Origin of the sequence: Flavobacterium sp. RHBU_3, assembly GCF_046613565.1 — a bacterium.
Lineage (GTDB): Bacteria > Bacteroidota > Bacteroidia > Flavobacteriales > Flavobacteriaceae > Flavobacterium.
The window spans coordinates 342,814-400,484 of record NZ_JBKJHC010000004.1 but is presented as its reverse complement, the minus strand read 5'-3'; the positions used below and the strand labels follow the sequence as shown (position 1 = coordinate 400,484).

Sequence of the window (57,671 nt, the reverse complement as noted above, 5' to 3'; positions counted from 1 at the left end):
TACTGATTAAGGCCGGGGAAAACATACGCATCATTATAACTAATAATTCTATGATGCGCCACCCCATGCACCTGCACGGGCATTTCTTTAGGGTAATAAACCAGCATGGGGAATATTCTCCACTTAAGAATGTTTTGGATATTATGCCTATGGAAACCGATACCATTGAGTTTAATGCATCCGAAGAATACGGCGACTGGTTTTTCCATTGCCATATATTATACCATATGATGAGCGGCATGGGCAGGATATTTACCTATGAAAATTCACCGCCCAACCCGCAATTACCTGATGCCAAGTCAGCGCTTAAAATGGTGTATGCCGATGATAAAAGATATTATTTCTCGGCAGATGTAGGGCTTGAGAGTAACGGTAGTGATGGAGAGTTACGATTAGAGAACACCCGCAACTTTTTAGATGCCGAGTGGAGGTTGGGCTACAATGACGATTCAGGTTACGAAACCGAAGCGCACATAGGCCGTTACCTTGATAACAAGCAGTTTCTGGCTGTATATACCGGCTGGGATTTTAGGTACCATAATACATTAGACAGAGACCGCAACCTGTTTGGCCAGCAAAGTACGCAGGCACAAAGGGCTGTGGCGTGCTTAGGCGTGATTTATGTACTGCCGTGGTTTGTAGAGAGTGATTTGAGGGTTGACCATAAAGGCAATGTCCGGCTGCAATTTACACGGCAGGATATTCCGGTAACCTCACGCCTGCGGTTATGGGGCAGCTGGAATACCGATTACGAATATAGCGTAGGAAGCCGTTACATACTCACAAGATATTGGTCGCTATCTGCCCACTATGACAGCGATATGGGATTAGGCGGGGGACTCGCATTTACCTACTAATTGAAGGCTGTTATTTACTATAAAAGGCAAGAGAAGCGGGTTCAATTCTCTTGCCTTTTAATTTTAATTATTCCAAATATGAATTAAGGCCAATATGCCCGTTTGCCGTTATTAAATTTTATTTTTGGTTTATATAGTAAAAATATGATTCAATTTAAAGACAAAAGGCTTGTCAGGTTTGGAGAGCGGGTACGCGAAGTCCGTGAAAAAAAAGGCTTTAGCATTAATGATGTGATCGCCCGAGGACAACTAAGCCGTAGTGATTTGAACGCAATAGAGTCTGGCAGCAAAAACTTTGGTTTTACAACATTACTTGAGTTATGCAAGTCATTGGAAGTACCGGCTTCTGAGTTGTTAAATACTGATTTGGGATAATCTAATGCAAATCAGTCTTTGCTATTAAAGATTTATAATTTTATAAAATTTGTTTTTACTCTGGATATCCCGATATTTTATTCCTGGATTATTTTTATCAGCCGGGAAATAACTTCTTAAAGTCTGCACGCTTATTTCGTCTTCCCCGTGTTGAAAATATTTACATATCAACTTCACCCATACCATTTCGGTAGAAGGCCGTAACAGGCGCACACCATCTTTATCAGGAAGCCTGAGTTCACCAAGTTGCTGTATAATATCAACAAGTGTGTAGAGATAACCCTTTGTAATGCGGATTTTTTGGTCGGTTTCAAATACCTTTATGTCTTTGAGAAGCTGTTCCTTTTGAGCAAGTTGTGTTTTGAGTTCGTTAATTTCTGTATTGTATCGAGTTATGGTAATGTCTACCGGGTCAAGATATCCATAGGTATTTATGGTTATGAGATAATCACGGAATATACGCAACATTTTAAGGTTAGCCCGGTTACGCCCGTGATTTCGTGAAAACGGCGATTCTTTCCGTAATGCTTCAATATGGTCAGCCACGATTTCACGTACATGGGCGTAAAACTCTGCTTCGGTACATTTACCGCTACTTACTGCGTATTGTAAATGATAGCTATAAAACGCTTCCTGTTCTTCATTGCCTATTTGATACAACCTTGCTAAAAAATGGTTGTCATCATATAAGGTCCAAAAGCCTACAGGACTGCCAATATCGTATCGGTGTTGCCTTATTGAAAATGGACGGCGTATTTTGAAATAGGTATCTTTCATAGCAGAATTTTTAGAAATTTACACTAATGCAAAGAGGCAGCCATAAAAGACTGCCTCTAACAAAGATACGAAATTATTTTCCTGTGAATTGGGCAGACGGTGTCTGACCTTTTGAAAAGCGCAGACACTGTCTGCGCTTTTCAATTATGTGGTTTCTTATCCCAAAGCGACATTCAGCCGCTCCTGTAGCCTTCCCATATCTTCGCTCAATTTACTTTCAACTACCTTGGCATAAATTTGGGTAGTCCTGATACTGGTATGCCCAAGCATCTTGGATACACTTTCAATCGGTACACCATTACTAAGCGTAACAGTGGTAGCAAATGTGTGGCGGGCAATATGAAATGTCAGCGTTTTGGTTATGCCACATACATCTGCAATCTCTTTCAGATAACCATTCATGCGTTGGTTAGAGATAACAGGGAATAAAGTGCTGCTGTATTGTGCCCGTGGGTCATCTTTGTATTTATCGACTAATACTTTCGCCTGTGGTAACAGCGGTACACGCACACTCGTGTCCGTTTTAACCCTGCTCGTTGACAACCAAAGCCCACCATCAATACCCTTGATGATATTTTCTTTGGTGAGTTGTGTCATGTCGATGTAGGCAAGGCCAGTGTAGCAGCTAAACAAAAACATATCCCTAACGTGTTCCAAACGGTCAATTTTAAATTCCTTGTTAGCAAGGCTTGTAAGTTCTTCTGCATTCAGGCATTGGCGTTCCACTTTATCAAAGTGCTTTTTAAAACTTGCAAAAGGGTCTTTCGGTAGCCAGTCTAATGTTATGGCGAGGTTTACCATCTTGCGCAGCCTTTCAATATGCTTCATAATACCATTGTTGTTAAGGGGCTTTTGGTGGTCTTGGGGTATGTAGGTAGCAAGATAGCTCTCAAAGTCCATTACAAAGCGGTAATTTAGTTCTGCAAGGACAATATCATTCCGCTTGTACTTATCCTTCAGGAACTTTTCAATATACCTTTGTGTAGTATGGTAATTCTTCATTGTGCCGGGCGCAAGTTTATGAGCTGCCTCCTGGTTATGGTATGCTATGAGTTTACAAAGTGTCATCGTTTCTTCGTCACCGCCAACAAACAAAGACTTTACCGCATCTACTGTTACGGTCTTGCGTTGTTGCACCAAATCGTTATAGCCATCGGCTATGATGGTGCGCACACGCTCAATATGGCTATTAAGTTTTATAATCTCTTCACGCTTGCCTTTTGCACGCCCCTTTACATCATCCCAGTCTTTAGGCTGTACTTTTTGTTTAAGGGAGATTTCAGACCTTCTTCCATTTACCGTTATGCGGGCATATACGGTCGCTTTTTCATTCTTTTGCTGTTTAGGCATCCTGATAACAAACTGGATACCAAATGTGTTTTTGCTTTTCATACCAAATACATTTTGGGTTAAACTGATACATTTTGCCCGAACCTGCTCAAAAGTGCTCACAGAAAGCGGATAAAAAGGGTATCAAACCGTAACAAAAAGCATTAAAATAATCGATTTAACACATTGTATTACAATTATTTACCTGCTAATAGGTGAGTAAATTTAAAACTTCAAATTCGCTCACGCAATTGCTCACATTCAGATTGATATTCTTTGGTATTTACTGGTATGGAATAAAAACAAAAAACCCGCAAATACTGATGATTTGCGGGTTTTTGACTGCCGTTGAAGGCTTTTTAGTCGGGGTGGCAGGATTCGAACCTGCGACCTCCTGGTCCCAAACCAGGCGCGATGACCGGGCTACGCTACACCCCGAAGAAGCGGAGAGACAGGGATTCGAACCCTGGCAACGCTTGCGCGTTGACAGATTAGCAATCTGCTCCGTTACCACTCCGGCACCTCTCCTCTTTATTTAGCAATCACTGGTGTTGTACCGTTTTTGCGAGTGCAAATGTAGGTTATTTTTCTAATCATTTGCAAGTATTTTTAAAGGTTTTTTTACTTTTTTTTCATTTAAATCAGAAACTATTTAACAATCAACATTATGCGTACAGATTTTTTTTTACTCCTCTATGCACTTCAGGTTGTCTATAAAGTAAGTTTCGGGCTTATATGTTTTTTTCATGGTTTCGCTTACCAGCTCTCGTTTCATAGGGTAATCTACCGTTTCGCCCACATATTTTACCCTAATGAATGATATAGGCGATTCCTTAAGATCTTCAAGCGACCCTTTTGTGAACAAAAATGTACCATTTAAGGTGCGAATGTTATTCTTCTCTATTTCATCGTAGATAAGAGTGCTACATTGTTCCTGCGCAGCATTAATAAGCGTTACTATTTTATTATTTGCCAGTTGCAGGTAAATGCGCGAAGCTCCATCAAGACAGTACGACTTAGGAAAATCCTTTGACTTGGCTAATAGCTGGAAGTTTACCAGTGGCACTCCCTGGCTGTTACTCAGTGAAAAGAAAACAAACTGAGATGAACCCCCAAACACCTTTTCGTACATAAGGTGATCCATTGTTGTTTTCAACTCCTGGTCTTTAGTGGTATCGTTTATAGAATAAACACAGTCTTTCTGCGCAAAAAGGCTGCCCGAAACAACCAAAAGGGCTATAATAAATGTCTTTTTCAATGTGATAAAGGTTATTAAAGGTTAATTAGCGGTGCCAAATATATAAATTACGCCAAAGAAAAGATAAAATTGATACTGTGTTATTTCCTTTATGCTAAAAATTAATAGATTTGATACAGGACACAATCACATAACTTTTATGAAACCTCACCTACTCCTACTTCCTGCCGCCGCCGCGGTTTTTATTGCTCTCGGTTTTTCCTCAGGGTCAAAAGAAACCGTTAGCACTTATAAAAACACACTGAAAACTCCGGAAGAAAACTACGCTAATTACTGCAGTGGCTGTCATGGTGAAAAAATGGATGCGTTTACAGACAGGCAATGGAAACACGGAAGCGAAGTAAAAGACCTGATGGTAAGTATAAAAAGGGGATGGAAAGACGAAGGGATGCCCGCTTTTAATAAAACTTTTACCGATAAGGAGATAGAAGAACTGGCAAAATATATTAAGAAAGGCATACAGAATGTAGCAACATTCAACTTTGACAGTGAACCTGTTACCGGGATATTTAAAAGTGAAAGCATAACTGTAAAGCTTGACACTATAGCAACAGGAATAGACGTAGCTTGGGGAATGGCATTTTTGCCCGATGGCAGCCTGCTGGCTACCGAACGCGGCGGAAAAATGTACAAAATACTAAACAAAAAGAAACAGGAAATTACCGGTGTACCCGAAGTACTGGCTGAAGGACAGGGCGGGCTTTTTGACATTGTATTAAGTCCCGATTTTAAAACCGATAATCTTATATACTTTTCCTATTCCAAACCGAAAAAAGAGAACGGCAAAACACTGGCTACCACAGCTGTAATGTGCGCTAAACTGGATGGCAATAAACTTATCGACCAAAAAATAATATTCGAGGCGCTGCCCTATGCCCCTACCCGCCACCACTATGGGAGCCGCCTGGTTTTTGACGACAAAGGCTACCTGTTTATAAGCGTAGGCGAGCGCGGCAACGAGCAACAAAACCCGCAGTCACTGGACAATAATCAACTCGGAAAGATACATCGTATACATGCTGACGGAACCATACCTGCCGATAACCCGTTTAAGGATAAGGAGGGAAAACCTACCAGCATCTACTGCTATGGTAACCGAAACCCGCAAAGCCTTGCCATAAACCCATGGAGCAATGTGCTTTGGGAAACCGAGCACGGGCCACGCGGTGGCGATGAAATTAACATCATTCAGCCCGGCAACAACTACGGTTGGCCCGTTACCAGCTATGGCATTAACTACAACGGCACCACAATAACCGACAAGGCTGCTGCTCCGGGTATAACCGACCCTATCTTATATTGGATTCCCAGCATAGCACCAAGCGGTATGGCTTTTATAACAGGCGATGTATACAAACCATGGAAAGGTGCCCTAGTAGTAGGCTCACTACGTTTTAAATACCTTAATTTATGTTATTTAAACGGTGATAAAATAGTAAAAGAAGAAAAGCTACTGAAGAACATTGGCCGTCTACGCGATGTGCGCCAGGGACCGGATGGCTTTATTTATGTAGCCGTAGAAAAACCTGCTTCGGCAATTTACAGACTGATTCCAATGTAACAATTTTCTAATGTAACGATTTACTAATGTAGCAATTAACCGATTGTTTAATATATCAATTGCTACATTGCTACATTGCTACATTGCTACATTGCTACATTGCTACATTGCTACATTGCTACATTGCTACATTGCTACATTGCTACATTGCTACATTTTTAAAAAATATTCTTGTTTTTGCATTGCCATACAAAAATTATTATTTTACTTTGCAATTCAAAGTACTTTAAAAATGGAAAATTATTTAAAGGATATACAGGACATAAAAAAGATGATGGACCGTTCTACGCAGTTCATCTCCCTGAGTGGTCTTTCGGGTATTATGGCGGGTGTATATGCACTTGTGGGCGCTTATGCCGCCAAAAGGATTGTGGGCAACAACTACCGCTACATAACCCTTGAAAGCTATGAATTTAAGCTATGCCTGGCCATTATGGCTGCTGTTCTGCTGCTGTCGGTAGGTACAGCCCTCATCATGTCGGCATCTAAGGCTAAAAAACAGGGCACCACCCTTTTTAACAGCACAGCAATACGCCTTTTAGTAAATTTTGCAATACCACTTGGAACAGGCGGCGTATTTGCCTTACTTTTGGTACAGTCGCACCATTATGGGCTTATAGCTCCGGTAACGTTGATTTTCTACGGGTTAGCCTGTGTAAACGCCAGCAAGTACACCCTGCGCGACGTACGCTACCTGGGCATTACCGTAATAATCATTGGCCTTATAGCCACCTATGCCATAGGCTACGGGCTTGAATTTTGGGCGCTGGGCTTTGGCGTATGCCACATACTGTACGGCAGCATCATGTATTTTAAATACGACCGTAAACAATAGTTTTGAAGAACATTTTACAGCATATAAATAAAGCGTTTGACCATCGCATACGGCTGGGTATTATGAGTATACTCATGGTAAACGAGTATGCCGATTTTAATACCCTGAAGGAACTGCTGGGCGTAACAGACGGTAACTTGGCCAGCCATGCCAAGGCACTGGAAACCGAAAATTACATTACCATAGAAAAGCAGTTTATAGGGAAAAAGCCAAACACGCGCTATGTAGCTACCAATGAAGGCCGTAAAGCCTTTCGGGATCATATAGACGCGCTTGAAAAACTGATACAAAAGAGCTGATATTTTTTTACTTATTTACTTTGAAAAACAAAGTACTTTAAAAATTAAATTATGAACGATACGCTTAAATTCCATGTACTGCGAAACTGCAGGCGCTACATCCCCATCATCCTGCTATCGGCGTTTAGTATAGCGCTGCTGCTCATCAGGGTAAAAATGACCCAGTCAGTATTCTATATGTTCCTCATCTGGAACCTGTTCCTTGCCGGATTACCTTTGGTAATGAGTATTATAGCAACAAACTTTAAGAGCATACGGAACAACCGCTACCTGCTCTACCCTACCCTATTGGCATGGCTAATGTTACTGCCCAATGCCCCCTACCTCATTACCGATTTCCTGCATTTTAAGCGTGAAACCACCGTGCCGTTCTGGTTAGATATACTGTTGTTGGGGTCGTTCTCTATAAGCGGGTTTCTGTTAGGCCTGGCTTCAATGAAAAATATCTACACACTGCTTACGCAAATTTGGGGTAAAACCTCTGCTGTTCTATCCATGGGCTGCGTGTGCCTGCTTAGTGGGCTGGGCATCTATATAGGCCGCGTGTTGCGTTATAACAGTTGGGACATACTCCGCCACCCTCTTAACCTTGTACAGGAAATAACGGGCAGCATTACAAATGTTGAAACCTGCTATACCGCATGGGGCATCACACTCGGGTTCGGGTTCCTGCAATTTTTACTGTTCGACCTCTACACTACTTCTAAAAACTAAAAAATTTTATATCTCCACTTTGAAATTCAAAGTAAAATACTGTCAATGAAATGGAAACAATGAAAGAAAAAATCGAAGCCGTACGCCGCGAATTCGACCGGAAAACCGGAAAAATAACCGCCTTTAACCTGATGAAATACCCCGAAGAAAGCTTTGGGCACCAACTGGGCAAATTCCTGCTCGGCAGCAATTACGGACAAAATGTATATGCATTTCCCGAAGATGCGTTGCAAATGCTGGTAACCGGGAAAAGCACCCTTACTGACGAAATAGCCCTGCAATACTACCTGTTTGGCAACGGTAGCCTTAGCCTGCAGGTAATGGCTACCATGTGCGCCGGGCTGGCAATAATGCCCTGGAAGCTGCCCCATTTTTACCGCATGTACCGCAGGGGCAAATCGGCTTTACGGGTATACGACATAGACCACCTGGGGCTGCTGCACCTGCCGGTAAGCCGCATAAAAGAAACCTTCATGATACAGTAACCATGAAGCGCCTTAGCAAACCAACCATCCTTTTGTGGCTGCCCGTAGTGGTATGGGCAGCTACTTTTACCTACGGCAACTGCCTGCTGTTTTACATGCTGAATGCAGCATGGGACTATTACAACCGTGACTATGTGGTGGGCAGTGCGGCTGTGGTTATTTTCATCAATATCACAGCTGTGGTCTTTACACTGATAATGTCGTCTACAGAACGTCCTTACAGGAAAGAACTAAACTACAGGCTGTTATTGCTTTTAACCAATATTCCGGTTGCCTGTTTATACATACAACTGGTACGGGCATACGCATCTTTCTTAAATTGATACTATTATGAAAACGGTATTGAACTTTTTTAGCCCGAATCATTATGGAAAAACTTTAGCAGAAAATATCCCGGATAACATTAAAGATGTAATCTCGCAGCCTTACCAGCTTTTTAAGGCTACTTTTTCAATCATTACTACAGTATTCCTTCTTATCCTGATATTGCCTCAACGGTTTGTGTTAGTATTCTTGTTCATTTTAGCCATAGCTGGTACGCCGATTGTGTTAGCAATGGCCATTTTTTACATTCTATTCTTGGCAACACTTTTTACAGTTGCAATTACTAACCGCCCCTACGCACTACTCATCCTACAAAAATCTTCAATCCTATTATTAAACATCCCAATATCTTTCATATACATCAACATTATAAAAACCTTTAACTAACATGGAAACAATAAACACACCACAACAGGAACAGCCCCGTGGCTTTATGCAAAGCACCACTGCAAGGGTAATAATGACAGGATTTCTTACCTTGGCGCTCTTAATTCCGCTACAATATGTAAAAAGCCTTATTTGGGAACGACAAAGCCTGGAGCAAAATGTAAAACAGGAAATTGCCGATCAATGGGGCGGCAGCGTATACTTTTACGGCCCTGTGCTTAAAGTGCCTTATACATCGTACACTGACACACAGGTTATAGACCAGGTAACCAAAAAAGTAGTGGTAAACCGTACTGCCACAACACAATACGCATATTTTTTTCCGGAAACCTTAAATGCCGATACACAGGTAAAGACCGAGGAAAAGCATCGAAACAACTACAAGACTACGGTGTTTAGCAGCACTATGAATTTCAGTGGGTATTACAATACACCGGATTTTGCTAAAGGTGATATAAAGCCTGAAAATGTACAATGGCAAAAGGCTACCATACTGATTAATACCGATAACCTGAAGAGCATAAAAGATGCCCTGAACATAACGCTTAATGGTAAAACATACGCTTTTGAACCGGTAGTACAATCTGATAAAAGTAAAACTGAAGCACTGGAAACACCGGCACTGGCACTGGATTTAAACACAGGACGCATAAAATTTAACCTGAGGATTGGTTATAACGGCACCGAGAGCATCAGTATGGTACCTATAGGTAAAATTACATCTGTAAAAATGCAAAGCAACTGGCCCGATCCGAAATTCAACGGTAATTTTCTGCCGGCCGATAAGCATATTGATGAAGCAAAAGGCTTTACAGCCACCTGGAAAGTGTCGCACCTAAACCGTCCTTTTGTACAACAGTATTTTGGGTCATTGCCCAACTTAAACGCATACAATCTGGGTACCGAATTCCTGATAAAAAATAATGAATACCAGCAAAACGAGCGTGCCGCAAAATACGGTTTCCTTGTAATAGGGCTTACGTTCCTGATATTTTTCCTGATACAAACCATAAGCAAAATATACATTCATATTTTTCAATACTGTATGATAGGGCTTGCGCTGATCATGTTTTATACCCTGCTAATATCCATTACCGAACACAGCAGTTTTAACTTTGCCTACCTCATTTCGGGTACCGCTGTGGTAAGCATGATAACACTCTACACCCGAACCGTATTAAAACAACAAAAACTTACATTGCTAATAGGCGCATCACTAAGTGTGTTGTATACGTTTATCTATGTAATCATTCAGCTGGAAGACTATGCCCTCCTTGCAGGCAGCATAGGCCTCTTTGCCATACTGGGCGCAGTAATGTACTTCTCCCGAAAAATAGACTGGAACCCAACCCACTAATTATACAACCACCATGCAAAAGGGGCTGTCTCAAAGCTTCCATTTCGACCGTAGCGCAGCGGAGTGGAGAAATCTCAAAATATTGATTTTAAAGAGATTTCTCCTATCGTCGAAATGGAACACCCAGTAGTAATTACTACTTTTGAGGCAGTCCTTTTTCTATTTATATCGTCATCAGGAAACCGGTAAGGTTCTCTTTGCGGGGCAAATCCATCTTTTTACGCAGTCGATAACGGGCCAGTTCCACTCCCCCATCGCTTATGTTCATTATCTCGGCTATTTCCTTAGTACTCATATTCATAAGCAGGTAGGTAGCCAGGTCCATTTCACGTGGGGTAACCGTTGGGTACTTTTCCTTAAGGCGCTTCAGGAAATCAAAATGCACGTTGCGAATGTGTTTTTCAAGATTGTTCCAACTTTTATCTGTATTCAGTTCTTTGTTAATGGTTTTGTTCAGGCGGTTAAACTGGTTACGGGTAGCCTCATCCATAACCTCCGGGTTAATATCCTTCAGCTTATTGATGATACCATTCAGCATCTTATTTTTCTTAACTACCTGTAACGAATTGTTAACCAACTCCTTATCCTTAGTAAGTATCTTCACCTTAAGCTGTTCATTCTTAAGGCGCTCAATTTCCTTTTCAAGCTCAAACTGCTCCTGGCGTATCTTAGTTTCACGTTCCAGGTACAGACGGCGCTGCTCCAATGTTTCGTAATAACGGTTTTGGCGGATTTTGGTTTTCACCCTTCGGCGAACAACATATACTCCGGCAGCTACAAGTAATATATACCCTACAAACGCGAGCGGATGCCTATAAAACGGAGGGTTTACAGTAAACGAAACTTTAGCAGGATCTGACTGCTCGCCCGAGCTGTTTCGTACTTTAACAAGCATACGGTAATTACCCTCATGCAGGTTAGTGTATTCCTTAACCGAAACATTGGTCCAGTTGCTCCACTTATCATCAAAACCATCCAGCTTATAAGAGAACTTAATGTTTTCTGGGTTATCATACGTAGGTGAAGAAAAGTTGAACTTCACACTATTGTACTTAAACGGAATACTTATATCCTTAATTAACGGACGGTTTCCGGTATAAAGCGTATCAACGCCAAACGAGAAACTTTTTATAAAAGACTTTGGCTTGGCAGTAGTACCGTAATACAGTTTCGGGTTGTAATGTGCAAGCCCCTCGGTAAGGCCTATAAATACATTTTTATCGTCTATGGCATTAACTGATTCAAAGAAATATACAAGGTTACCCGTTATGGCCGAAAAAGGCGATTTTACATCCTTGTAGGTGCCGTTTGGCTGCTTCATAAGCATACCCATTGATGAATCGCCATAAAAGTAGCTTATGTTACCTTTATTGTCTTCAAGGCAATAACGTATGGTGGGTAATTTGCTGAATAACTCAGTCATTACTTTATCTTCGGTAAAATGATCAGTGGCAGCATTGTAGGTAAAAAACCTGTTTTTACCCTGCAGGTAAATCTTGCCCTGTATCATTTGCACACTTGTTATGGATTTTACTTCCTTAGATAAGGATGAGTAGGTAGCCGTAACCACAAAACGCTTCAGGTCGTTACTAAGTTTAAGTTTGTACAGCACATAGTTTTTTAGCAGCCACACATTGCCACCATCGGTTACAAAACGGCTGTCGCTAATATCAAACCCTTCCACCTGGTTACGAAACTGCCATCCGGAAGGTGTATGCTCCAGCACCGCAAAACCATGATAATTACTTGCCATAAGGTAACCCGGCCTGCCCGGTATGGGTTTTACGCCAAGATAACCCCGTTTATCATCTAAACACCTCACTGCATTACCTGCTGATATAGCAAAAAGACCGCGGTTGTGCATACACAGCATTTCGCCGTCGTGCACTTCAAGCGACCAGGCCTGCCCGGTAGTACCCGGAATAAACATAAAACTTTCCTCCTTAAACGGTTGTCTCCATACATGGCTATATACGCCCTGGTTTGTAGCTACATAAAGATTTCCCTGATAAATAGCCGATGAATATACAGAACTTAGATCGAAGCTGGTACCCAGATAGGTAAATGGCGAGTTTATATTAATATAAGCAATACCATTATCAAGCCCCAGCCATAAATTCTCCATAGAATCGGTATACGAGCTAAGTGCGGTATTATTAAACAGCCCCTTTTTATTATTAACGTGCTGCACAATAGTACCATCGGTATTGCAAATAATAACTCCATTAAGCACCGAATTCAGTACTATAAACCGGCCATTAAGCATGCGCCCTCCTAATGAGTTGTTTTTCAAGATAAAATCATTAGCATCACATTTCCAGGGTTCTACTTTTTTAAAGTCATATAAATACAGTCCCCTATCCATGGTAATAACCAGGAGACGGCTATTTGTAAACGGCAAAATTCCCCAAACTTCGGTACCGTTAAACATCTCGGTTCCCGGCAGCGCGCTAAGCATACCGTTTTTGTATTCTAAAAGTCCGGCACCAATATCCTGAAAATATAAGGTTCCGTTTACCATAAATGAAAACTGGAAACGGTTAGGCGGTTCAAGGATGCTCAATTTACCTTTACTATATATATAGGTACGGAAAAAAGTGTGGAAGAAAACCTCGTCGCCCACAATATGCACTTTCCATACAAAGTCGATGATTTTCTTAGAATTAGCCGAAGCAAGCTTAGAAACCGAATGATAAACCAGTTTACCTTTTTTATTGGCTTCAAAATAGCCAAACTCGTTATAACCACCTACATAAATTCTTCCGTTATCGGCAACCTTAAGCGAACGAACAGTAACATTAGGAATAACAAACTTACTCCATGAAGTACCGTTAAACTGCAATAAGCCGGCAGTATTGGCAAAATAAAGGTTCCCGTTTTTATCCTGCCCTATATCCCAGTTTTGTGCACCACCTAAGTAATCAGACTTTTTATAGTTGATAATCTTGGGCAATCCTATACTCTTTACCTGCGCAAAAAGGCATGTGGGTATAATAAGCGATAGAATTATTATAAAAATATGTCTTGTAAAATGCATTATTAATGTTTTTGGATGCACTAAAATATTAAATATCCTTCTCTTTTAATAAAACGATGTAGTTAGCATGCCTGTAAACCGGGCAAAAACCATCAAAATAACCTGTTTTAAGCCCCTCTTTCTATTGCAAAATTTATAATAAAAATGTTGTTTTTTAAACTTTGCTTCAAAAGTTAACAAATTGAGATATAAATAACTACAACGTTATAATTACAAATATCTGTTTTGTAAGGGTATTTTGTACAAAATTAACAATTTAACTAAGTGTAAAAAATATTTTTTAAAATTGATTTTCAATAACTTATAAATATTTTGATGTGTTTTTATATAGTACAAAATTTCATTTTGATGTGTTTTTGTAATGAAAACTGATTGATAAAACCTAAAAAATAGGCGTATAATTGCTCATTATTAATAAATAATCAACCCAAATTTTAACGAGTATGAAATTTTTAAAATTACGTATTTTCCATGTAATTTGTCTGCTCTTCGCGCTTACCTCATGGGCGCAGGAATCTGTCATTTCAGGACAGATAACAGATGAAACCGGTATGCCGGTTCCGGGTGCTTCCATTACTGTAAAAGGAACCCCTAACACAGTATCGTCAGATATTGACGGTAATTATCAGGTAAAGGCAAGCCCAAATGCCACCCTGGTAATAAGTTTTGTAGGTTACACTACAATAGAAGAAGCGGTAAATGGCCGCACAACCATTAATGCCTCCCTTGCCCCTTCTACTAAAACGCTGGAAGAAGTAGTAGTGGTAGGTTATGGTACACAAAAGAAAAGCGTGGTAACCGGCGCCATTTCCAGCGTTAAGGCAAAAGACCTGGAAAACATGCCACTAACTACCGTAGGCCAGTCCATTCAAGGACGTGCATCGGGTGTATATGTGGCACAAAACGCAGGTCAGCCGGGCTCGAGTGCTACCATACGTGTAAGGGGTATTACCTCTTTTAACAACAACGACCCGCTTTGGGTAGTAGATGGCGTTATTGTAGATAATGGTGGTATCAACTTTCTAAACCAAAGCGACATAGAGTCGGTAGAGGTTCTTAAAGATGCTGCCTCTCAGGCCATTTACGGAGCACGTGCTGCCACAGGTGTTATCCTTATTACCACAAAAAAAGGTAAAGCAGGCAAGCTTAGTGTTAACTACAACGGATTTGCAGGTGTATCTACAGCAGCCAGGAAACTAGACCTGCTAAATGCATCGCAATATGCATCGCTTAGAAATGAGCAATATGCTAACGGTTATACCGATGGTACATTCCAGCTGCCTTTCCAAAATACCGACCTTGGAACAGGTACAGACTGGCAGGATGTAATTTTCCACAAAGCACAAAGATCTCAGCACGAACTTAGTGTAAGCGGCGGTACAGACAAGTCTACTTTCTACATGTCTGTAGGCCTTACTGACCAGGAAGGTATTGTTATGCCAAGCATATCAAATTATGTACGCAGAAACATCAGGTTAAACTCAACACATAAAATTGGGAAATATGTAACTGTTGGGCAAACACTGGGTTATTCAAATGAAAAAACTGTAGGTATAGGTAATACCAATAACGAATTTGGAGGTCCGTTGGCTTCAGCCATCAACCTGGACCCTACTACCCCGGTAGTTATTACAGATCCTTCTATAATTTCTTCACTGCCAAATCCGGGCGACTATGCCCAGGAGTATGCAGTAAGGGATGATAACGGTAATCTTTACGGTATCTCTAAAGACGTGGCAAACGAAATGAGCAACCCGCTTGCTTATGCCAAAGTACGTGAAGGCAACTACAGCTGGGCAGATAACTTTGTAGGTAATGCCTTCCTGGAAATAGCTCCTATTGAAGGGCTTAAAATAAAGTCGACCGTAGGTGGAAAACTATCGTACTGGGGTGGCGAAAGCTTCTCTCCTAAATCGTACCTAAACACCAACCAAAACAACCAAACACAAAACAGCCTGTACCGTGAAACACACCGTGGTTTTGGCTGGAATATAGAAAACACAGCTTCTTACACTAAATCATTTAGCGGACATAATGTAAATGTGCTAATTGGTCAGGGAGCTTATGTAGACAACAAAACGTACGGCCAGGGTACCAGCTACCTTAACCAGCCGGTAAACACTCATGCTGAGGCTTCTTTTAACTGGCCTACATCGTCAGATAACATCATTGGATGGTCTAACACCGGTAACGAACACATTGTTACTTCATTATTTGCAAAGCTTAACTACGACTATAAAGAAAAATACCTTGTAACCGGTATTATACGCCGCGACGGTTCGTCTCGTTTCGGGCCTAACTACAAGTACGGTACTTTCCCTTCGTTTTCATTAGGATGGGTACCTTCAAAAGAAGATTTCTGGAAAGAAAACAAGGTAGTTACTAACCTTAAAATTCGTGGTGGTTACGGAGTAGTAGGTAGCGATGCTATTGGCGATTTCAGTTACCTTTCTCTTGTAGGCGGTAACCGTAACTATACCATTGGCCAGGGCGATTACAATGTTACTGTAGGTTACAGCCCTGATGCTCCTAAAAACCCAGACCTTAAATGGGAAGAAACAACCCAGGCAAACATCGGTTTTGAAACATCGCTATACCACGACCTGTCTATAGAATTTGACTGGTATAAGAAAAAAACAAGCGGTATACTTCAAAACGTACAACTACCGGGTTATGTAGGTGCTACAGGACAACCAAGGGGTAACGTAGCCGATATGCAAAACACAGGTTTAGACATTTCTGCTACATACCGTAAACAAATAGGCGGCCTGCATTTAACGGTATCAGGAAATGCTTCTACGCTTAAAAACAAAGTTACTTCAGTAGGTGAAGACCGCAAGTATAATACAGGCCCGGGCTTCCAGTCTATGGGTGCTATTACCCGATATGAAGTAGGTTCTTCTTACAACGAATTCTATGGTTATGTTACCGATGGAATTTTCCAGAATCAGGCCGAAATAGATGCTGCTGCAGTACCTGAAAGTGTTACAGTGCGTCCTGGTGATTTTAGGTTTAAAGACCTTAACGGCGACGGAAAAATTACTGAAGACGACCGCACCTACCTGGGTTCTCCCCTACCAAAAGTTACTTATGGTTTAACCATTAACCTTGAATATGCCAACTTCGACCTTACATTATTCGGTCAGGGCGCAAGTGGAAACAAAGTATTCCAGGGCTTAAGGAGGATAGACCTTACCTATGCTAACTGGCAAACTGCGGCGCTAAACCGCTGGACAGGCGAAGGCACATCTAACAGCTACCCAAGGCTTTCTACATCTGACGACAACGGTAACTTTAAAAGGATGTCTAACTTCTACCTACAAAACGGAGATTATTTCAGGATAAAAATTGTACAACTTGGTTACTCACTGCCTACAAATATTATCTCTAAGGCAGGACTGGCTAAAGCAAGGATATATGTAACCGGCGAAAACCTGTTCACATTTACAAAATACACAGGTTACGATCCGGAAATCGGTGGAGACGTATCGGGTATAGACCGTGGTTACTATCCGCAAGCCAAGTCGTTTATGATGGGGGTTAACTTATCGTTGTAATTAAAAAAAATTGAAAAATGAAAACAAGGATTTTAAAACGTAACTTAATTATACTTACTGCTGCTGTGGCGCTGTACAGCTGCTCAGACGACTTTTTGGTGGTAGACCCGGCAGGTACATACCTGGAAGATAACTACTATAAAAATGAAGAACAAGCCTATACAGGTGTTGTAGCTGCTTATGATGTAGTAAGGAAACAATCGGGCGGTTTTGAGAACATGATCTCTATACTAAATGCCGGTTCAGATGACTTTTATGCCGGTGGTGGTAACTCTGGCGACGGTGCCGGTATACAAAGCTGGTCTAACTATACCATAAACCCTTCGCTAATACCGCAAAGCTACTGGAGCGATTTTTACCAGGGAGTATTCCGTGCAAACGTACTTTTGGCAAAACTGCCGGGTGTACCTATGGATGATACTGTTAAGGCACGTTTTGCTGCTGAGGCAAAAGCACTTAGGGCATACTACTACTTTCAGCTGGTAACCATGTTTGGTGATATACCTTTTTATACCACTAACCTTACCCCAGACCAGTTTTATACCATACAAAAAAGCCCTGCGGCAGATGTGTATGCACAAATAGAAACAGACCTGCTTGAGGCAATACCAGACCTTCCGGCCACACTAAACCTGGCTACAGAAGCAGGAAGGCTAAACCGTGGTGCTGCACAGGCTATACTGGGTAAAGTATATCTTTTTGAGCATAAAAATGCCGAAGCGGCTGCACAGTTTGCCGAAGTAAACGGCACACCGGGCGGTACTAACCAGTACGGTAACCACCTGCTGGCTAACTATGCCGACCTGTGGGTAATAGACAACAAATACAACGCAGAGTCTATCTTTGAGTGTGCACATACTAACAAAAGTAATGCAGACTGGAGCTGGTGGGGTTCAGGATATGATGAGGGTAACTCACTTAACGTAATGGTAGGCCCACGTGGTTACAGTGCTACAACAAGTAATGCACCTAACTACAGGACCGGATGGAGCTTTAACCCTGCTACCCTTGATCTTGTAGCTGCGCTTAACGGCGACCCGCGGATGGATGCCACACTGGCTAACATAGGAGGTCTTGCAGCAGCAGGAGATGCAGCTTATTCACCGGGTTATAAGGATACAGGCTATTTCCTTAAGAAGTTTATGCCTCGTACTACCGATGTAACCGATGGCGGAGGTTCGCCAGACCTTAACTTCAGGCAAAACACCTACATTATCCGTCTTGCAGACACGTACCTTATGGAAGCTGAAGCACTTAACGGACAAGGTGCAAGGGCACAGGCGTTACTAGATGCTGTACGCGCAAGGGTGGGCCTTGCCTCTATTCCTGTTTCACTTGATGCTATTTACCTGGAGCGTCGTAAGGAGCTGGCTGGTGAAGGTCACCGTTGGCACGATCTTGTTCGTTCGGGCAAAGCTGCTACAGTGCTTGCACCACGCGGATTTGTAGCCGGTAAGCACGAACACTGGCCTATACCGCTAAACGAAACCCTGAACACCAGTATTACCCAAAACCCAGCTTACAACTAATTATATACGTTATGAACAAACAGTTTTTAAATATAAATAAGGCGATTTTAGCCGGCTGTATGGCTTCGGTTATTATGCTTGCTGCTTGTAGCCCAGACACGGTTACAGGAGGTAACCCGCTTACCCAGGCCGATGTAGATGCCAGCTTTACAGCAACCACTACAGATGGTAACCACTATACTGCCACAGCAGTTACAGACAGTGATATACAATACCACACCTGGTTAGTGCATACACCAAACCCTACTGATACCGAAACAGAGGTTAAAGGAGATGCAATAAAAGACTTTACCTTCCCTACCCCGGGTACGTATACACTTGTACACAGGGCGGTAGGCTTTGCCGGAGGTACAAATTCTGTATCACAGCAAACTTTTGAAATTACCACTTCGGTAATCGGACCAAACATTATAGACAGCCCGAATTTTGAAACCTCATCAGACTGGAGCGTGTTTAATACTTCGGGTACCGAAACCGTAACCTGGACGTTTAACAGCGGCAGTGCCACTGCTAACGGCGGTGTTGCAAACGCGTGGTCGGGTCAGGGTATTTATCAGGCTGTTCAGGTAGAAGCAGGAACTTACATCATTGATATGCATGTAGAAAGCCCGGGAGCCTCAGACCAAATGTGGTTCCAGGTATTTGCAGGAACAACACAACCTGTAAATGGCAGCGATTACGGTAGCGACCCTACAGTAGTACTGGGCCTTAACACATGGGCAGGCTGTGCTACCTCATCATTCAGTGGTATGCTTACCGCCGTTGGTTGTGTAGGCACCGGAAGCCAGGTAACCTTTACTACTGCAGGTACTATTTATTTTGTGATAAAAACCGGTACAGGATCTACAAATGGTGTTAACCATATTACTGTTTCCGATGTTAGTATGCGCAAATTAGGATAAAGAACATTTGGGTTAGTTTGCAATAGCCTGTAACCAGATTTATTTGAGTACAGGCTATTTTCTTAAATAAAAAACTCGTGCAGCACTTTGCACACAAAAATTTTCTAATGAAGAAGAACAGTATCATGGCTTTTGTGCTTTTAGCAACTGCAATGGCTAGCGCACAGCAACCAAAAGCCAAAAAGAAAGAGCACTACAATGCAGCAGGAAAAAATATAACCGTATACACCACAGCCGAAAATACCCAACACAAACTAAGCAATACAGCTTCTGGCACATTTTCATCAGCTAAGCAACCCCTGGAAACAGATATTTCGGTATTTGTAACACCCGATAAAGCATTTCAGTCCATAATGGGTGTAGGCGGTGCCATAACCGATGCAAGCGCAGAAGTATTTGCAAAGCTTCCCGTAGAAAAACAACAGGAGTTCCTTACCGCATACTATGATGCCAATAAAGGAATTGGATACTCTATCATCCGCACAAACATTCACAGTTGCGATTTTAGCAGTGGCAGTTATACTTATATTACTGAGGGCGACAAAGAACTAAAATCATTCAGCGTAGAGCACGACAAAAAATACCGTATTCCACTTATAAAGCAGGCAATGAAAACCGCAACTAACAAGGTTACATTGTTTGCAAGCCCATGGAGCCCCCCCGCTTTCATGAAAGACAATAAAACTATGCTGAAAGGTGGTAAACTACTGCCCGAATATTACCAGGCATGGGCAAACTATTATGTAAAGTTTATAAACGCCTACGAAAAAGAAGGTATTCCGGTATGGGGTGTAAGCCTGCAAAATGAACCCATGGCTACGCAAACCTGGGAATCGTGCATATACACCGCCGAAGACGAGCGTGATTTCCTGAAAAATTACCTTGGCCCTACCATAAATAAGGCATTTAAAGACAAAAAAATCATTGTGTGGGACCACAACCGCGACCTTATGACCCAGCGTGCCGATGTTATCTTCTCAGACCCTGAAGCAGCTAAATACGCCTGGGGTATGGGTTTCCACTGGTATGAAACCTGGACTAAGGCCGAACCGCTATTTAACAACGTAGCGCGTGTGCATGAAGCGTACCCGGATAAGAACCTTATGTTTACCGAAGGGTGTACCGAAGTGTTTAATCCTGCAAAATATCAGTCATGGCCAAATGCTGAGCGTTATGGCGAACAGATGATTAACGACTTTAACAACGGTACTACCGGATGGACCGACTGGAACATACTTCTTGATGAACAGGGCGGCCCTAACCATGTGGGTAACTTCTGTTTTGCCCCGGTACACTATGATACTAAAAAAGACGACCTGATTTTTACCCCTGCATATTACTATATAGGGCATTTTTCAAAATTTGTGCAGCCGGGCGCTAAGCGTATCAGCGCTGCTACAAGCAGGAGCGTGTTACAAAGTACGTCGTTTAAAAACCCTAACGGTTCTATAGCAACCGTAGTCCTTAACAAAACCGATAAACCGATAGATTACAACCTTATCATCGGTAGCCAGCGTGCGGTTTTCACCATCCCTGCGCACGGTATACAAACTCTGGTGTATTAGGAAAACCTTTCAACACACAATTATGAAGAAAATACTTTTACTAATAACCTTGTTGGCAGGTACAGCCGGCTTTAGCCAGGGGTACCTCCACCAACAGGGACAAAACATTGTGGATGGAGACGGAAACAATGTGGTGCTGCGTGGCCTGGGCCTTGGCGGCTGGATGATACAGGAAGGCTATATGCTGCAAACATCTAATTTTGCCGGAACCCAGCACGAAATTCGCCAAAAAATTACTGATGTAGTTGGTGAAGCCAATGCCGAGACTTTTTACCAAAAATACCGAGACAACGGCATTACCAAACGCGACATAGACTCACTAAAAGCATGGGGCTTCAACTCAGTAAGGCTACCCATGCATTACAACCTGTATACGCTGCCTATAGAGCAGGAACCCGTTTCAGGGCAGCAAACCTGGCTGGATGAGGGCTTTGAGCGTACCGATCAGCTATTGCAATGGTGTGCCGATAACCAAATGTACCTGATACTGGACATGCACGCGGCACCCGGCGGACAGGGTAAGGACGCGAACATTAGCGATTACGACCCGTCTAAACCATCGCTTTGGGAGAGCGAAGCTAACAAACAGAAAATGATAGCGCTGTGGCACAAACTGGCCGACCGCTATAAAGACAGCCCCTGGATAGGCGCTTACGACCTGATAAACGAACCAAACTGGAACTTTACGGGCACCAACCAAAACGGATGCGACGAAGGCAATAACGGCCCGCTACGCAGCCTTATGATGGATATAACCACAAGTATACGCCAGGTAGACACCAACCACATGATTATTATAGAAGGTAACTGCTGGGGTAACAACTACAACGGCATTTTCCCGCTGTGGGACACTAACATGGCACTAAGCTTCCATAAGTACTGGAACAACAATTCAACCGGCTCTATACAGGGAATGCTGAACCTGCGTAACCAGTACAACGTGCCGTTATGGCTGGGTGAAAGTGGTGAGAATGGCAACGTATGGTTTACCGATGCTATAAAACTGGCCGAAACAAACAACATAGGCTGGTCGTGGTGGCCCATGAAAAAAATAGAAAGTATTTCGGGCATGACCAGCGTTAGTAAACCGGCAGGCTATCAGCAACTACTGGACTACTGGAACGGTAACGGCAGTGCACCGGCAGCCGATGTGGCTTTTGCTTCATTAATGCAATTAGCCGACAATTACAAAATAGAAAACGTTACCATAAACTATAGTGTTATGGACGCTATGTTCCGCCAGGTACAGACCACAGATACCAAAAAATATAAGAACCATCCCCTGCCGGGCAAAGTGTATGTTACAGAGTATGACTTTGGTACTAATGGCTATGCGTACAAAGATAATGACGTAGCTACTTACCATTCAGACGGAGGAACCTACCAGGCATGGAACCAGGGCTGGCAAATGCGAAACGACGGCGTGGATATAGAAACGACTACCGATAGCCCTTCAAACGGTTACCAGGTGGGCTTTATACAACCCGGCGAATGGATGCAGTACACACTTGAAGTAACTGCTGATACCGCTTACGACATCGACATTCGCTATGCAGGTAATGGCGGTAAACTACACTTTGAAGATGAAAACGGCCGTATTTCGGAAACCATTACACTAAGCGGCACCGGTGGCTATACCACTTGGGGAACCGCTACCCTTACCGATGTAATACTGCATGCCGGAACAAACAAAGTAAAACTATACGTAGACAGTACAGGCTTTAACCTGAACTATTTTGAGCTTAAAAACCCTTCGGCAACTACTGATGCAGCCTTTAAGATAATAGATGCCGGCACTAACGTACTGGGCGATAAAATTGAAGTAAGCTTTAACAAAGGTTTGGTTTCAGGTATCGATTATAACCAAAGCGCATTGACACTAAAAATAAACGGTGCTGCTGTAGCTATTTCAGGCTTTACCCAAACCGGAGCCAGCAGTTTCAGCTTTATTCCTGCAACTGCTATTAATAACGGCGACGTTATTACCCTTACCTACGCCGGTACTAACCTTATTGCTGCTGATGCCACAACCCAACAGGCATTTACAGACAAAGCAGTAACTAACCGTGTAGGAAATGTACAGGCGATACCGGGAACCATACAGGCCGAAAGCTTTTATGTAAACAACGGCCTTAGCCTGGAAACCACTACTGATACGGGCGGTGGCCAAAACATAGGCTACACCAATACCGGCGACTACCTGGATTATCTTGTAAATGTAGAACAAACCGGTAACTATAAAATAGAATACCGTTATGCGGGTAATGCCGCCATAGGCCAGATAAAGCTACAGCTTATAAACGCGGCAACACTGGATGTAGAAACCGTAACCCTTAGCGTTACCGGAGGTTGGCAAACCTGGCAGACAAAAACATCGCAGGCGCAAATGCCTGCCGGAAGGTACTACCTGCGTATGCTGGTAATGAACCCTGAGTTTAACCTGAACTGGCTGCGCTTTACCTACATGGAACCCGATGATGATATGGACGGTGTACCAAACACCCAGGACCAGTGTGCCAACACCCCTGCCGGCAGTGTGGTAGACTTTAACGGCTGCCCTATATTTACCTTACCCCAAAATAACTTTACGGTTACGGTTGCCTCAGAAACCTGCCGTAGCGAAAATAACGGCAGTATAAGTATTGCTGCGTTAGCTAACCATAATTACACAGCTACGCTTACAGGTACTAACAACAGTGCGAGCTTTACCACCTCTACAGCCTTTACTAACCTTGAGGCCGGTAACTACCAGCTGTGCATTACATTGGCGGAAGCCCCAACCTACCAGCAGTGCTATGATGTAACTATAGACCAGCCTGATGATCTTGCAGTACTATCGCGCATGAGCGGGCAAAACCATAAGGTAACGCTGGACCTGTACGGGGGCGAAACCTATACTATCAACCTTAATGGCGACAGCTTTACCACCACCCAAAACACCGTAGAGCTAACCCTTGCTCCGGGCGAAAATACCGTTACGGTAAACACCAATAAACCATGCCAGGGCACGTATACCGAGAAATTTGTACTGGATGCTTCGGCGGTAATTTACCCTAACCCGGTAGACGGCGCTAATGTTTACATAGACACCCCTTACAAGGCCGATACAAACGTAACTGTAGAAATATTTGATACGCTGGGCAAAAAGGTATACAGCAACAGCTATCCTTCACAAAAAGGAAGTATGGCAGCAGATGTATCTAAACTGTCTCCGGGCGTGTACATGGTACGCGTGGTTTCGGCAGGTAATGTTACTAACTCAAAAATCGTGAAGCAATGAAAAAGATAATGATAGTAATGGCAGCCTGCTCGGCAATAGCGCTATCGTGCAGCAAAAGTGATGACGGCAACGGCGGTGGCAGCGCAACGGAAGTAAGCCTGTCTGCCCCGGCGAACAATACCGAATGCCTTACCGGTACTGATGTTTCGGCTACGCAGAATAAGGTAACCCTGAGTTGGGAAGCCATTGACGGCACAGAGAAATACTTTGTATACATAAAGAACCTGAGCGACCAAACGTTGTTGCAAAACAACGCCGGTACTACAAACTCCTATGAAGCCACGTTGACCAAAGGTACACCGTATTCATGGTATGTGGTGGCAAAAAAGGCTTCAGGTGAGTCGGTTACCAGCCCTACGTGGAAATTTTACAATGCAGGCACCGCGATAACCAGCCATGCCCCCTTCCCTGCCGATGTAGTGGCACCTGCCATGAGCAGCACGGTAGGCACAGGCACTGTAACCCTGCAATGGAGCGGCGCCGATGTAGACAACGACATAGCCGGCTATGACATTTATATGGATACTACTACTAACCCCTCTACACTAAAGGGCACAATAACACAATCGCAAATGAGCGTAACCGTAACTGCCGGTACCTACTATTGGAAAATAGTAACCAAAGACCAGGCAGGTAACAGCACCGCATCGCCGGTGTATCAATTCAAGGCCAATTAATGTACAACGGCCCTTTCCAAAAACGCAAAACTCCCCGAAGCTTCGGGGAGTTTTTCATTATGTCTCGTTCTGAAAAAAGTTAACTAATAAATGTCAGTATTATGAAAAAACAGTTTTAAAAAAGTACATTAAAAATCCTCTAGTAAACTATTGCAATTCCAATACAACCTTTCTAATTTTTTGATTCACCTATTTCCTAAATCGGCTTATAATCCATATTATAAGGACTACAACGGCGATTACTATAAATATCCCGAAGCCCATACCGGCTTTAAAAATTGTTTCTATGGCTTCGCATCCGGCAAGCATAGACATTACCAGCATAAGCATACCAAGGTTAGCAATACGTTTCATATCTTTTTGTTTTTAGGTTATTGAATACCTAAAATTAACCCGACATGCAGGGCTTTATAGTTAACAATAAACTAATTGGCAAAAAATTAAGTTTACCGCACCAGGCTAAAATGCGCCCCAAACGTTTTAGCCACACCATATTCTGTATAGTATACCTTAAACCAGTAATCAGTAGACGGCAGGGGTGCACCATTTAGAGTGCCATCCCAGCCGCTGCCCGGCGAAAATAACGTTGTAATTAACTTGCCGTACCGGTCAAAAATATATACTGTAGCCTTAATGCCAAACTCGGGTTTATAGATATTCCAGGTTTCGTGGGTGCCATCGCCGTTAGGGGTAAAATAATTAGGGTACTTTATAGTAATATAATTCGGCAATATAACAACCGTTATCCTGTGCAAGCTACTGGTACAGTTGTTAATGGTTTGGCTTACATAATATACTGTTTTGCCAAGCTCATCAGATGTAATAACGGGTTTTTCACTTAGTGCATCAAAATTGCTATCATACCAGACTATATTTTCGCCGATTGCCATCAATGGCTGTACAGGGTCATACTGCTCATATTGTATTTTAGTATCAGTTACAGGAACCGGCGGTATAGGGTGTATAACTACGGTTATGGTTATCCTGGGGCTTTCGCACCCGTTTACAGACTGGCAAACGTAGTAATAAAAAGTACCGGGCACATCGCTGGGCGGTACAGGTGCAGTAGCGCTGCCGATACCTCCGTCTGGTGTTGTATACCAGGTGAGGCCTACTCCTGTAGCGGTTAAAGCTGTTGTGGGCTCATCCTTGCAATATTCATAATATTGTGTGGCTGTTGCAACATCAGGGGTTGCCAGTACAGTAACATGCACCGCGGTGCGCTGGCTCTCGCAGGCCCTTACGGTTTGCGAGGCGTAATACCACGCATTTCCTACGGTGCTGGTATCCGGAACAGGGGCTGCCGAAAGCGGTGTTCCGCCTATTGGGGTATCATACCACAAAATATCGGTGCCTACAGCTGTAAGTGCTGTAGCTGTAGCACCCTGGCAATAAATAACAGTATTATCGGTTGCGGGTGCATATATATCTTCTACACCTATATAAACAAACAGGGGTTGAGACTGGCAGCCCGAGGCATCTTTAACAGTAACAAAATAATAACCTTCGGTAAGCGATGAAAAAGTGTTAGACGTACTCCATGTGTCCCCACCATCTATACTATAAAAATCAGTAACGGTATCTATGGTTATTGAGCCCAGGCTACCGCAGGTTATATTATAAGGGGTAAATGAAGGCGGGCTGAAAAACGGTTGCGGCAGGTAAACATAATTTTCACCTACAGAGCAGCCCGTGTCGTCTTTAATCATTATATGATGCATTCCGTAATCAAGCTGTTTAGTATCGGATGTCTCCCATGTGGCGCCGCCATCAAAACTGTACAGGGCTGCCGGCGCAGTAATGGTTATGCTTCCTAAAACGCCACACTGCGGATTTACAGACGTATAATTAATATAATCTAAATTACTAAAATAGCTCAGGTTTGCTATGCTTGCCATAGAGGTACAGCCAGCTACGGTTTTTGTCTTTACTGCGTATATGCCAGACGGTAACAGGCCCGATACGTTACTTGCAGACCAGGTTACACCATTATCAAAGCTATAAAAGTCTGCGGGTGTATTTACCGTTATGGTACCATCGGAAATACAATTGGGCTGCACCACGGTAATATCCGGTTCCTGGTTAAAATTATTAACGATATATCCGGGAGATAAATAACATTCGGCACCATCGGTAACCTTTACCCTGTATTCTGCAGGGCCAGATCCCGGTTCTACGGCATAGGTGCTTTGCGTTGCCCCTACAATGGCTATACCATCTTTATACCACTGGAAAGTAGCCTCGTCAGACACTGTTACAGACAGGCTTGATGCCAATACAAGGTTGCTATTACAATAATCTCCGGTAGCATTAATATGTACATCAAATTTTGAAGCCTCGTTAAGAATAAGGTTGTCAAATAAAAAATAAGCATAGCAACTGATAACACTGTAAGCAGGGGGCAATGTGCGAGGCGCGCCTATCATAATTGCCTTTATATCGTCTGTAGGTGTAAAAGATATGGTAAGCTGCCCCCAGTGCGACTGCGGATTGTAAGAAGCCCTGCCCAGCTCTACCCACTCTGTGCTGGCCATATCCGGACTAAAAACAGTACTTAATGGCAGATTTATGCAATTCTGGGTACCGTAAATGGTAACATTAACCGGGTCATAATCAATTACATTATCATTACACGTACTTCCATCATTACTTATGGGCATGGAGGCAATATTAAAAGTAAGCTGGTATGGGGTATCGGCAACCATAGGCGCCAAAAGGCAGCTGCCCAGGTACTCGTTCCAGTCAGGCTTAAAAATAGCGGCGGTTATACCCTCTCCGTCAGGAAAAGGCATCAGCACATCCGAAAGTGCCTGCAAACCAGGGGCCATAGTACCGCAGGTGTTATAATAATCGGTAGTGGCATCAGTTGCCTGTACCCACCCTTCACAAAGGTTAAGTTGCGAAAAGCTCCAAGGGCATTCGCTATGTTCCTCAAACGAAGCATTGGGTATTATAGAAGGTACGGGCGTCTGGTTACCGCAGTTACAATCCGGGTCATTAAGGTCTATAAGGCCATCGCCGTCGTCATCAAGTGCATTATTACAAATTTCCTGGGCTGACAAGCATATGCTGCAAAGCAATACTAATGAAGTAATTATATTTTTCATAAAGTTGGTTTATTGGCTACCTACAAAAATATAATTATTGCCTTATGTAATAAAATTTTGTGTTTAAATATTATGCCTTAACTTTACACTCCAAACATCAATTGCATTATGAGCCATAAAATATTGCTTACAGCCCGCGAAGTCAATATCATCCTGCATCGTTTGGCCTGCCAGCTTATCGAAAAACACCTCGATTTTTCTGATACCGTACTTATTGGCATACAGCCAAGGGGAGGTTTTGTGGCAAGCCGTATTAAACACATCCTTGAAAAAGAATACAACGTTCCGCATATAGAAATAGGTTTCCTGGACATTACGTTTTTTCGTGATGATTTTCGCCGTGGCGATAAGCCCCTTGAGGCAAACCGTACCGAGATTGACTTTATTGTAGAGAACAAAAAGGTAATTTTTATAGACGACGTACTTTATACCGGGCGCAGCATACGTGCTGCACTTACTGCCATACAATCGTTTGGCCGCCCAAGTGAAATAGAGCTAATGGTGCTTATAGACCGCCGTTTTAGCCGTCACCTGCCCATACAGCCTGATTACAGGGGCCGCCAGGTAGATGCCATTAACGACGAAAAAGTAAGGGTATCATGGCAGGAAAATGAAGGAGAAGATTCTGTATACATAGTTTAACAAACGCGATAACAACACACTACTACACCAGATGAAAGAACTAAGCGTTAATCATTTATTAGGTATAAAGTATATCAACAAAAATGATATCGACCTTATTTTTGAAACAGCTGACCAGTTTAAGGAAGTAATAAACCGACCGATAAAAAAGGTACCCTCACTGAGGGATATTACCATTGCCAATATTTTCTTTGAAAACAGTACGCGTACCCGCCTGTCGTTTGAGCTGGCACAAAAAAGGCTTAGTGCCGATGTGATTAGCTTTAGCGCGGCGCAGTCGTCTGTAAAAAAGGGAGAAACCCTTATAGATACCGTAAACAATATACTAAGCATGAAGGTAGACATGGTGGTAATGCGCCATGAAAAACCGGGTGCGGCACATTTCCTGTCTAAGCACGTTAATGCAAGTATTGTTAATGCAGGCGATGGTGCACACGAACACCCTACACAGGCATTGCTGGACTCGTATACCATTCGTGAAAAACTGGGCGGTGTAGAAGGCAAAAAGGTGGTTATTGTGGGTGATATATTGCACAGCCGTGTGGCGCTTTCTAACATATTTGCACTGCAAATGCAGGGTGCCGAAGTAAAGGTATGCGGACCAAAAACACTGATACCACGCTATATAGAATCGCTGGGGGTAACAGTGGAGCCTAACCTGCGCAAAGCACTGGAGTGGGCCGATGTGGCTAATATGCTGCGTGTGCAAAACGAAAGACTGGACGTAAACTACTTCCCGTCTACGCGTGAATATGCACAGCAATACGGGCTTGATAAAGCTTTCCTTGATTCGCTTAATAAAGAAATTGTAATAATGCACCCGGGGCCTATAAACCGCGGGGTAGAGATAACCAGCGACGTGGCCGACTCTCAACAATCGGTAATACTGGAACAGGTAGAAAACGGTGTTGCAGTGCGTATGGCGGTTATTTACCTGCTGGCAAGCAAAATTAAACAGTAATAAAGCTACTGAGCTTCTGAGTTGCTTAGCAGCTTAGCAGCTCATTGGCTAAGCAGCTTTTAAAAATGAAAACAACTATACTTACAGATACCAATGCCGATGCTGTAGCTTTTTTAGAAAAGCTTACTGCGGGGTACAATGATTTTAAAGACAATAACGTAATCATCGACCTTAGTGCCCAGGACGGATTAACGTTTGAAAGCCTGCTGCCCTACCTGCCATTATCTGATAAGCACCGCAAGGGTAAAAAATCATTTGTGCTGGTAGTAAAGGATTTTGACATTGATGAAAATCCCGATGAACTTATTGTGGTACCTACCGTACAGGAAGCCCACGACATTATAGAAATGGAAGAAATAGAGCGCGATTTGGGCTTTTAGCGTTTAATTAAGGTATAGTTTATTGCATATTTTGTAACTTGTGCGGCTCGCATTGTTTTTATTAAATGCGGCACAAACACGATTACAATGACAATAACCATATTGGGTTGCTACGCAGCTACCCCACGCACGCTTACAAACCCTACATCGCAGGTACTGGAAATGAAAAACCGTATGTTCCTTATAGACTGCGGCGAAGGCACCCAAGTACAGCTGCGTAAAAACAAAATAAAGTTCAGCAAAATAAACCAGATTTTCATTTCGCACCTGCACGGCGACCACGTGTACGGGCTTATTGGTTTAATATCTACTTTCGCACTGCTGGGCCGAAAAAACGACCTGCACATATACGGCCCTAAAGGCATTAAGGAACTGATAACCGTTCAGCTACGCCTTTCTAATTCATGGACTTCTTATGATCTTTATTTCCATGAACTGGAATCAAAAGAACCCGAAGTTATTTTTGAAGACGACAAGGTAAAGGTTACCACAATACCTTTAAAACACCGCGTGTATACTAATGGTTACCTGTTCCAGGAAAAGAATACCGAACGAAAACTGAACATTGAAGCGGTAGAAAACTATGAAATAGACACCGTGTATTACAACAAAATAAAATACGGCGGCGACATAACCCTGGACAGCGGTGAAGTAATACCTAATGCAGCACTTACCTTTGACCCGCCACCGGCAAAAAGCTATGCCTTTTGCAGCGATACCATTTACCTGGAAAGCATAATCCCTGTAATACAAAATGTAGATGTGCTGTATCATGAAAGTACCTTCCTGGAAAGCGAGGCGCGCTACTGCGAGCCTACCATGCACAGTACGGCAAAACAGGCCGCTGAACTGGCAAAGAAAGCCAATGCCGGTACATTGATACTGGGCCACTACTCTACCCGCTATGAGTCTATAGAGCTTTTTAAAGACGAAGCCCGCACGGTTTTTGAAAACACAGAAATAGCCGATGACGGTAAGGTATTCGAATTTTAGCCTTTAAAGCATCCTTATACCGCAAAGTATGTTAAAGTGTTAAATCAGCATTAATTATACTGTTTTATCATTTTAATAGAAAATATGTTGCTAACTTAGAGGGGAAATATATTACAATTTTTTGAACCTTTAAGTTACTGCTATGGAACGAATTTACAACAGCAATCGCGCAGGAGTTGACCCGGCTGCCATTTCTTATGAAAAGGCCGCTTTAAATGCTGAAAGGAGCGTAAAGGAGGCTGAAGAATTGTCTTGCAGCCTGCAACTTAAAAACCTTCTACTAACAAATTTGAGGCTTTTAAAACTAAATGATTTAAGGTCTATTATTTTTTAGGAATAAAAACTAATATTATGAAAGAAAAAGGTAAACATATTGCTGGCGGTACACATAAAACACCTTTAACAGAGGGCGGAAAAGCTGTACCCAAAGCTAAGTATGACGACGGAAAGAATGAAGAGGAAACAGACAAATACCTTGCTCTGGAACAAGAAGGCGTTACCTATACCAAGGAACAGGATACTGAAAAAGTTCTGACAACCTGAAATATACAGGCAGCGTAAATAAAAGGGAATGGGATGAAGAAGGCGGAAACAGTAAAAACAGTGAGGCATTTAATCAGGATGATTATCTGCTGGAAGACAATGTAGACCTTGATGAAGACCAAAACCAGTCTGTTTCATCAGATGACGACGATTTTGAAGAGCTTAATGAGCGCTACACAAGCTGATTCGCTCTTTATTTTACAAATAAATTAGTCAATATTTTAATACATCCCCTTACATCACAAATGTTGGGGATTTTTTATTTAAGGCCAAACCCTTTTATTTTTACGGGGGTCTGCTACGTAAAATTACCTGTTTTAGTAATTCAGGTGTTTATACGCTTATATGCGTAAAATAAATTTTAAAAATTTGCCATACCCTAATAAACGACCAAATGGCAAATTTTACTAAAACACTTCTGCGTCATTCTGCTACATGGAGTGAAACAGAAACAACAAATAAAGAGATAGTTGGCTTTCCTGAGCATATAGTTTTCAACTGGGAACAGGGTTTTGATGTACTGCACTTTATCAATCGTTATATGGATTACAGGGGCTGGCAGGCAGAACAAACATTCCAGAAGATAGAATCGGCTATAAAAACCAGGCTACCGTTTTCTGCCCGAACCCACAAAGATGTACAGCAATGGCTGGACACAACCTTTAAGAAATAAGCTATGGAAGCCGTAGCACAAGAAATAAGGTTTGAGAAAGAGGATCTTCTTTACACCTATAACTGGAACAGAAAGCAGGTAAAAATACCTGTAGGCAAAAAGACCTTCAATAGGAGCCAGGGACATGAAATGCTGCATTTTATCAACGAATTTTTCAACTCGCACAATCTAAGCAGTGCCGCATCTTTTAAAAGGGCAGAATATTTATTGTACAACCATCTGCCCATAAATATTAAAAACCGAGACGAGGTTCGGTCATGGTTACTTAAATATTGGCACCACGAATTTTATACAAAATAGTTTGCACAAATATGCAATACTTCCTTCCACCAATACTACGAAAGGGTCGCTGCGAGCGGCCCTTTTATTATTTAAAATTGGTATAAACAAGTCGCTGCAACACCTTACCTCTATATGCTACAAAGCGTATACAAGGCGTATACAAAGTGTATACAAAGCGTGAACATTTGGTATACAATTGCCCAACAGCAGTTACAAAATCATCAACAGCATTTAGCAGTGTTTACTGAACGAATGGCTTCAGTACTTTTTTTATGAATGGAGGGTTATTTAATCGCCTATATCTTTTCGGATAAACTCAAGTACATCTGCAAAATATGACTCCAGGTTTTCAAATTCATGTTCGCCGGGATACCAGTTCGCAAATTTCCAATACCTCCATTTTTCATTTTCAGATTTCGGATATATAAGAAAGAAATGTTGTTCTTCATCTTCACCACTGATAAAAATAGCGCTCTCTAATTCTTCTAACTGATATGCCTCTATAAGAAAAGGATCTGAATCTTTTAAAAAAGTGATTTCTTGTACCGGGATAAACGATGGCTCTATTTGATTGGGGGCAGAAAAACCGTTTGTGATTTTCACAAAGTTAATATAGTCTTCGGGCAGTTTTAAACCTAAGCGTTTCTCAGTTGCTTTTATCTGTTCATCAGATGCCGGCTCAAACCCAAGCCATTCACTTTTGAGCTGTGCTTCAGTAGCTATCGCTTCGCCTGTTGAAACAGAGAATTTTGAAATGTCTTTTAGTATTTGTTCCATAAATAATAGTCAATTGGTTCATCAAATATAAACAAAAAAGAGCCTTTCGGCTCTTATTTACGTATTGCTACGTTATATTTCTTTATCATTTTCAGCATATCGGTATCGGTGCTAAAAACCGTGTTAAGCCCCTGCGGTTCCTGTGGCGGGTCGGCGGTAAAGGCATCGCCTTCGTGCCAATGTCCCTGTGCCGGGTTGTTTTTGCCTGTACCTCCATAGCCCCAAAAATTCAGCGCGGTAAAAGCCTTGTGCTGCTTTATGCTGTTTTCCAGCTTATCAAAAATAGCTTTGTAATACTGTTCGCGCTCTTTGGCTGGTACATTCCTATCCAGGCTTTCGTGGGCACGTGGCAAGCCAAATTCCTCCAGTACCAGCGGCTTGCGCAGCCTTTCGGCTACAGCGGTATGCTCGTCTATGTACTCCATGGTTTTGCTAATGGCTACCGGTAGGGTTTTGGCTGCATCCTCATGCTTGTACCAGCCCCAGTTCTTTGGCCAAATGTGCATGGTAAGGTAGTCGATTTTCGGGTTGTTGTGGGTACGCTTGTAGATAGCAGTATCATCTGCCGAACCCGCCTTACCCTCGCTACCGGTACAAATAAGGTGGTAACTGTCCAGCCCGTCTATGGTATTCACCACATCAGTAAGCCAGTTAGTAAACGCAGCCTCGTTATCGGCGGTAAACACGCGGGGCTCATTGCCCACCTGCCATGCCATAATGGTATTGTCTTCGGTATATTTAAGCTTGCTGTACGCATTAGTGCGGCCTATTATCTTGGCTATGTGCTTATTCAGCGCCTCGCGGCACGGTTCGCACTTGTGGAACTGCTTCACGTAGTCCATAAACTGCGGCCAGGTATTCGGCGGAATGTTCGGGTTGGGCAACTTACCGTAGCCGTTCCACTCCAGGTATTGCGCCATGCCCCCGCTCCATTCCCAGTTATTGGCCAGGTACAGCACGGCATACATATTGCGCTTACGCAATTCATTCAGTAGGTAATCAAGCCCGTCCAGCAGGTCTTCGTTGTACACTCCCTGCTGCGGTTGCAGTGCAGGCTTTACAGTAAAATCCTGTGTGCCACCCTCTGCTCCTACCATAATACGGAGGTTGTCTATACCGAATGCCTTCAGCTCATCAAGCTCTTTGGCAAGGCGGACACGATCGCCCACGCTTTTACTGGCCAGCAGGCTGCCGTACCAGTAGTTAGCACCTATGTAGTGGTAAGGCTTGTTTCCCTTATAAAATTCGGTTCCTTTTACGGTAATATGCTCAGGCTGACTTGTTTTTTGTGCCGAACACGATACCCCAAACGATACAGCCGTAATGGCCAATGCGGTTTTTAATGTGTTTGTCATACAAATTATGTCTTACGGGTTTAAAAGTGAGGGCGCGGCTTTCCTCACAAACCACGCCCTACGAAAAACATTAACCCAAATCTTAATCTATTCTGTAATGGTGTACATAGCAGGTAAATCGTCCTGCAACACCGATGTAGCCTTATTTGCAAAGGTTACAAAATCCTGCGTATTGCTTTGCCCCGCAGGTGGCACGTAGTAACCGTCCTGGTCGTTGTACCAAAACATTACATACGCCGGTTTTACTTTATTCAGCGTAAGTGCATTATACAGGTTAGTGCTGAAAAATCCGCTTATGGGGCTGTTGCTTGCAGTAACACGATAGCCGGTTTCGGTCATGGCACAAATTTTCACCTTGGTTGTAGCCAGGTCGCTTACCATTTTAAGTTTGGTATTTGCGGTGCTGTAACCCGAACTGCTGCCGGTACTAAAATCGCCGTAATTGTCCATACCCAGTACATCTACATATCCATCGCCGGGATAGCGCTCCAGGTACGTAGCCGATGTGCTGTAGCTGTTGTCCGGCGAATAGGCATACAGTACATTGTGTACCCCTTTTGTATCGCGCAGGTAGGTAACTAAAAACTGGTAGGCTTCCTTGTACTGGGCTGCGGTGCAATAAGGAGCACCCCACCAGAACCAGTTTCCGTCAAACTCATGAAAAGGACGGAAAATAACCGGTATCAGTTTACCGTCTGCTCCTTTAAGGTTGTTCAGCACACTAGCTACTTTATCAAGCTTTTGCTTAAAATAGTCGTGGTTAGCACCTCCTGGAAGTATACTGGCAAAAGCCGAGTATTTTTCCTCATTGGTCATATCAGCAGCATAAAAAGTTTCACCATGATACGGTTCCCTAATATGCCAGCTAAAGGTGTTTACCATACCGCTGTTATACGCCTGCTTGGCTGCAGTGGTAATGGCTACCTCCTGCTGGTAAAACCAGTTGTCGGCCTGCCCGGTGTTGTTATTATCGGTAATGAACATAAAGTCCGAACCCAAAAGAGCAGGGTCGCTGCCTGTGGCCTTCTTAATATCAGAACTCCCGGAATTACCCTGGTAGAAGCTGTTAAAAGCATCCTGCTGCCCAATAAGGCACTTTGTTTTTTGTGTTTTTCTCAAATTGTAAAAGAGCGCTACCGTTTCGGCAGTGGCATTCGGGTCGGCCATATAGGTACGCACGTTTGCCGCCGTCATCGGGTCGTCGTCCACCACTACAGGCGTAGTGTCGGTACTACTATCATTATCACTGCCGCATGATGCAGCCAGCACCATACCCATAACGAGCAGGCTTACTGTAAATTTTTTCATAGCGTGTGTTAGTCGTATTGTGCCGGATAAGTGGCACGGGTAAATTTCATTTAACGTATGCAAATTACTCCATCAATCGTTTTCGTAATACTGCTATTTTGTCAAAAAAAGGTATTATATTTTCAAGGAATTATCTTGCTAAGAGCATCTCTCTTTTGCGGCTTGGCGCCTTTGCGAGAAATTTAATCTTGACGAATACATTCCCACCCCATGTGTACTGAATATTGTGTGGACACAAGTCGTTTTGTAGACTTTGTAAAAAACTTTGTGAGCCTTATGGCAGAAAATTTCTCGCAAAGGCGCCAAGCCGCTAAGATGTTCCATACGATAATCCGAAGGAGGGGAATTGTAGTACCTAATCCATTTGAGTGAAGCTACTCCCTCTCTCTTGGAGAGGGCTGGGGAGAGGCTTACAGTCTCTTTATCAGTTCCAGGCATGCCCTGCTGTTGTGGTACGGGCATTTCCAGAAACCGGCTTTGTCTTTTTCTATCAGCTTATAGTTTGCATCCACGCCCCATATCCATTCGCCATTAGCGGTATCCAGTATGTGCTGCTGTACAAACTGCCAGTTGCGTGTTGTGGCATCCAGGTATTTTGCATCACCAGTAAGTTGCCATGCATTAACCATGCCTATCATAAACTCGCTTTGGGGCCACCAGTGTTTTTCGGCAATAAGGTGGTTTTCCTGAGGGTCGTATTCGTACCAAAGTCCGCCATCGGTTTCATCTACCCCTTCAAAGGTAGCATCGGCCATAATAACCGCGTGCTTTTTGTAAATGGCTATTAACTGTTCATCGCCTATCACTTCAGCGCACCATTGCAGCAGCCATGCCGCCTCAATATCATGTCCGTAGGAAATAACATCGGGCTTCTCTACCCATTCTTCGTTAAAGAACAGGTGCAAATGCCCGGTGTCTATGTCCATAAAATGATTGTTTATGGTAATAAGCAGTTGCGATATAACACTTTTTAAACCAGCATCGGGCCACACACGATACAAGTTAGCATACCCTTCTACAATGTGCAGGTGGGTATTCATGGTCTTTTTTTCGTTGGCGTCCTTATCGCTCAGGCGAAGGTCGTCTATGGGTTGCCAGTCGCGGGTAAAGGCTTCCAGGTAGCCCGAATACTCCTTGTCAAAACTGTGCTCCTCAATCTTTTTATACAGGCTGACAGCCAGTTGCAGGGCATCTTCATTTTGGGTAACGGCATAATATTCCGAAAGCCCATAAATGGTAAACGCCAGCGCATAAATTTGGTTTTTGGTATCCTTTGGCGAACCGTCGGCATTTACACTCCAAAAGATACCGCCGTGCTCCTTATCGTAAAAATAAGTGGCAATATAACGGTATGCCCGGTGTGCTAACTCTAAGTGTGCTTCGTTTTGCGTAACCGGATACGCCGCAGCAAATGCCCACAATATGCGGGCATTCATTACGGAGCCTTTTTCAGCTGTATAATCATTTTGTTCGTTACAGTCTATGGTGCCTATAAAGCCACCGTTAACGGTATCTGTGGTATTTTTTTCCCAATACCCCATAATGCTGTGCAGCTCACGGAGCATGGCTTCCTTAAGTTGTGCCATTATAAAAACTTCTTGTTGCTGTCTACAAGATCTATAATTGTTTGTACCGAACCTCCCGAAGTAAAGGTATCTGCAGGCGAGTTGATTACATAATCTACTAGCTTGTCTACGGTAGAAACCGCTACGTGCATGCGCGTATCAGACGATGCGTAGTAAATGTACACTGTACCGTCTTCGTCGGCAATCCAGCCGTTACCAAAAAGCACGTTGCTTACATCGCCCACACGCTCCTCACCTTCCGGAGCCATAAAGTAGCCCGCCGGGTGGTAAATAACCTTGTCTATCTCGTTAAGATCGGTCATAAACATATACAGCGTATAGCGTAGCCCGGCAGCAGTGTTACGCACACCGTGTGCCAGGTGCAGCCAGCCTTTATCGGTTTTAATAGGCTCAGGGCCAAGGCCGTTTTTCAGTTCGTAAATAGTATGGTATACCTTACCACAAATGATTTTTTCATCCAGCACTTCAGGGTTTTCCATTTTGTCAATGAAGCCAAGGCCAATACCGCCTCCACTGCCTACATCGATAAAACCATCCTGAGGGCGTGTGTATATGGCGTACTTGCCGTTTACAAACTCAGGGTGCAGTACCACATTGCGCTGCTGGCCTGTATTGCTTATCAGGTCGGGCAGGCGCTCCCAGTTGATAAGATCTTTAGTGCGTACAATACCGGCATTGGCTATAGCCGAACTGGTATCGCCTTTAGGGGCGTTAGGGTCTTTGCGCTCGGTACAAAAAATACCGTACACATAGCCGTCTTCATGCTGAATAAGCCTCATGTCGTATACATTGGTATCCGGGTTACCCTCAATTTGCGGTATAACCACAGGCTTGTCCCAAAACACAAAATTGTCTATGCCGTTAGGGCTTTCTGCAATCGCAAAAAACGATTTACGGTCTACCCCTTCCACACGCACGCACATAATGTACCTGCCGTTCCACTTGGTAGCACCGGCATTAAACGCAGCGTTAAAGCCTATGCGTTCCATACCGTGCGGATTGGTGGCAGCATTAAAGTCGTACCTCCAGTGCAGTGGCACGTGTGCGGCGGTAACCACAGGATTTTTGTAGCGGGTATATACGCCATTGCCGGTATCAGCAGGCTCATTCTTCTTTTCTGTAAGTTCACGATGGGCTTTTACCAGCGCGTCATAATTCGGTATTTTAACCGTGTTTTCAGTAATCATATCCAATACCCTTTTTAGTTAATTGGTGCAATTGTTGTTTTTTTAAAAATCGGTGAGTCGGTTCCACCATGTTTTTTTCATTACGGCAAATATTACCGCCAGTAAAACCAGCACGGTAAAGAACCCGGTCCATTTACTTAAAATAAAGTACATGGGCAGCAGCGTAAGCAATATTTGTCCGGCAATACCCATAGCCACGTTCGCCATGTTAATGCCAAAGTTTTTGTTGCGTTGCAGTTCCGGGTCCTCTTGTTGTGCAAGTTCGTGTATGGGTTTCCACATACCCCACGGTCTTACCGTTTTGTAAAAATTCACCAGTGTAGCTGTTTCCGTTGGAGGCGCCGCGTAAGAACCCAAAATACAGGCGACCAACTGAATAACAAAAAACACCGGGAAAAAGTACAGCATACGGGTACCGTCAAAGAAATGGCTGATGCCCGTAACCGATAAGAACGGTGGTATGGCGCTGGCAATAATGCCGGCAAGCATTCCCCAAAAGAAACCGGAAGCATTAAAGCGCCACCAGTACCATTTGAGTACATTAGCACACACAAAGCCCCCATACAGCCCTGCAGTGATAATGTTGAATATCATGTTTACGTCTTTTATAAGCAACCCAAGGCCTACACCCAGGATTACCATAAGCGTACCCGAAAGGTACCCCATGCGGATGATCTGTTTCCTGTCGGCATCGGGTTTAAAGTATTTCAGGTAAATATCGTTTACTATATACGCCTGCCCTGCGTTTAGCGTACCGCTAAAATTGCTCATAAACGCACCAAGGAAACCGGCAAGCACCAGCCCCACAAGCCCTACAGGCAGGTATTTGTTTATTACAGCCGGCATAATACTCTCAAAGTTAATACCATCGGCAGTATGGTTTAGTTGCAGGTCTTTAAAGTACAGCACACCCAGAATACACAAGCCCATGGTCATAAAATAACGGATAGGCAGCAGTATGATAGAAATGAAACCACTCATTTTACTGGCTTCCTCCGGCGACTTGGTACTTAATATCTTTTGGCAATCGTAGTTTGGTGCAGGCCCGGCAAGGCTTTTAAGCACCCCGCTAAAGAACATCATGGCTACCACGGCAGAGAACAGCTTGTAACCGTCCTGCTCCAGCTTGTGCTGTGCCTCAGGCAATATGGTTTGCCAGTCCAGTCCCAGTTCGGCACCAAACAGCGGGCTATCCCACCCCAGTGGCATTTTATCGGTAAATACTATACCGCTATCTGCCAGTGCACTCATGGCTATAGTACCCACAAACAGCGAGCACACTATCATAATCATGTACTTTATAAAGTCGGCCAGTACAATACCGTGCATCCCCCCTACTATACTGTAGAATGTAGCCACAATACAAATGCTTACCCCATAAAACTGAGCTGTAAAATGCTTGGCATCTACCAATGCTGTTACATATTCGGCTGAGCCAATGGTAAACTGCTCTAAGTGCTGGTCTAAAAATGGTACTACCGTTTTTATAGTATCATACGGAATGAATATTTCAAGGAATTCGCCCACGCCCACAAATGCATAGGCCATATAGCCCACACACAGCATTAGCGCAAATACCACCACTATAGCGTGGCTGCTTTTTACACCTTTATCGGTAAGGCCAAAACGCGTACCCAGCCATTCGGCACCGGTAGTGGCATTGCTTCGCCTAAGCCATTTGCTTACAAATACCATAAGGAACACCTGGTTAAACACCGGCCACATCCACGGAATCCATACGCTTTTAAAACCGTACAAAAACGCCATACTTACCAGTAGCATGGTACCGCTAATATCAAACATATCGCTGGCATCGCTAAGCCCCAGCATGTACCAGGGCAGCGACTTGCCCCCCATAAGGTAACTGTCTTTACTGCGCTTGGCGCGATTTTTCATTACAATACCTATGGCCACCATCAGTATAAAATAAGCGGCAATAATAGAAAGGTCTATAGCTGTAAGTCTCATTATATCATGGAGTCACGCCGTGCGTGATTATTTTTTATAAAGGTTGAATTTGGTTACTTCTTTCTGGAACAGGGTTTCGGGCTGCTTGTAATATTTTATAAAATCAGCCTCATATTTGTGCCCCTTGTACGGCGCATAGTAGTGCATGTGCGGCGGATTTACATACTCGTTCCAGCCGTGGTTGCGCCATACCAGCACGTACGATATTTTCCTGTTTCCTATAGCATTAGTAAGGGTTTCTGTCCACCAGGTAGCATACGGTATCTGCTCAAAACCCGTCTCGGCAATCGATGAAAGCTTGTGGTGTTCGGTAGCCACCTCATCTATTATCCCTACGAGGCGGTGTGTATCGGCCGCAAACTTTTCGCGTTTTTCAGCTTCCTCGCCACCCTGGTAAATATCAAAGCTTACCATATCTACATACTCATCACCGGGATAGTACTCCATAAAATCGGCTTTGGTTTGGACATTGGCATCGCTGGTATTGTATACATACAGCAGGTTGTGCACGCCTTTGCTTTCAAAATAGTTTACCGTGAATTTCCACAGCGCTTTAAACTGCTCAGGGGTGGTAGTATTTTTGCACCACCAGAACCAATTTCCCGTAAATTCGTGATACGGACGGAAAAGTATCGGCACCAGCTTACCATCCTTCCCTTTTAGTGTAAGGAAGTAGGCAGCGGCATTATCAAGCCACGATTTAAACAGCTCGTGCTTAGCACCGCCCGGCAGCACCGATGCTACCGTACCCGGCTCGTTGTTCCAGGCATCCTTACCCGTAAGCGGGTTGTTCATGTGCCAGCTAAAAGTGTTTACACCTCCCCTATTGTATACCGTTTCTACAAAGTGCTTCTGTTTGCTAAACGGCACACCATCAAGGTCTTTATCTTCTTTATTCTCTATGCGTCCCAGGTCCCACCCGTATACCGCAGGGTAATCTCCGGTTACGTCTTTTATGTCGCTGCGGCCTTCTTCATAACGCCAGTTTACACCGTATGCCAGTGCATCCTGGTGCCCGAACATATACCCTTTTTCGCGGGCTTTAAACAAATTTTGGTACAAAACCACCGTTTCGGGCGTGGCATTTTTATCGGCCGGAAGCTGCACACTGGCAGTAGTTTGTGAGGTGCTTTTGCACGATACAAGAAAAATTCCGGCTATAATTATGGCAATATTATTTTTCATCTATATTTGCATGTGCTTCAAAAGAATTTTATAAGATTGTAAAATTCTTAAATTATTTGATTGATAATTCCCAACAGTATAATTTTATCAACCCTTTTTTGATAATGCCAAAGATATAACGAGCATACAAGAAGCGTTAATATTATTTTATCATTATTATAACAAATTATAACAAACGTTGTAGTAACTATGGACAACCAGAAATTCCACCGCGAAATCCCCCCCTTGTCTAAGGACGATAGCTTCCTTGTATTTGATAGGCACAAAGACACTTTTGAGTTTCCTATACACTACCATCCGGAGTATGAAATTAACTTTATTTATGGTGGAAAGGGCGTAAAACGTATTGTGGGCGACCACATTGAGGAGATAGACGACATAGAGCTGGTACTGGTAGGCCCTAACCTGCCCCACGGCTGGGAATTGCACAAATGCAAGAACAAAGACATAAACGAAATAACCATACAGTTTCATAACGACCTCTTTGACGATTCGTTGCTGGAACGCCGCATTATGCGCCCCATACGCGATATGTTTAACCGCAGTAACCACGGTATACTATTCTCTAAAAAAACATCGGCCGAACTGGCCGAACGTTTCCGCCGCATTAGTAAGCTGGACGGCATGGACTATTTCCTGGAAATTATGTCGATACTGCACGATATGGCAAACTCGCGCAACCAGCGCCTGCTGAGCAACTACAGTGTAGACAGCGATGTTTTTGAAGACAGCGACAAAATGAAGCTGGTGTACGAGTACATACAAAGAAACTTCAGCGAAAAAATAACCCTGGACGATGTAAGCGGTGTAGCCAGTATGAGCCCGGTATCTTTTAACCGTTTTATAAAAAAACGCACCAACAAAACTTTTGTAAACTACCTGAACGACATACGCGTGGGCTACGCGGCGCGCTGGCTTATTGAAAAAGACCTGAGCATAAGCGAAATTGCTTACAAGAGCGGTTTTAATAACATTGCCAACTTTAACCGCATATTTAAAAGTATAAAAAAGACCACCCCAAGCCAGTACCGCGATGAGTTCCACGGCATGAAACGCTTCCTGTAACCTTATTAAAGCTGACAAAAAAGTACAAGCATTTCTTTGCTTCAGTTATAAACACAATCGGGTTAAAAACCTAAAAACAAGGTTTTTAACCCTATTTTTATATAAGTACATATATTAAAGTATAAAAGTTACGCAAACGTTAGAGGAAATATTATAACTAAATGATAAAATAATATTAACCTTCAGTTCAGGTTAGCTCTAAATTTGTTTTCGTCAATAAAAGAACCCTAAAATTATTGATAGCTAAATTTCTAACCTTATAAATTGCGAATTAGTAGCTAACCAAACACGAATTACTATGGGTAACAAACTACACAAAGTTACAAAATGGTGTACACAAGGAAAAGCCCTGTTCTACCTTATGGTTCTGTGTTTTGCAGGAACCATGCATGCACAGCAAAAGGTAAGCGGTGTGGTATCTGACGAAAAAGGAATGACCATACCTGGGGTAAATGTAACCGTAAAGGGCGCCCAGGGGGGCGTAGTAACCAACCTTGAAGGAGAATACGCCATAGAGGTACCGGAAAACGGTACACTGGTATTCAGCTTCATCGGTTTCACCACCGAAGAAGTAGCCGTAAAAGGCAGGACAAGTATTAACGTAAAAATGACCGAAACCGCCAAAACACTTGATGAAGTGGTGGTTATAGGTTACGGATCACAAAAAAAGGATGATGTAAACAGTGCTGTTTCTTCCATCCGTTCAAAAGACCTTGAAAACATTAAGCAAACATCTGTAGACCAGATGCTTCAAGGTAAAGCAGCGGGTGTAAGTGTAACAAACGGTTCAGGACAACCGGGTAGCGCAGCATCGGTTCACATTCGTGGTATCACTTCGATTTCGGGTACTAACGAACCGCTTTATGTTATAGACGGTGTTCCTGTATCTGGTGATGCTACCGGTAAATCTACAAGCGGACGCCCTGTAGCAGGAAGCGACTTTTCATCGACAGGTGGAGCCGGTAACAATACCGTAAGCCCAATATCTTTCATTAACCCGAACGATATCGAATCTATCGACATCCTTAAAGATGCCTCTGCAACCGCTATTTACGGTTCGCGCGGTGCTAACGGTGTAATTATCATTACTACAAAATCAGGAAAAAAAGGAACCGGAAAAATGGCTTATGAAGGCTATACATCTGTAGGTACCATTTACAAAAAACTTGATGTAATGAACCTTAGGCAGTATGCACAGCAACAAAATCAACTTTCGTTGTTATACGGTATACCTGAAGACCAGCTAAGGCCTGAATTTGCTCATCCTGAGCTATTAGGTAACGGTACAGACTGGCAGGATGCTATATACCAAACGGCTAAAACACAAAGCCACCAGCTTTCGTTTTCGGGAGCTAAAGATGGTACAAATTACTACATTTCGGGTGGTTTTATAAACCAGGACGGTATATTACTTGGCTCAGGTTTCAAACGTTATACTATGCGTGCTAACGTAGATTCTAAAGTAAAAGACTGGTTACGCGTAGGAACAAACATGGGAACAGGTATTACTAATGAACAACTTACCATAAACCAAAGTTATACAGGTATTATATCTAATGCACTGCTTCAGGCTCCGGATATACCGGTACGTAACCCTGACGGAAGCTTTGCAGGACCACTGGATAACAGCCTTAATGCTACTTACTTTAACCCTGTAGGTGAAGCTATGGTACGCGACAACAAGCTTGTACGCAAAAACTTTATGGGTAGCGTATATGGTGAGGCAACCCTACTGGATGGCCTTAAATACAGGGCAGAACTGGGTGCAAACACTGAATTTGCTGACCAAAACGACTTTTTACCTACTTATTACTGGGGTGTACAAACACATACAGCATCTGAACTATGGAAAAGAGGTTCTAACTGGTACGCGATTAACCTTAAAAACCTTTTAACTTACGACAAAACAATAGGACAGCACAAATTTACTGTACTATTAGGCCAGGAGGCTAACGACAGCCACTGGGAAGGTCTTAACGTATACTCGTCTGATGCTCCTGTAAACGACCCGGCCACTGTAAACCTGGGTAGTACTATAAGGGTAACAGCTAACGATTACTACAAAGGTAGTGCAGCCATCTACTCATTGTTTGCCCGTGTTATCTATGATTTCAACAACCGTTTTGGTATGTCGGCATCAGTACGTGGCGACCGTTCTTCGAAATTTGACCCTAACGGCGACGGCGGTAAAAAACAATGGGGTTACTTCCCTGCGATTTCGGGTTCATGGAAAATTTCGAATGAAAAGTTCATGGAATCTACAAAAGACTACATAGACAACCTTAAGCTACGCATAGGCTACGGTGAAACCGGTAACCAGCAGTTACCTAACAACCGCTATACAGCACTACTGCAACCGGGTGCTTCAGGACTGGGATCGTCTTATACTGTGGCTAACTCACCTAACCCTGACCTTACATGGGAATCGATGAAGCAAACAAACATAGGTTTAGATTTCACCCTATTTAACTCTCGCCTTACTGCTAACGTGGATTACTTCATAAAAAAATCAGAAGGTTTCCTTTTCCAGGTGCCACTTCCTGATTACCTTACCGGAGGCGATTCTTATTACGGTGGTATTGCTGCTCCTTGGTCTAACCTTGGATCTATGGAAAACCGTGGATATGATATTACCCTTAGCTACAACACAAAAGGCACCGGTGATTTTTCATATAACTCAAGCCTTGTATTCAGCCACTACACAAACAAGCTAACAGACCTGCAATCGGGACTTACACTTACACAACAGGTAAACACTAACGGTTATATACCTATGGTAGCTACAAACACTGTTGTAAACCAGCCAGTGGGTATGTTCTACGGCTATGTGGCCGAAGGATTGTTTACCAGCACAGACCAGCTTAACAGTGCTCCTATTCAGTTTGGGCAAAGCGTAGGTACAGGTGCCGGACAAACCTGGCTGGGTGACGTAAAATATAAAGACATCAGTGGCCCGGAAGGTAAACCAGATGGCGTTATAGATACTTATGACAAAACGTTTATAGGTAACCCTAACCCTAAATTTACATTCGGTTTTACTAACAACTTTAAGTACAAAAACTTCGACCTTTCTATATTCCTTCAGGGATCTGTAGGTAACGATGTAATGAACCTTACACGCCGAAACGGTACGCTTAATGCCCAATTGTATGTAAACCAGCTGTCTGAAGCCGCTAACTACTGGACAGAGGAAAACCCTAATACAAGTGTTCCAAGGCCAATAGGCGACCTAAGCAACCCTAACGTACAGATATCTAACCGTTACATAGAAGATGGTTCGTATCTAAGGATACAAAATACAACCCTTGGCTATACCCTGCCATCTGAAATTGCTTCAAAAATCAAGATGTCTCGTGTAAGGGTTTATGCTACCGGAACTAACCTGCACACCTTTACAAAGTACACGGGTTATGACCCTGAAATAGGTTCGTTTAACCAAAACGTACTGCTTACAGGCATTGATAACGGAAGGTATCCGTCTCCTAGAACTTATTCGTTTGGTGTTAACTTAGAATTCTAAAAAAAAATTGAAGATGAAAATGATTCCAAAAATCACACTCCGTTTTGCTGCACTTGCTGCAACGGCTATGATTATATTTTCGTGTACGGCTGATTTTACAAACCGTCCGCCGGAAGACTCTATAAGCCTTGATGCTTACTACAGCACCAACGCACAGGTGGCATCTGCTACTAACGTAATGTATAGCCGCACCTGGTTTAACTTTGAAACAAAATTCCTTTGGGCTGTAGCAGAAGTAGGTGGCGGTAACATGTACACCAACTCATCAGACGTAAATGCTCTTCGTAACTTTTCTATGAACGGTAGTTACGGTATACTGAATGACGGATGGCAATCGCTTTGGGCAAACGTGGCTCAGGCTAATGCTATTATTAACTTCCTTGAAGACCGTGTGGGTCCGGATGTAGACCCTGAAGTTCTTCAAAATACCATAGGCGAAGCATACTTCCTTAGGGCTACTGCTTACTTTTATCTTGTACGCTTATGGGGTGCTGTACCTATCATAGAAAACAACCTTGATTATGCAGGCACGCCTCAAATCAACACTAACAGGATTGAAGATATTTATACATTTATAGAAATGGATTACCAAAAAGCCATTGAAAAAATGTATGATAAAAACCGTGGAAGCGATTATACACAAAACGGCCACGTAAGTAAAGGTTCTGCAAAATCAATGCTTGCCAAAGTATATCTGTACGAAAAGAAATATACAGAAGCACGCCAGCTTGCAGAGGAAGTAATAAACAGTGGCGAATTTAAACTTCTTGGAGGTACTTCGCTGCCAGGAAAATCATATGCCGACCTGTTTACTTACCCTAACAACAACAACGAGGAATCTATCTTCGCGCTACAATGGTACTGGGACGGTAACTACGGTTCAGGAAACATTTGTAACACCCAGTTTGGTATCAGTTCAGCAGCGCTTACTACATCAAACTGTTCTTACGGTGGTGTATTCGGCCCGTCTCAGGATATCCTTTCGTTGTATGAAGACGGTGATGTGCGCCGCAAACAAACCATAATGATGCCCGGCGACGTATATTCAGATATTAAAGTACTTATAAACAGCGGAACAACAGAACAAATGGGCTTTACAGTACCGTCTGCCGCCGATATAGGTGGACAAGGAGCCGGTGCTGCCATTAAAAAATACGTTATAGGTATAGAAAACGGTAATGCTACAGGACCTACACAAGTAGGTGGTAACGGAGCTACATCTAACAACACTTACATTATGCGATATGCAGAACTGCTGCTTATACACGCAGAAGCTGTACTTGCCGGAGGTGCCAGTACTTCAGATGCAGGTGCACTGGCTTCATTTAACGCCGTACGCAACAGGGCCGGACTACCAAGTGTAACATCGATTACGTTTACCGATATCTTTAATGAGAGAAGGAAAGAACTTGCCTTTGAAGGTGATTACTGGTTCGATCTTGGACGTTTACCAAGGGCTCAGGCTATCGCCATCATGTCGGCACAAAACAGGGGTAATATGTGGACAGAGGAACACTTTACACCATCTGAAAGCGACTTCTACCTGAACTACCCGGACAACGATGTGGCTAAAAACCCTAAGCTTCTGGAAGATCCTGTTCCTTACACTTTTAACTAATGCATAAAAATTGTATTGAAATGAAAAACAATAAATTTAAATTCCTGTTCGGGTTACTTGCCATGTTTGCCGTTACACTGTTCATTTCGTGCAACGACGACAACGGTGGCGGTGGCGCCCCGGAAATAGAAAATGTGAGCCTGGCCCAAAACGACTCGCTTGTAGAGTACGGCTTTGCAGACAATATGTACATAATAAGAGGTAAAGGTTTTATTACCACACAAAAGATTTACTTTAACGAAACCGATACGTACTTTAACTCTACACTGGTTACAGATGATGTAATACTGGTAACCATAGACAGGGATACACCATATGAAAACGCTACAGATGAGCTTAAAGTAGTTACCAAGTATGGTACAGCTACCTACCATTTCCCTGTAGCACCGCCTGCACCTTCAATTACCAGTTTTAACCCTGTAAATGCAGCAGAAGGAGAACAGTTTACCATTTATGGTTCTTACTTCCTGGATCCTGTAGTTACAGTAGGTGGTGTACAGGCCCAGGTTGTATCGAGCAGCCTAACCGAAATTGTAGCAGTAATGCCGGCCGGCTCTGCAAACAAATATGTAAAGGTAAAAACCATTTCGGGTGAAAGCGAGTGGGACATATCTGCGGTAGGTACCGCAATTTACGATGATGTGTTTTACGATCCTTGGACTATAGAAGCCTGGAATAACCACGTATTTGTTACAGACCAAACCAAAGCTTTCCAGGGTACTACCTTCTTTAAGAAAGACATTGAAGGCTGGGGTAACATTCAGGGTAACTGGGGCTGGCAGGAAGGTATGGGTAACTATACAGGTATTCACTTTGCCGTACGTTCAGACGATGCCGGTAAACTGGTTTGGATATTTAACGGAAGTGGCTGGGGCGATGCTACACATGCCATAACCACAGGTACAGAATGGACTGATGTACGTATTACCTGGGATCAAATGGGCGGCGTACCTGCAGCAATGCAAAACCTGTCGTTCCAGGAATTCTCAGGAGCTACACACACCTACTATTTCGACAACTTTGGTTTTACCGTTGATTAATATTTTTATAGGGTAGACTGAAACATTACCCTTAGCATTCCCCGAAGTTTTTCGGGGAATGTTTTTATGTAACAAACATTCGTACCTTGGTCGTGTTAACCAAAACCTTATTTTATCATGACAACCTACTCACCGTCTGTTACACGCTATAATGATATGCAGTACCGCCGCTGCGGAAAAAGCGGACTAAAACTGTCGGCATTGTCGCTGGGCCTTTGGCACAACTTTGGCCACGTAAACGACTACGATAACAGCCGCCGCATACTGCACACAGCCTTTGACAACGGTATTACCCATTTTGACCTTGCCAATAACTACGGGCCGCCTCCGGGTTCGGCCGAGGAGAATTTTGGTAAAATACTGCACAGCGATTTTGCAGGCTACCGCGACGAACTTATTATTTCTACCAAGGCAGGCTACACTATGTGGGATGGCCCTTATGGCGACTGGGGCAGTAAAAAGTACCTGGTATCAAGCCTGGACCAGAGCCTGAAACGCATGAAGCTGGATTATGTAGATATTTTCTATCACCACCGCATGGACCCTGATACCCCACTGGAAGAGACCATGGGCGCACTGGATTTAATTGTAAGGCAGGGAAAAGCACTCTACGCAGGTATAAGTAACTACAACGCAGTACAGGCACAAAAAGCCATTGATATACTGAAACAGCTGGGTACACCATGCGTAATCCATCAACCCAAATACAGCATGTTTGTGCGCGACCCGGAATTTGGATTGCTCGACGTGCTGGGTAATAACGGCGTAGGCTGCATACCTTTTTCGCCATTGGCACAAGGACTGCTTACCGATAAGTACCTTAACGGCATACCGACCGACAGCCGCGTAGCCACAAGCGGGCAGTTTCTTAACGAAAGCCACATTACGCCCGAAAGGATAGAAAAAATTAAACAGCTGAACGAAATAGCACAGCAGCGTGGGCAAAAACTGGCACATATGGCGCTGTCATGGATATTAAAGGACGAAAGGGTTACATCGGTACTTATAGGCGCAAGCAGGCCCGAACAGGTTACTGATTCGCTGCAATGCCTAAAAAACATTCACTTTACTGGTGAAGAACTTGCATCCATCAACAACATATTGAGATAATACACAAAACAAACCCAATTATGAAGAAACTGATTACTGCGCTTTTTGTAGCTTCTGTAAGCCTTATCGCTATGGCACAGGGCAATAACTATGTGCAGGATTATACAAAATATGAAGGCCTGGCGCTTACCCCTCCTATGGGGTGGAACAGCTGGAACAAATTTGCCTGCAATGTAGACGAAAACATGATTAAGCAAATGGCCGATGCCATGGTAAGCAGCGGCATGCGCGATGCAGGCTATACCTACATTAACATAGACGATTGCTGGCATGGCGACCGCGATGCGCAGGGTTTTATCCACCCGGATGCAAAGCGTTTCCCGTCTGGGATGAAGGCGCTGGCCGACTACGTGCACAGCAAAGGGCTTAAACTGGGCATTTACAGTGATGCCGGAAGTCAAACCTGTGGCGGAAGGCCGGGCAGCCGTGGTTATGAGTTTCAGGATGCGCAGCAATACGCCGCCTGGGGTATTGATTACCTGAAATACGACTGGTGCAACACCGAAGGCCTTAAAGCCGAGGGTGCTTACAAAACCATAGCAGCCGCCCTTAAAAAGGCAGGCCGCCCTATTGTACTGAGCATTTGCGAATGGGGTAACGATAAGCCATGGGAATGGGGACCAGCTGTAGGACACCTGTGGCGCTCTACCGGTGATATTTACAATTGTTTTGACTGTGTAAAAGACCATGGCACATGGAAAGCCTGGGGCGTAATGCAAATACTGGACAAGCAGGAAGGACTGCGCAAATATGCAGGTCCCGGCCACTGGAACGACCCCGATATGCTGGAGGTAGGTAACGGTGCGCTTACCGTAAACGAAGACCGTGCACACTTTACCATGTGGGCTATGCTGGCGGCACCGCTTATTGCCGGTAACGACCTGCGCAGCATGAGCAAAGAAACCACCGAAGTGCTTACCAATAAAAATGTCATTGCCGTTAGCCAGGACAAACTGGGCATAGAAGGCTTTAAAGTATCGGCTAAGGACGGGCTGGAAATTTGGGCAAAACCGCTACAGGGCGGCGACTGGGCTGTAGTATTCCTTAATCGTGGTACTACTGCACAAAAAGTAGATTTCGACTGGCTGAAGAACGAAATTAAAGACGACATCTTTAACCTGCAAACAAGCTTTGCCGCAAATACCTATACCCTGAAAAACCTTTGGGATAAAAAAGATAAAGGTACTGCCACCACTAAAAAAGCCTTTAAAGCCGAAGTGCCTGCACACGATGTGGTAGCACTGCGCCTTACCCTTACCAAAAAGAAATAACCATGCTAAAGCACTTTAAAATTACCGCCGCTGCCCTACTGTTTTCAATGGCCTGTTTTGCACAGGTTAAGGAGTACGGACAGCTTAGTGTAAAAGGTACCCAACTGGTAGACCAAAACGGCAAACACATAATGCTGCGTGGCATGAGCTACGGCTGGAGCAGCTTTTGGCCAAGGTTTTACAATGCTAAAACAGTTAAATGGCTAAAGGACGACTGGAACGTAAACATAGTGCGCGCTGCTGCCGGCATTGAAGTAGGCTCGGCGGGACAAACCTATAAGGAAAACCCTGAGTTTGTAAAAAAATGCATTACTAATGTAGTAGACGGCGCCATTAAGAACAACATCTACGTAATCATTGACTGGCACAGCCACAACGTTAACCTGGAGGAAGCCAAAGCTTTTTTTGACGAAATGAGCAAAAAGTACGGCAAGTATCCTAACGTTATTTATGAGGTATTTAATGAACCGGACGAGGAAACCTGGCCTCAGGTTAAGGCATACGCCGAGGAAGTGATTAAGGTAATCCGTAAGAATGACCCCGATAATGTAATACTTGTGGGATGTCCGCACTGGGACCAAGATATTAACCTCCCCGCCGCCGACCCTATAAAGGGTGAAACCAACCTGATGTACACCGTGCATTTTTATGCGGCTACACACAAGCAATACCTGCGCGACCGTACCGACGAAGCCATTAAAGCCGGCTTACCGGTATTTATTTCGGAATGTGCAGGGATGGAAGCCACTGGCGACGGCCCACTGGACCCTACCGAATGGCAAAACTGGATTGACTGGATGGAAGCCCGTGGGCTGAGCTGGATAACATGGTCGGTATCCGATAAGGATGAAACCTGTAGTGTGCTCTACCCTACCGCCTCATCAAACGGTAAGTGGAAAGACAGCGACCTTAAGGAAAGCGGCAAACGCACCCGCGAATACCTTCGAAAATTAAACGGAAAACAATAAGTTTAGTTTTTTATACAGTTGAGTTAGTAGTTAGACTAAACCGCCCCAGCAAGGGCGGTTTTATTTTTAAAATCTGTCTTGTCCTTAAATAGCAAAACCCAAAAACTACAATTATACCGGCCATTATTTAGTAAACCATGACATTCGTCACGTTTTATGGAAAAAACCTGCGGTATGTTTGCCCGTTAATTTTTTAGGGTATGACTACAAACGGACAAATAGAACTTATGGTACCGGCAGGCGATTTTGAAGCCCTACAGGCTGCACTGGATAACGGGGCGGATTCGGTTTACTTTGGTGTGGAGCAGCTAAACATGCGCGCCCGTGCCTCTATGAACTTTACACTTGATGATTTACAAGAAATTTCGCAGCGTTGCGCTGCTAAGGGGGTACGCACCTACTTAACGCTAAACACCATAATTTACGACCACGACCTTTCGCTTATAAAAACCCTACTTGACAAAGCCAAAGCGGCTAACATTACTGCCGTTATAGCTATGGACCAGGCGGTAATAGCCTATGCAAGGCAGATAGGTATGGAAGTGCACATAAGCACACAAATAAACGTAACCAACATAGAAACGGTAAATTTCTATGCCCTGTTTGCCGATACCATAGTACTGAGCCGCGAACTGAGCCTGAGCCAGGTAAAGAAAATAACCGAACAGATAAAGAAAGATAATGTATGCGGGCCGTCGGGTAATCTGGTAGAAATAGAAATCTTTGGGCACGGGGCGCTGTGTATGGCGGTTTCGGGTAAGTGCTATCTGAGCCTGCATTCGCATAATTCGTCGGCTAACCGTGGCGCATGCAAGCAAAACTGCCGTAAAAAATATACGGTAATCGACCAGGAAAGCGGTTTTGAAATAGAAGTAGACAACGAGTACATGATGTCGCCAAAGGACCTTTGCACGCTGGACTTTTTGGACCAGATTATAGACAGCGGCGTAAAAGTGTTGAAACTGGAAGGCCGTGGCCGTGCGCCCGAATACGTAGCTACTGTGGTACGCTGCTACCGCGAGGCAATAGACGCCATAGCAGCCGGTACTTTTACCCGCGAAAAAGTAGACCTATGGATGGAGCAACTGCAAACGGTGTACAACCGCGGTTTTTGGAGTGGTTATTATTTGGGTCAGAAACTGGGAGAATGGAGTCCGGCCAACGGTAGTATGGCTACCCAGCGGAAGGTGTATATAGGTAAAGGCAGGCACTTTTACCCTAAGGCAAATGTGGGCGAATTCCTTATAGAAGCATACGACCTGAAGGTGGGCGATAAAATACTGGTTACAGGCCCTACCACAGGCGCACAGGAAACCACCGTAAGCAGCCTTATGGTAGAAGACAGCCCTGCGGAAACCGCCACAAAAGGCGATAAAATAACACTGCCGCTCGACTTTAAAATACGTCCGAGCGACAAGCTGTACAAACTGGTAAAAACCGAATTTGCACAGAACTAATGGTTATTATTACCCTGCAACGCAACAAGTGCATAGGCTGTAATTACTGCGCCGAACTGGCTCCGCAAAAGTTCGTTATGAGTAAAAAGGACGGCAAAAGCGTACTACTGCATTCGGTAGAAAAGAAAGGTTTTTTTACGCTTAAAGAACCCGACCATTCGCTACTGGAAGAAATAGATAATGCCGCCAAAGCCTGCCCGGTTCGGATTATTAGTGTAAAGGAAGTGTAGAATATAGCGCCTGCCGAAGGAGGGGAATTGTAGCAACGTATTTTTTTTGCGTGAGAGTGAGCATTCCCCTCCTTCGGAGGGGTGCCCGCCGCGGCGGGCGGGGTGGGAAAATTAACTATATTTACCTAAACCAAATTACAGCCAAATGGATAATCAAATTATTGCTACAATAAATAACATTCCAATTTACGCTAAATATTTCCCATATTTACCGGTGAATCCTGATTTAAAAGACTGGTCCAAAAAACTTCGCAAAACCGGCAACTACCCTGAAGTAGTGTTTTGGAAACAGGTAAACAGAAAGAAATTTCATAACATAGATTTTGACAGACAAAGGATAATAGGAAACTACATTGTAGACTTTTATATAAAATCGTTAGGACTAATTGTTGAGATTGATGGCACAAGCCATAATGACAAAGAAGCTTATGATAGTAGAAGAGATAACTTCCTTCAATCTTTAGGGTTAAAAGTATATAGAATTTCCTATTTAAGAGTGCTTCACGACCTTGACAACGTCATTGTAGAACTTGAAAATTTTATCATTAAAAATTATGGTGAGTTTCCCACCCCGCCCTGCGGGCACCCCTCCGAAGGAGGGGAATTGTAACGACGTAGTTATCACGTATGAGTGAGCATTCCCTTCCTTCGGTGTCCCGATAGCCATCGGGAGAAAGCCGGGGCGGGTACATAAGCCCCTTTAACTGTAAACTGTAAACTGTAAACTATCTACTCATACGGCACTACGGTAGGTTTAGCTATCTGGAAATCAGGCAGGGCAATATCGTTGTTTTCTATGGCATTGGTTTTAAAAATGTTATAACCGCTATCCGGGATATTAGGATAATACGCCAGCGATAGCTGAAAGCTGTTGAATATAAGGTAATCGTTATACAGCAGCAGCCCCATTCCGAACTTACTGTAAAGCGGTCCGTCGTACAATTTATTTCCCGTATTAGATATCAGCCCCAGCGTAACATTTACAAACGGGTTGATACGAAAACCGCCCACATTCCACGGAGAGAAAGCCTGGGTTTGCAGGGTTAACAGTGCTTTTTTTGTGCCCTTTAGCGTACGGCTGTTAAAACCGGGTATACCATTTTCGCCGTTAATGTTCAGCTGGTCGGTATAAATACCCATGCGGTTTTCGCCCAGTACAATAACCGGTCTTACAAAATGGCGCAGCCTCCAGGCTCCTAAATTGCGGATGTTAGTAAAATAAAGCGCATCGATACGCATGGTGGTTTGCTGGGTAAGGTTATGATAAAAGAATGACCCCACCTCTACATTTGTACTAAAATAACCCCAGCGGTAGTAGTTACCAAAAGCATATCGGGCACCTACATAAAAACGCTGCTGGGCACTTTTATCCTGTACCCCAAAGGTGGCGCTGTACACCTTACCTATGGGAATATCCTCAACAATATCATAATTAAACAGGAATTTATCCTGCACATACTTACGCGATGTAATACCCACACTGGCCAGGTACAGTCTTTCGCTGTTGTAATACCCTACCGAGTCGTATTCTATAGTAGGTTTTTCCCTGTATTTTCTGCGGTAAAAACGGGCTGTAGTAACAAACCGGGTGGTACGGTCCTCTTCCGTAATTCCCTTTGTTAAAGGTGTGGCAAAACCTGCCCAGTAATCCTGCGAACGGGTTTTATAATTTTGCCAGTTCCATTGCTGTTGCGCATTAGGCAGCGTATCTTTTTCAAAGCGGCTTTCGTAATATGCTCCCCCCGCCCACTTGGTAAACGCGCTGAAAAAGGTGCGTTCCAGTCCCACGCTTTTCAGCCAATAATCACTTTTCCAAATCTGGTATGCACCGCTGGCATTAATGTAGGTATTTTTAATATTAGGTATGGTATACCGCGCCAGGTAAGCGGTTTGTCCGCTACTGAAATTTCTGTCAAAGTCATTTTCAAGCTGGTGTCCCAGCCCCAGAAAGTTCCGTTCGGTAAGCTCTGCCGAACCCGATGACGTAGAAACCGAACCGTTAGGAATAAGGCTCCACGAATCCAGCACCCGGATAAATACGTCTACCGAATCGGTTGTGGTAGCTATAGGCTGCGGCTTAATAATTACGCGGCGTATGTACCGCTGCGAACGCAATAAACGCTCACTATCATTTATCAAAAGCGAATCCAGGGGTTCATTTTTTTTAAACAAAAGCAGGTTGCGTATGGCGTATTCCTTGGTTTTTATGTGCACCCGGTTACCTATCCGTTCTATACTGTTATCGGGGGCGTGGGTGGTATCGTTTATAGAATACCCAAAAGGATCGAGCGTTTGTATAATAATACGGCGTACTATTTTGCCTTCGTATTTTTCAAAGCTTACCTGCATTTCGGGTGTTCTTTCGCGCACCCTTCTCCTGGACTGAGACGCCCTTTGTTGTTTCACCGGTTTAAAGATAAACTTGTGCAGCGTCTTGGTAACCTTCTTTTTCTTACTGTAGTCCTGTATTTTCTTATACATCTGGTCGTTCTTTTCCTTTACGGTATCCTTGGCAGGCGGGTTCACCTGGGCATGCAGTGCCCCCACAGCAAAAAAAAATGCTGTTACCATTATCCGTAAAAAAAAACTCCCTTGCATGTAAAAATTTTCAACCCTACAAAATACGTGAATTAAACCAAAATAAAAACTTAATATTATGTTGAGGGTTGTTAATTGTGTTAGCCTTCAGCAACCAGCTTTCAGCTTTCAGCCAGCATTACTAAAGTTATGCCATTTCTTCGATAGCTGATGGCTGAAAGCTAATGGCTAATTATCCGGAATACTTTGTAACAAAAACCTTACCTGCTCGTCTAACTCTTATAAAATCAATAAAACATACATTTTGGAAACAATACTTAGCATAAGCGGTCTGCACAAACGGTTTGGCAAAGTGCATGCGGTAAACAATGTTTCTTTTACCATACAAAAAGGAAACGTTTACGGCATACTGGGGCCAAACGGCAGCGGAAAAAGTACCACACTGGGCATAATACTAAATGTGGTAAACAAAACCGAAGGCAGTTACAGCTGGTTTGGCGGCACTACCGAAACCCACGAAGCCCTGAAAAAAGTAGGCGCTATTATAGAACGCCCTAACTTTTATCCCTACATGTCGGCGTACGACAACCTTAAACTGGTGTGTAAAATAAAAAGTATCCCTTACACAAAAATTCAGGAAAAACTGGAACTGGTAGGCCTATGGGAACGCAAGGACAGTAAATTTAAAACCTTTTCACTGGGTATGAAACAACGCCTGGCCATAGCCAGCGCGGTACTGAATGACCCCGAAATACTGATACTGGACGAGCCTACAAACGGGCTGGACCCACAGGGTATACGA

Annotated in this window: 49 protein-coding genes and 2 tRNA genes (2 of these 51 only partly in view); 35 read left to right on the top strand and 16 right to left on the bottom strand. The window is 43.5% G+C overall.

Annotation, left to right across the window (positions count from 1 at the left end; translation table 11 throughout):
- Positions 1–857, top strand: partial view of a multicopper oxidase domain-containing protein gene (locus ACLI1A_RS08195; protein WP_411407992.1) — the final stretch only. It extends 1,384 nt beyond the left edge of the window; only the last 857 of its 2,241 coding nucleotides appear in the window; the start codon falls outside the window, past its left edge; its stop codon occupies positions 855–857.
- Positions 858–1,001: 144 nt separating this feature from the next.
- Positions 1,002–1,232, top strand: a complete 231-nt coding sequence (locus tag ACLI1A_RS08190) for a helix-turn-helix domain-containing protein (protein WP_411407990.1) — start codon at positions 1,002–1,004, stop codon at positions 1,230–1,232.
- A 24-nt stretch (positions 1,233–1,256) separates the two neighbouring features.
- On the opposite strand, the gene ACLI1A_RS08185 is transcribed toward ACLI1A_RS08190, so the two are convergent.
- From ACLI1A_RS08185 to ACLI1A_RS08165, 5 genes are all read right to left on the bottom strand, one after another.
- A complete protein-coding gene (locus ACLI1A_RS08185) occupies positions 1,257–2,009 on the bottom strand; it encodes a hypothetical protein (protein ID WP_411407988.1) in 753 nt (250 codons plus the stop codon).
- A gap of 156 nt (positions 2,010–2,165) precedes the next feature.
- Positions 2,166–3,401: a site-specific integrase gene (locus ACLI1A_RS08180; protein WP_411407986.1), complete on the bottom strand. Its 1,236-nt coding sequence runs from the start codon at positions 3,399–3,401 to the stop codon at positions 2,166–2,168.
- Between the two features lie 300 nt (positions 3,402–3,701).
- Positions 3,702–3,776: transfer RNA gene (locus ACLI1A_RS08175), tRNA-Pro, on the bottom strand.
- A gap of 6 nt (positions 3,777–3,782) precedes the next feature.
- Positions 3,783–3,866, bottom strand: a tRNA-Ser gene (locus ACLI1A_RS08170).
- A gap of 157 nt (positions 3,867–4,023) precedes the next feature.
- The gene (locus tag ACLI1A_RS08165) at positions 4,024–4,596 is read right to left on the bottom strand and encodes a hypothetical protein (protein ID WP_411407984.1); all 573 of its coding nucleotides are present in this window, start codon (positions 4,594–4,596) and stop codon (positions 4,024–4,026) included.
- A gap of 139 nt (positions 4,597–4,735) precedes the next feature.
- Here ACLI1A_RS08165 and ACLI1A_RS08160 point away from each other — a divergent pair, with 139 nt between their 5' ends.
- From ACLI1A_RS08160 to creD, 8 genes are all read left to right on the top strand, one after another.
- Entirely contained in the window at positions 4,736–6,157 is a 1,422-nt protein-coding gene (locus ACLI1A_RS08160; RefSeq protein WP_411407982.1) for a PQQ-dependent sugar dehydrogenase, read from the top strand.
- Positions 6,158–6,389: 232 nt separating this feature from the next.
- On the top strand, positions 6,390–6,992 hold the full coding sequence (locus ACLI1A_RS08155) for a hypothetical protein (RefSeq protein ID WP_411407980.1): 603 nt from the start codon (positions 6,390–6,392) through the stop codon (positions 6,990–6,992).
- A gap of 2 nt (positions 6,993–6,994) precedes the next feature.
- Complete coding sequence (locus ACLI1A_RS08150; protein WP_411407978.1) at positions 6,995–7,291, top strand: winged helix-turn-helix domain-containing protein; 297 nt, start codon at positions 6,995–6,997, stop codon at positions 7,289–7,291.
- 51 nt (positions 7,292–7,342) lie between these two features.
- Positions 7,343–8,005, top strand: coding sequence for a DUF1361 domain-containing protein (locus ACLI1A_RS08145; RefSeq protein ID WP_411407976.1), 663 nt, complete (start codon positions 7,343–7,345; stop codon positions 8,003–8,005).
- Positions 8,006–8,064: 59 nt separating this feature from the next.
- On the top strand, positions 8,065–8,490 hold the full coding sequence (locus tag ACLI1A_RS08140; RefSeq protein WP_411407974.1) for a hypothetical protein: 426 nt from the start codon (positions 8,065–8,067) through the stop codon (positions 8,488–8,490).
- 2 nt (positions 8,491–8,492) lie between these two features.
- Positions 8,493–8,813, top strand: a complete 321-nt coding sequence (locus ACLI1A_RS08135; protein ID WP_411407972.1) for a hypothetical protein — start codon at positions 8,493–8,495, stop codon at positions 8,811–8,813.
- A gap of 7 nt (positions 8,814–8,820) precedes the next feature.
- Complete coding sequence (locus tag ACLI1A_RS08130) at positions 8,821–9,201, top strand: hypothetical protein (RefSeq protein ID WP_411407970.1); 381 nt, start codon at positions 8,821–8,823, stop codon at positions 9,199–9,201.
- A gap of 1 nt (position 9,202) precedes the next feature.
- On the top strand, positions 9,203–10,558 hold the full coding sequence (gene creD, locus ACLI1A_RS08125; RefSeq protein WP_411407968.1) for a cell envelope integrity protein CreD: 1,356 nt from the start codon (positions 9,203–9,205) through the stop codon (positions 10,556–10,558).
- 163 nt (positions 10,559–10,721) lie between these two features.
- Here the strand turns inward: creD and ACLI1A_RS08120 are convergent, their stop codons facing one another.
- Positions 10,722–13,595, bottom strand: coding sequence for a triple tyrosine motif-containing protein (locus tag ACLI1A_RS08120; protein ID WP_411407966.1), 2,874 nt, complete (start codon positions 13,593–13,595; stop codon positions 10,722–10,724).
- 443 nt (positions 13,596–14,038) lie between these two features.
- Between ACLI1A_RS08120 and ACLI1A_RS08115 the strand changes: the two genes are divergently transcribed.
- The 6 genes from ACLI1A_RS08115 to ACLI1A_RS08090 all read left to right on the top strand — a co-directional run bounded on the left by ACLI1A_RS08115 (position 14,039) and on the right by ACLI1A_RS08090 (position 25,105).
- Entirely contained in the window at positions 14,039–17,152 is a 3,114-nt protein-coding gene (locus ACLI1A_RS08115; protein ID WP_411407964.1) for a SusC/RagA family TonB-linked outer membrane protein, read from the top strand.
- 17 nt (positions 17,153–17,169) lie between these two features.
- The gene (locus tag ACLI1A_RS08110; RefSeq protein WP_411407962.1) at positions 17,170–18,681 is read left to right on the top strand and encodes a RagB/SusD family nutrient uptake outer membrane protein; all 1,512 of its coding nucleotides are present in this window, start codon (positions 17,170–17,172) and stop codon (positions 18,679–18,681) included.
- Between the two features lie 11 nt (positions 18,682–18,692).
- Complete coding sequence (locus ACLI1A_RS08105; protein ID WP_411407960.1) at positions 18,693–19,583, top strand: hypothetical protein; 891 nt, start codon at positions 18,693–18,695, stop codon at positions 19,581–19,583.
- Between the two features lie 107 nt (positions 19,584–19,690).
- Complete coding sequence (locus tag ACLI1A_RS08100) at positions 19,691–21,148, top strand: glycoside hydrolase family 30 protein (RefSeq protein ID WP_411407958.1); 1,458 nt, start codon at positions 19,691–19,693, stop codon at positions 21,146–21,148.
- 22 nt (positions 21,149–21,170) lie between these two features.
- On the top strand, positions 21,171–24,428 hold the full coding sequence (locus tag ACLI1A_RS08095) for a carbohydrate-binding protein (RefSeq protein WP_411407956.1): 3,258 nt from the start codon (positions 21,171–21,173) through the stop codon (positions 24,426–24,428).
- On the top strand, positions 24,425–25,105 hold the full coding sequence (locus ACLI1A_RS08090; RefSeq protein WP_411407954.1) for a hypothetical protein: 681 nt from the start codon (positions 24,425–24,427) through the stop codon (positions 25,103–25,105). Before ACLI1A_RS08095 ends, ACLI1A_RS08090 begins: the two co-directional genes overlap by 4 nt.
- Positions 25,106–25,294: 189 nt before the next feature.
- Here the strand turns inward: ACLI1A_RS08090 and ACLI1A_RS08085 are convergent, their stop codons facing one another.
- Entirely contained in the window at positions 25,295–25,459 is a 165-nt protein-coding gene (locus ACLI1A_RS08085) for a hypothetical protein (RefSeq protein ID WP_411407952.1), read from the bottom strand.
- 92 nt (positions 25,460–25,551) lie between these two features.
- Positions 25,552–28,212 carry a T9SS type B sorting domain-containing protein gene (locus ACLI1A_RS08080; RefSeq protein ID WP_411407950.1) on the bottom strand — a complete coding sequence of 887 codons (2,661 nt, stop codon included), beginning with the start codon at positions 28,210–28,212 and terminating at the stop codon, positions 25,552–25,554.
- Between the two features lie 108 nt (positions 28,213–28,320).
- Between ACLI1A_RS08080 and pyrR the strand changes: the two genes are divergently transcribed.
- The 8 genes from pyrR to ACLI1A_RS08040 all read left to right on the top strand — a co-directional run bounded on the left by pyrR (position 28,321) and on the right by ACLI1A_RS08040 (position 32,704).
- Entirely contained in the window at positions 28,321–28,854 is a 534-nt protein-coding gene (gene pyrR, locus ACLI1A_RS08075) for a bifunctional pyr operon transcriptional regulator/uracil phosphoribosyltransferase PyrR (protein WP_411407948.1), read from the top strand.
- 31 nt (positions 28,855–28,885) lie between these two features.
- A complete protein-coding gene (locus tag ACLI1A_RS08070) occupies positions 28,886–29,815 on the top strand; it encodes an aspartate carbamoyltransferase catalytic subunit (protein WP_411407946.1) in 930 nt (309 codons plus the stop codon).
- Positions 29,816–29,880: 65 nt separating this feature from the next.
- The gene (locus ACLI1A_RS08065) at positions 29,881–30,195 is read left to right on the top strand and encodes a ribonuclease Z (protein WP_411407944.1); all 315 of its coding nucleotides are present in this window, start codon (positions 29,881–29,883) and stop codon (positions 30,193–30,195) included.
- An 87-nt stretch (positions 30,196–30,282) separates the two neighbouring features.
- Positions 30,283–31,188 carry a ribonuclease Z gene (locus ACLI1A_RS08060; RefSeq protein WP_411407942.1) on the top strand — a complete coding sequence of 302 codons (906 nt, stop codon included), beginning with the start codon at positions 30,283–30,285 and terminating at the stop codon, positions 31,186–31,188.
- A 142-nt stretch (positions 31,189–31,330) separates the two neighbouring features.
- Positions 31,331–31,522 carry a hypothetical protein gene (locus tag ACLI1A_RS08055; protein ID WP_411407940.1) on the top strand — a complete coding sequence of 64 codons (192 nt, stop codon included), beginning with the start codon at positions 31,331–31,333 and terminating at the stop codon, positions 31,520–31,522.
- Between the two features lie 17 nt (positions 31,523–31,539).
- A complete protein-coding gene (locus ACLI1A_RS08050) occupies positions 31,540–31,731 on the top strand; it encodes a hypothetical protein (RefSeq protein ID WP_411407938.1) in 192 nt (63 codons plus the stop codon).
- A 394-nt stretch (positions 31,732–32,125) separates the two neighbouring features.
- Positions 32,126–32,404: a hypothetical protein gene (locus ACLI1A_RS08045; protein ID WP_411407936.1), complete on the top strand. Its 279-nt coding sequence runs from the start codon at positions 32,126–32,128 to the stop codon at positions 32,402–32,404.
- A gap of 3 nt (positions 32,405–32,407) precedes the next feature.
- The gene (locus ACLI1A_RS08040; protein WP_411407934.1) at positions 32,408–32,704 is read left to right on the top strand and encodes a hypothetical protein; all 297 of its coding nucleotides are present in this window, start codon (positions 32,408–32,410) and stop codon (positions 32,702–32,704) included.
- Between the two features lie 270 nt (positions 32,705–32,974).
- Here ACLI1A_RS08040 and ACLI1A_RS08035 read toward each other — a convergent pair whose 3' ends face one another.
- The 7 genes from ACLI1A_RS08035 to ACLI1A_RS08005 all read right to left on the bottom strand — a co-directional run bounded on the left by ACLI1A_RS08035 (position 32,975) and on the right by ACLI1A_RS08005 (position 42,052).
- The gene (locus ACLI1A_RS08035; RefSeq protein WP_411407932.1) at positions 32,975–33,463 is read right to left on the bottom strand and encodes an SMI1/KNR4 family protein; all 489 of its coding nucleotides are present in this window, start codon (positions 33,461–33,463) and stop codon (positions 32,975–32,977) included.
- 53 nt (positions 33,464–33,516) lie between these two features.
- A complete protein-coding gene (locus tag ACLI1A_RS08030) occupies positions 33,517–34,818 on the bottom strand; it encodes a glycoside hydrolase 5 family protein (RefSeq protein ID WP_411407930.1) in 1,302 nt (433 codons plus the stop codon).
- Positions 34,819–34,905: 87 nt separating this feature from the next.
- A complete protein-coding gene (locus ACLI1A_RS08025) occupies positions 34,906–36,126 on the bottom strand; it encodes a glycoside hydrolase family 26 protein (protein WP_411407928.1) in 1,221 nt (406 codons plus the stop codon).
- Positions 36,127–36,536: 410 nt separating this feature from the next.
- Complete coding sequence (locus ACLI1A_RS08020; protein ID WP_411407926.1) at positions 36,537–37,712, bottom strand: AGE family epimerase/isomerase; 1,176 nt, start codon at positions 37,710–37,712, stop codon at positions 36,537–36,539.
- A complete protein-coding gene (locus tag ACLI1A_RS08015; RefSeq protein ID WP_411407924.1) occupies positions 37,712–38,899 on the bottom strand; it encodes a glycosidase in 1,188 nt (395 codons plus the stop codon). Before ACLI1A_RS08015 ends, ACLI1A_RS08020 begins: the two co-directional genes overlap by 1 nt.
- A gap of 42 nt (positions 38,900–38,941) precedes the next feature.
- Complete coding sequence (locus ACLI1A_RS08010) at positions 38,942–40,867, bottom strand: sodium:solute symporter family protein (protein ID WP_411407922.1); 1,926 nt, start codon at positions 40,865–40,867, stop codon at positions 38,942–38,944.
- A gap of 27 nt (positions 40,868–40,894) precedes the next feature.
- The gene (locus tag ACLI1A_RS08005) at positions 40,895–42,052 is read right to left on the bottom strand and encodes a glycoside hydrolase family 26 protein (RefSeq protein ID WP_411407920.1); all 1,158 of its coding nucleotides are present in this window, start codon (positions 42,050–42,052) and stop codon (positions 40,895–40,897) included.
- 189 nt (positions 42,053–42,241) lie between these two features.
- Here ACLI1A_RS08005 and ACLI1A_RS08000 point away from each other — a divergent pair, with 189 nt between their 5' ends.
- The 10 genes from ACLI1A_RS08000 to ACLI1A_RS07955 all read left to right on the top strand — a co-directional run bounded on the left by ACLI1A_RS08000 (position 42,242) and on the right by ACLI1A_RS07955 (position 54,941).
- Positions 42,242–43,117 (top strand): helix-turn-helix domain-containing protein, encoded by an 876-nt coding sequence (locus tag ACLI1A_RS08000; protein WP_411407918.1) that lies wholly within the window; start codon positions 42,242–42,244, stop codon positions 43,115–43,117.
- A gap of 298 nt (positions 43,118–43,415) precedes the next feature.
- On the top strand, positions 43,416–46,637 hold the full coding sequence (locus tag ACLI1A_RS07995; protein ID WP_411407916.1) for a SusC/RagA family TonB-linked outer membrane protein: 3,222 nt from the start codon (positions 43,416–43,418) through the stop codon (positions 46,635–46,637).
- 19 nt (positions 46,638–46,656) lie between these two features.
- Entirely contained in the window at positions 46,657–48,255 is a 1,599-nt protein-coding gene (locus ACLI1A_RS07990) for a RagB/SusD family nutrient uptake outer membrane protein (protein ID WP_411407914.1), read from the top strand.
- 20 nt (positions 48,256–48,275) lie between these two features.
- The gene (locus tag ACLI1A_RS07985; RefSeq protein WP_411407912.1) at positions 48,276–49,295 is read left to right on the top strand and encodes an IPT/TIG domain-containing protein; all 1,020 of its coding nucleotides are present in this window, start codon (positions 48,276–48,278) and stop codon (positions 49,293–49,295) included.
- A 117-nt stretch (positions 49,296–49,412) separates the two neighbouring features.
- Entirely contained in the window at positions 49,413–50,405 is a 993-nt protein-coding gene (gene mgrA, locus ACLI1A_RS07980) for an L-glyceraldehyde 3-phosphate reductase (protein ID WP_411407910.1), read from the top strand.
- A gap of 20 nt (positions 50,406–50,425) precedes the next feature.
- The gene (locus ACLI1A_RS07975; RefSeq protein WP_411407908.1) at positions 50,426–51,676 is read left to right on the top strand and encodes a glycoside hydrolase family 27 protein; all 1,251 of its coding nucleotides are present in this window, start codon (positions 50,426–50,428) and stop codon (positions 51,674–51,676) included.
- A gap of 2 nt (positions 51,677–51,678) precedes the next feature.
- Positions 51,679–52,644, top strand: a complete 966-nt coding sequence (locus ACLI1A_RS07970; RefSeq protein ID WP_411407906.1) for a glycoside hydrolase family 5 protein — start codon at positions 51,679–51,681, stop codon at positions 52,642–52,644.
- Positions 52,645–52,844: 200 nt separating this feature from the next.
- Positions 52,845–54,101: a U32 family peptidase gene (locus ACLI1A_RS07965; protein ID WP_411407904.1), complete on the top strand. Its 1,257-nt coding sequence runs from the start codon at positions 52,845–52,847 to the stop codon at positions 54,099–54,101.
- A complete protein-coding gene (locus tag ACLI1A_RS07960; RefSeq protein ID WP_411407902.1) occupies positions 54,101–54,331 on the top strand; it encodes a ferredoxin in 231 nt (76 codons plus the stop codon). The genes ACLI1A_RS07965 and ACLI1A_RS07960 overlap by 1 nt, the downstream gene beginning before the upstream one ends.
- A 145-nt stretch (positions 54,332–54,476) precedes the next feature.
- Positions 54,477–54,941: an endonuclease domain-containing protein gene (locus tag ACLI1A_RS07955; protein WP_411407900.1), complete on the top strand. Its 465-nt coding sequence runs from the start codon at positions 54,477–54,479 to the stop codon at positions 54,939–54,941.
- A 119-nt stretch (positions 54,942–55,060) separates the two neighbouring features.
- Here ACLI1A_RS07955 and ACLI1A_RS07950 read toward each other — a convergent pair whose 3' ends face one another.
- Entirely contained in the window at positions 55,061–56,902 is a 1,842-nt protein-coding gene (locus ACLI1A_RS07950; RefSeq protein WP_411407898.1) for a hypothetical protein, read from the bottom strand.
- A gap of 271 nt (positions 56,903–57,173) precedes the next feature.
- Between ACLI1A_RS07950 and ACLI1A_RS07945 the strand changes: the two genes are divergently transcribed.
- Positions 57,174–57,671, top strand: the 5' portion of a protein-coding gene (locus ACLI1A_RS07945; RefSeq protein ID WP_411407896.1) for an ABC transporter ATP-binding protein. The gene runs 402 nt beyond the window's last position; 498 of the gene's 900 nt are visible here — the first part of the coding sequence; it begins with the start codon at positions 57,174–57,176; its stop codon lies beyond the right edge, outside the window.

Bases quoted from the DNA above. Each gene is read 5' to 3' on its own strand.
- ACLI1A_RS08190 (WP_411407990.1), top strand. From the start codon at position 1,002: ATGATTCAATTTAAAGACAAAAGGCTTGTCAGGTTTGGAGAGCGGGTA.
- ACLI1A_RS08185 (WP_411407988.1), bottom strand. From the start codon at position 2,009: ATGAAAGATACCTATTTCAAAATACGCCGTCCATTTTCAATAAGGCAA.
- ACLI1A_RS08180 (WP_411407986.1), bottom strand. From the start codon at position 3,401: ATGAAAAGCAAAAACACATTTGGTATCCAGTTTGTTATCAGGATGCCT.
- ACLI1A_RS08160 (WP_411407982.1), top strand. From the start codon at position 4,736: ATGAAACCTCACCTACTCCTACTTCCTGCCGCCGCCGCGGTTTTTATT.
- ACLI1A_RS08155 (WP_411407980.1), top strand. From the start codon at position 6,390: ATGGAAAATTATTTAAAGGATATACAGGACATAAAAAAGATGATGGAC.
- ACLI1A_RS08145 (WP_411407976.1), top strand. From the start codon at position 7,343: ATGAACGATACGCTTAAATTCCATGTACTGCGAAACTGCAGGCGCTAC.
- ACLI1A_RS08140 (WP_411407974.1), top strand. From the start codon at position 8,065: ATGAAAGAAAAAATCGAAGCCGTACGCCGCGAATTCGACCGGAAAACC.
- ACLI1A_RS08135 (WP_411407972.1), top strand. From the start codon at position 8,493: ATGAAGCGCCTTAGCAAACCAACCATCCTTTTGTGGCTGCCCGTAGTG.
- ACLI1A_RS08130 (WP_411407970.1), top strand. From the start codon at position 8,821: ATGAAAACGGTATTGAACTTTTTTAGCCCGAATCATTATGGAAAAACT.
- creD (WP_411407968.1), top strand. From the start codon at position 9,203: ATGGAAACAATAAACACACCACAACAGGAACAGCCCCGTGGCTTTATG.
- ACLI1A_RS08120 (WP_411407966.1), bottom strand. From the start codon at position 13,595: ATGCATTTTACAAGACATATTTTTATAATAATTCTATCGCTTATTATA.
- ACLI1A_RS08115 (WP_411407964.1), top strand. From the start codon at position 14,039: ATGAAATTTTTAAAATTACGTATTTTCCATGTAATTTGTCTGCTCTTC.
- ACLI1A_RS08110 (WP_411407962.1), top strand. From the start codon at position 17,170: ATGAAAACAAGGATTTTAAAACGTAACTTAATTATACTTACTGCTGCT.
- ACLI1A_RS08105 (WP_411407960.1), top strand. From the start codon at position 18,693: ATGAACAAACAGTTTTTAAATATAAATAAGGCGATTTTAGCCGGCTGT.
- ACLI1A_RS08100 (WP_411407958.1), top strand. From the start codon at position 19,691: ATGAAGAAGAACAGTATCATGGCTTTTGTGCTTTTAGCAACTGCAATG.
- ACLI1A_RS08095 (WP_411407956.1), top strand. From the start codon at position 21,171: ATGAAGAAAATACTTTTACTAATAACCTTGTTGGCAGGTACAGCCGGC.
- ACLI1A_RS08090 (WP_411407954.1), top strand. From the start codon at position 24,425: ATGAAAAAGATAATGATAGTAATGGCAGCCTGCTCGGCAATAGCGCTA.
- ACLI1A_RS08085 (WP_411407952.1), bottom strand. From the start codon at position 25,459: ATGAAACGTATTGCTAACCTTGGTATGCTTATGCTGGTAATGTCTATG.
- ACLI1A_RS08080 (WP_411407950.1), bottom strand. From the start codon at position 28,212: ATGAAAAATATAATTACTTCATTAGTATTGCTTTGCAGCATATGCTTG.
- pyrR (WP_411407948.1), top strand. From the start codon at position 28,321: ATGAGCCATAAAATATTGCTTACAGCCCGCGAAGTCAATATCATCCTG.
- ACLI1A_RS08070 (WP_411407946.1), top strand. From the start codon at position 28,886: ATGAAAGAACTAAGCGTTAATCATTTATTAGGTATAAAGTATATCAAC.
- ACLI1A_RS08065 (WP_411407944.1), top strand. From the start codon at position 29,881: ATGAAAACAACTATACTTACAGATACCAATGCCGATGCTGTAGCTTTT.
- ACLI1A_RS08060 (WP_411407942.1), top strand. From the start codon at position 30,283: ATGACAATAACCATATTGGGTTGCTACGCAGCTACCCCACGCACGCTT.
- ACLI1A_RS08055 (WP_411407940.1), top strand. From the start codon at position 31,331: ATGGAACGAATTTACAACAGCAATCGCGCAGGAGTTGACCCGGCTGCC.
- ACLI1A_RS08050 (WP_411407938.1), top strand. From the start codon at position 31,540: ATGAAAGAAAAAGGTAAACATATTGCTGGCGGTACACATAAAACACCT.
- ACLI1A_RS08045 (WP_411407936.1), top strand. From the start codon at position 32,126: ATGGCAAATTTTACTAAAACACTTCTGCGTCATTCTGCTACATGGAGT.
- ACLI1A_RS08040 (WP_411407934.1), top strand. From the start codon at position 32,408: ATGGAAGCCGTAGCACAAGAAATAAGGTTTGAGAAAGAGGATCTTCTT.
- ACLI1A_RS08035 (WP_411407932.1), bottom strand. From the start codon at position 33,463: ATGGAACAAATACTAAAAGACATTTCAAAATTCTCTGTTTCAACAGGC.
- ACLI1A_RS08030 (WP_411407930.1), bottom strand. From the start codon at position 34,818: ATGACAAACACATTAAAAACCGCATTGGCCATTACGGCTGTATCGTTT.
- ACLI1A_RS08025 (WP_411407928.1), bottom strand. From the start codon at position 36,126: ATGAAAAAATTTACAGTAAGCCTGCTCGTTATGGGTATGGTGCTGGCT.
- ACLI1A_RS08020 (WP_411407926.1), bottom strand. From the start codon at position 37,712: ATGGCACAACTTAAGGAAGCCATGCTCCGTGAGCTGCACAGCATTATG.
- ACLI1A_RS08015 (WP_411407924.1), bottom strand. From the start codon at position 38,899: ATGATTACTGAAAACACGGTTAAAATACCGAATTATGACGCGCTGGTA.
- ACLI1A_RS08010 (WP_411407922.1), bottom strand. From the start codon at position 40,867: ATGAGACTTACAGCTATAGACCTTTCTATTATTGCCGCTTATTTTATA.
- ACLI1A_RS08005 (WP_411407920.1), bottom strand. From the start codon at position 42,052: ATGAAAAATAATATTGCCATAATTATAGCCGGAATTTTTCTTGTATCG.
- ACLI1A_RS08000 (WP_411407918.1), top strand. From the start codon at position 42,242: ATGGACAACCAGAAATTCCACCGCGAAATCCCCCCCTTGTCTAAGGAC.
- ACLI1A_RS07995 (WP_411407916.1), top strand. From the start codon at position 43,416: ATGGGTAACAAACTACACAAAGTTACAAAATGGTGTACACAAGGAAAA.
- ACLI1A_RS07990 (WP_411407914.1), top strand. From the start codon at position 46,657: ATGATTCCAAAAATCACACTCCGTTTTGCTGCACTTGCTGCAACGGCT.
- ACLI1A_RS07985 (WP_411407912.1), top strand. From the start codon at position 48,276: ATGAAAAACAATAAATTTAAATTCCTGTTCGGGTTACTTGCCATGTTT.
- mgrA (WP_411407910.1), top strand. From the start codon at position 49,413: ATGACAACCTACTCACCGTCTGTTACACGCTATAATGATATGCAGTAC.
- ACLI1A_RS07975 (WP_411407908.1), top strand. From the start codon at position 50,426: ATGAAGAAACTGATTACTGCGCTTTTTGTAGCTTCTGTAAGCCTTATC.
- ACLI1A_RS07970 (WP_411407906.1), top strand. From the start codon at position 51,679: ATGCTAAAGCACTTTAAAATTACCGCCGCTGCCCTACTGTTTTCAATG.
- ACLI1A_RS07965 (WP_411407904.1), top strand. From the start codon at position 52,845: ATGACTACAAACGGACAAATAGAACTTATGGTACCGGCAGGCGATTTT.
- ACLI1A_RS07960 (WP_411407902.1), top strand. From the start codon at position 54,101: ATGGTTATTATTACCCTGCAACGCAACAAGTGCATAGGCTGTAATTAC.
- ACLI1A_RS07955 (WP_411407900.1), top strand. From the start codon at position 54,477: ATGGATAATCAAATTATTGCTACAATAAATAACATTCCAATTTACGCT.
- ACLI1A_RS07950 (WP_411407898.1), bottom strand. From the start codon at position 56,902: ATGGTAACAGCATTTTTTTTTGCTGTGGGGGCACTGCATGCCCAGGTG.